This is a genomic window from Pseudoneobacillus rhizolycopersici (assembly GCF_054786815.1).
On record NZ_JBTOOE010000024.1, the window covers coordinates 1 to 56,229 of the forward strand.

The following is a 56,229-nucleotide window of genomic DNA, read 5'->3' on the forward strand; positions in this document are numbered from 1 at the left end:
TTAAACCCGTATAACTGAAATTAAACCCGTATAACCGAAATTAAACCCGTATAACAAAAAACGTATAACCAAATTTAAACCCATCACTCTACATTATTTTTTTCGACGTAATTTCCTCTATTTACAATTTCCACCATCGACGGTATGATGTTTAGGGGAACGAAATATTAGGGAGAGAACTTGGATGGCATTTTATCAGGAATGGGCCACACAAATCAAAAGCTATAACAGAAATATAAGACTTGCGTTATTAAGTAGTATCCTCATCCAAATTGGGATGGGCATTTTTATGGTTATTTATAATTTTTATGTCAGAGAGCTTGGATATTCTGAACAGGTAAACGGGCAAATCATTTCGATGAATTCCTTAGCAACCGCAATTATTCTAATCCCGGCTGGATTCTTGAGTGATAAGCTCGGTCGAAAAAAAGTCATGCTCTTTGGTGCCGGCTTGACAGCAATATGGTTAATTTGCCGGAGCATTACCGAAGCCCAGAGCCTTCTTGTGATATTTGCTTTTTTAACGGGCTTAACAATGGCATTTGTGATGGTTTCAGGTATTCCATGGCTTGCAGAAAATTCAAATGAAAATCAACGTGTACATCTTTTTAGTATTCAATTTGCTGTCAGTACAGCTGCAAACGTGATTGGAAATATTTTAGGCGGGACCTTAACCGACTTATTCTCATTTGGCTTTTCAGAGGTAGAAAGTATTCGCTATACCCTGCTTATCGGGGCTGTTTTTATGATTATTGGGATAATTCCAATGACAAAATTTAAAGAAAAACCTAGAACAAACCACTTAAAAGTTAATAAAACCAACCAGCTCCAAACAAAAAATAAATATACAATGATTATCCTCTTTGCCATTCCGGCTATGTTAATTGGATTTGGGGCAGGACTCGTTATCCCTTATTTAAATTTATATTTTGCTGATCGATTTTCAGCTTCTAATACGATGATTGGTTTTATCATTTCTTTAGGTCAAGCAGCCACCGCGATTGCCATTATCATCGGTCCGTGGATTGTAAAAAAAGTTGGACAGGTGCGAGCCGTTGTGTTATTACAACTATTATCACTACCATTTTTATTATTAACAGCTTACACAGACCATCTGTGGCTAGCAGCATTAGGATTCTTATTTCGGCAAGCATTAATGAATGCCGGTAACCCAATACAATCATCACTCATGATGTCGATGGTCGATGACTCCGTCAAGGGATTAGCGAATTCTGTTAATCAGATGGTATTCAACTTAGGTTGGGCGTTAATGGGTCCTGTTTCGACAGGAATTGTCATCAAATACGGTACCTACTGGGGCTATGCGACAGTTTTTACGATTACTGCCACTTTATATTTAATCGGTTCCGTGTATTACTATGTCGTTTTTCGTAAAATGGATGGCGAAAGAACACTAAAGACTGCCTCCTGATTTTGACATATTTCTCGGGAAATGTTTATTGATGACGAGATTTGCCACCTAAATATTACCACAAAAATAGTAACGAAAAAGATATTGACGCATTATTTTATCCGTGTTACGATATCAAACGTACTTACGAAATCACTTAAACGCTTTAACGTGTTAATTAAATATAGAATTTGGTTTGCTCTTATCAAGAGAGGTGGAGGGAAGTGCCCGATGAAGCCCGGCAACCGTCAATGACAATCATTGAAATGGTGCCAATTCACACAAAGCTAAGCTTTGGGAGATGAGAGAAAGGATCGTACTATTATGCCTTTCTGTCATTTTTTATGCAGAAAGGCTTTTTATTTGTCAAAAAAGAGGTGAAATCATGATTAGTATCAAAAATGTCCAAAAAATTTATTCATCGAAACACGGAAAAGTAAAGGCCGTGGATGATGTCAATCTTGAAATAAATCAAGGCGAAATATTTGGAGTCATCGGATATAGTGGTGCTGGAAAAAGTACGCTTATCAGAATGCTTAATGGCCTAGAGATCCCAACGAACGGTACAGTCACAGTCGCCAATCGTCTTGTTTCTAAAATTAAGGGTGCGGAGTTAAGAAAAGCGCGTCAAGAAATCAGTATGATTTTCCAACATTTTAACTTACTCTGGTCAAGAACAGTTCGTGAAAACATTGCTTTTCCGTTAGAAATTGCCGGGGTAAAAAAATCCGAGCGGATTAAACGAGTTGATCAACTAATAAAATTAGTTGGTCTTGAGGGCAGAGAAAATGCTTACCCTTCGGAATTAAGTGGTGGGCAAAAGCAGAGAGTTGGGATTGCCCGCGCATTGGCAAACAATCCGAAGGTCCTTCTATGTGATGAGGCGACATCAGCCTTGGACCCGCAAACAACTGATAGCATATTAGATTTACTTGTTGATATCAATAAGCGCTTAGGACTAACAATTGTTTTAATCACCCATGAAATGCATGTCATTCAGAAAATTTGCCATCGGGTTGCGGTTATGGAGGGCGGAAAAACTGTCGAAATCGGACCGGTTTTGGATGTATTTAAAAATCCGCAGCAGCCGATTACAAAACGATTTGTCCAACAAGTAACTGAACCAGAAGAAACGAAAGAAACAGCAGAGCATTTGCTCCAACGTTTCCCTGAAGGGAAAATTGTTCAATTGACTTTTGTTGGTGAATCGACCGAGCAGCCGCTCATAACTGAACTAATTAGACATCACAATGTGACGGTCAATATTTTACAAGGGAAAATTAATCAAACCCAAAATGGTTCATACGGGACATTGTTTATTCACATAGATGGTGAAGGGAACGAAATCACAAAGGCCATCGATTATATTCGCTCAAAATTGGTGGGCGTGGAGGTGGTTACCAATGATTGAGAATTTCTTTCCAAACGTAAACTGGGATAAAATGTGGCAGGCAACCAATGAAACCTTATATATGACAGGTATTTCGGTGTTGGCAACCTTTATCCTCGGAATAATACTCGGGCTACTGTTATTTTTAACGTCAAAGGGAAGTATTTGGGAAAATAAGCCGATCAATACACTGATTAGTGCCGTTGTAAATATATTCAGATCCATACCATTCATTATTCTAATCGTGTTATTAATTCCATTTACGAAGCTAATACTCGGGACGATGATTGGTGAAGATGCTGCTTTGCCTGCATTAATTATTGGTGCAGCTCCATTTTATGCAAGAATGGTTGAAATTGGATTAAGAGAGATAGATAAAGGTGTTATTGAAGCAGCGAAATCAATGGGGGCCAAAACGAGCACAATCATTTTTAAGGTACTACTTCCGGAATCGATGCCGGCGCTTGTATCAGGGATTACGGTAACAGCCATATCCCTAGTAGGATTCACGGCAATGGCTGGTGTAATTGGTGCAGGTGGCTTAGGGAATTTAGCCTACCTGGAAGGCTTTCAACGCAGTCGTTTTGATGTCACTTTAATGGCTACCATCATTATTTTAATCATAGTTTTTATTATTCAGTTCATCGGTGATTTTATCACTTCTAAATTAGATAAACGATAAAGGAGAGAAAGAAAAATGAAAAAATGGTTTAGCTTAGTATTAATGTTAGTATTGTCAGTTGCCCTGGCTGCCTGTGGAACTTCTGAAGAAAAATCAGAAGGCAAGAATGGGACTGCAGGAACAAAGAAACTAGTCGTAGGTGCTTCAAACGTACCACATGCGGAAATTTTAGAAGAAGCAAAGCCGCTGTTAGCTGAAAAAGGTATTGATTTAGAAATCGTCACTTTTCAAGATTATGTATTGCCAAACCAAGCTTTAGAATCTGGGGAATTAGATGCAAACTACTTCCAACACATTCCTTATTTAAATGCACAAATTGCTGAGAAGGGTTATGATTTCGTCAATGCCGGTGGAATTCACATTGAACCAATCGGAGTTTATTCACAAAAATATAAGAGTTTAGACGAACTTCCTGATGGCGCTCATATTATTGTTAGTAGCTCAGTTGCGGATCACGGCCGTATTTTAACCATGCTAGAAAAACAAGGTCTAATCACGTTAAAAGAAGGCGTTGAAAAAACGACTGCAACTGTAGAAGATATTGTTGATAATCCAAAAAATATTCAATTTGATGCGGAATATGAAGCAGCATTACTTCCACAAATTTATAACAATGGTGAAGGCGATGCAGTATTAATCAACTCAAACTATGCGATTGATGCTGGATTAAATCCACTTGAAGATTCAATTGCCATCGAGGAAAGCGACTCACCTTATGTGAACGTAATCGCGGTTCGTTCCGGTGATGAAACCAAAGAAGAAATCAAAACATTAATTGATGTGTTACGTTCTGAAGAAATTCAAAACTTCATTTTAGAAAAATACAAAGGTGCAGTTGTACCTGTTAAAGAGTAAACATATAATAAGGAAGAAACTTGGTAACGGACAGACTAATTTTAGTCTGTCCATTTTTTTATTACCATTATAAAAGTATTAGTATATTGGTCCATCTTCTGATACATTAAAGAATGGAGCAAGGAAGAAACTATCTTATGACTTTTTCCTAATAAACTTGATGTAAATCAATGAATTCAAATAAGATTTACATTAACATTATGACCGTAGTGTAAATAATCCCAAATGGTTGCAGTTAGATTCGATTTGTTATAAGATTGTAATGAGAATAAAATGAGAATGAAGAAATTTCGGAGGTATAGATAATGGCAGGGTCAACTTTAACAGTTAAAGATTTACATGTTGAAATCGATGGGAAAGAAATTTTAAAAGGAGTGAACCTTGAGGTTAAGGGTGGAGAAATCCATGCCATCATGGGTCCTAACGGAACTGGTAAATCAACTCTATCTTCAGCTATCATGGGACATCCAAAATATGAAGTCACAAGTGGAAGCGTTAGCTTAGATGATCAAGATGTATTAGAAATGGAAGTAGATGAGCGCGCTCGTGCAGGTCTTTTCTTAGCCATGCAATATCCAAGTGAAATTAATGGTGTTACAAATGCCGATTTCTTACGTTCAGCAATGAATGCCCGTTTAGGCGAAGGTAACGAAATTTCCTTAATGAAATTCATCCGCACAATGGATAAGCAAATGGATTTCTTAGAAATGGACCAAGATATGGCGCAACGCTACCTAAACGAAGGCTTCTCAGGTGGGGAAAAGAAGCGTAACGAAATCCTTCAATTAATGATGTTACAACCAAAAATTGCTATTTTAGACGAAATTGACTCAGGATTAGATATCGATGCTTTAAAAGTTGTTTCTAAAGGAATTAACGAAATGCGCGGCGAAGAGTTTGGTTGTTTAATTATCACTCACTACCAACGCTTACTTGACTATATTACTCCTGATTATGTTCATGTGATGATGCAAGGACGCATTGTGAAATCAGGTGGTCCTGAGCTTGCACAACGCCTAGAAGCAGAAGGTTATGACTGGATTAAGAAGGAACTTGGTATTGAAGACGAAACAGTTGGGCAAGAAGCATAAGCGTTAGGGGGAAATTTTCATGACTACGGAAACAAAATTACCATTTAACGGGGAGTATGTCGCTAATTTCTCTAAAGAAATTGGCGAGCCTGCTTGGTTGAATGAATTAAGAGTTCAGGCCTTAGCTCAAGCTGAACAGCTATCGTTACCAAAGCCTGATAAAACGAAAATTGACAAATGGAACTTCACACAATTTGAAAGCCATGTTGTTAAAAGTGAAGTATATCAATCTTTATCAGAGCTTCCAGAGCAAGTAAAAGTACTAGTTGGCGATAATGCTGCTAACAAGTCACTCTATATCCAACATAATACAACTCCAGCTTACCTGACTCTGTCTGATGAGTTAAAAGAAAATGGTGTTATTTTTACGGATATCTTTACTGCAGCTAAAGAGCACGGGGATTTATTGCAAAAATACTTCATGAAAAATGGAGTAAAAGTAGATGAGCATAAACTAACAGCTTTACACGCTGCTCTTATGAACGGCGGAGTTTTCGTATATGTTCCGAAGAATGTAGAGCTACAAGAACCGGTTCAAGCAATCTTTGTTCATGATGATGCTGCGTTAAATCTGTTTAATCATGTAATTGTCGTGACAGAAGATAATAGTAAAGTGACATATGTAGAAAACTATGTTTCAACTGTAGATTCTGCAAATAGCGTTTTTAATATTATTACAGAAGTAATGGCTGGACCAAACTCTAAAGTTCAATACGGCGCGGTTGATACGTTAGCAAAAGGAATCACCACTTATGTGAACCGTCGCGGTGTTGCAGCAAAAGATGCGCGCATTGAATGGTCTTTAGGTCTTATGAACGACGGTAATACCATTTCCGAAAACGTGACAAACTTAATCGGTGACGGATCGTTTGGTGATACAAAAACGGTTGTTGTGGGTCGAGGCGAGCAGACACAAAACTTTACGACAAGTGTTGTTCATTTTGGAAAACACACAGAAGGCTATATTTTAAAGCATGGCGTTATGAAGGATGCAGCTACTTCGATTTTTAACGGTATCGGTAAAATTGAACACGGTGCGTCAAAATCAAACGCTGAACAAGAATCACGCGTGTTAATGCTTAGTGAAAAAGCACGTGGCGATGCGAACCCAATTTTATTAATTGATGAAGATGATGTAACCGCTGGACATGCCGCCTCAGTCGGTCGTGTTGACCCTATTCAATTATACTATCTAATGAGTAGAGGGATTCCGAAAACAGAAGCAGAACGTCTTGTCATTCACGGATTCCTGGCTCCAGTTGTTAATGCTCTACCAATTGAAGGAGTTAAAGAGCAATTAACAGCTGTTATTGAAAGGAAAGTAAAGTAATGGATATCCTCGATATTCGAAAACAATTTCCGATTTTACATCAAGAAGTAAACGGCCATCCGCTTGTCTACTTGGATAGTGCCGCTACTTCCCAAAAGCCGATTCAAGTCATTGAAGCGTTAGAAAAATATTATCGTGAATATAATTCGAATGTTCATCGCGGCGTACACACTCTTGGCACAAGAGCAACTGATGGTTACGAAGGCGCTCGCGAAAAGGTTCGTAAATTTATTAATGCCAAGTCGACCGAGGAAATTATTTTTACTCGTGGTACGACAACAGCCATTAATACAGTGGCAGCAAGTTACGGTGCTGCGAATCTCCAGGAGGGAGATGAAATTGTCATCTCCCATATGGAGCACCATAGTAATATCATTCCTTGGCAACAAATTGCCAAAAAGACTGGCGCCCAGCTAAAGTATCTTCCACTGCAGGAAGATGGAACGATTTCTTTAGATGATTTTCAAGCAACTATTAATTCCAATACTAAAATTGTATCGATCATGCAGGTTTCCAATGTCCTTGGCGTGATTAATCCGATTAAGGATATTGCGAAAATGGCTCATGAACACGGTGCGATTATGGTTGTCGATGGGGCACAAAGCGCTCCACATATGAAAGTCGATGTCCAAGACTTGGATTGTGATTTCTTGGCTTTTTCTGGCCATAAAATGTGCGGTCCAACGGGAATCGGCGTTCTTTACGGGAAGAAAAGTCTGTTAGAAAAAATGGACCCAATCGAATTTGGCGGTGAAATGATTGACTTTGTTGAGTTATATGATTCAACATGGAAAGAGCTGCCTTGGAAGTTCGAAGGTGGTACTCCAATTATTGCCGGCGCCATTGGATTGGGAGCTGCTATTGATTTCCTTCAGGAGATTGGTTTAGAGCAGATTGCTGAGCATGAGCATAAACTAGCAGCATACGCATTAGAAAAAATGTCCACAATTGAAGGAATTAAGATATTTGGTCCAATGGATCCTTCCAAACGTGCAGGGGTTGTTACCTTCAACTTAAATGATGTCCACCCTCATGATGTGGCAACTGTATTAGATGCAGAAGGCATTGCTGTTCGGGCAGGTCATCACTGTGCACAACCACTTATGAGATGGCTAAAACAATCAGCAACGGCGAGAGCAAGTTTTTACCTGTATAACACGGAAGACGATATTGATAAGCTTGTCAGTGGGCTTGTCAAAACAAAGGAGTACTTCAGCGATGTCTTTTAACAATTTAGATGCCCTATATCGTCAAGTTATTATGGATCACTATAAAAATCCCCGAAACAAAGGTGTGCTCGAAGACGGGAATTTAACGATAAATATGAATAACCCAACTTGTGGAGATCGTATTCAATTAACCATGAATGTTGCTGATGGTATCGTAACGGATGCGAAGTTTGAAGGAGAAGGCTGTTCAATTTCGATGTCTTCCGCTTCGATGATGACCCAAGCCATTAAAGGGAAAAAAATCGAAGATGCTATCAAATTATCAACTATTTTCTCCAACATGATGCAAGGGAAAGAGTATGACGAGGACTTAGACCTTGGTGATATCGAAGCATTGCAGGGTGTTTCCAAGTTCCCGGCAAGAATCAAATGCGCAACCTTAGCCTGGAAAGCGATGGAAAAAGGGCTTAAGGAAGACGAACAATAACAAAACAGGGGTAAGCGGGGTAAGCTGTCCAGCTCCAGCGTCTAGACCCTCGAGGTCATAAGCCAATTCCTGAATGAAGGCAAAAAGCGCCTTCTTTCAGGGCTCGTCTTATGCTTGTCGGGGCTGAGCAAGGCGCTTCCGCTTTTCAAACGAAAGGGAGGACTCGATTATGGCAAAAAAAGCGCCTGAAATCGGTGATTATAAATATGGCTTCGCCGATAAAGATGTTTCGATTTTCCGTTCGAAGCGCGGATTAACGAAAGAAATCGTCGAAGAAATTTCAAAAATGAAGCAAGAGCCACAATGGATGTTAGATTTCCGTTTGAAGTCACTGGATCTATTCTATAGCATGCCAATGCCACAATGGGGCGGCGACCTAAATTCATTAAACTTCGAGGAAATTACTTATTATGTAAAACCATCTGAAAAAACTGAACGTTCTTGGGATGAGGTCCCTGAAGAAATCAAGGCTACCTTTGATAAATTAGGTATTCCTGAAGCAGAACAAAAATATTTAGCAGGGGTTTCTGCACAGTATGAATCTGAGGTTGTTTACCACAACATGCAGGAAGACCTTGAAAATCTTGGTATTGTCTTTAAGGATACGGACTCAGCACTTAAGGAAAACGAAGACATTTTCCGCGAGCACTGGGCAAAGGTAATTCCACCAACAGATAATAAATTTGCTGCATTAAACTCAGCAGTTTGGTCTGGTGGATCGTTTATCTACGTTCCAAAAGGGATCAAGGTTGAAACTCCTTTACAGGCTTACTTCCGTATCAACTCTGAAAACATGGGTCAGTTCGAGCGTACCTTGATTATTGTGGACGAAGGTGCTCATGTACACTATGTAGAAGGCTGTACTGCGCCTGTTTATACAACTAACTCTCTACACTCTGCTGTAGTTGAAATTATTATTAAAAAAGATGCCTATTGCCGTTACACAACGATTCAAAACTGGGCGAACAACGTTTACAACCTAGTTACGAAGCGTGCTGTTTGTGAAGAGAATGCGACAATGGAATGGATTGATGGTAACATCGGTTCCAAATTAACAATGAAGTATCCTGCTGTTATTTTAAAAGGTGAAGGCGCTCGTGGTATGACATTATCAATCGCAATCGCTGGTAAAGGTCAGCACCAGGATGCTGGAGCAAAAATGATACACTTAGCTCCAAACACTTCATCTACGATCGTATCGAAGTCAATTTCTAAGCATGGTGGTAAGGTAACGTACCGTGGTATCGTTCAATTCGGCCGCAAAGCAGACGGTGCTCGTTCTAATATCGAGTGCGATACACTAATTATGGATAACCAATCAACATCAGATACGATTCCGTATAATGAAATCTTAAACGATAACATTTCATTAGAACACGAAGCAAAAGTATCTAAGGTGTCTGAAGAACAATTATTCTACCTAATGAGCCGCGGTATTTCTGAACAAGAAGCAACCGAAATGATCGTTATGGGCTTCATCGAGCCATTTACAAAAGAACTTCCGATGGAATATGCTGTTGAAATGAACAGATTAATCAAGTTCGAGATGGAAGGATCTATTGGATAATAAAATATTTTGTAGAAGGCGAACTTTTAAAGTTCGCCTTCTTTTTTTATTGATTGTGTAAAGAGAAATACTGTTTTCTGCACCTGTTGATTGTAGCGGAAGGCACTCGACTCCTGCGGGATTAGCGGCAAGGGTGAGACCTAGGTAAAATGCTCCTCGAAGAGGGAGCATTTGTACCCCACAGGAGCAAAGCGACGAGGAGGCTCACCTGACGCCCCGCGGAAAGCGAGTGCCTGTAGCGAAAATCAACAAACTAATTTATCATAGCCTTTTGATTTTAGGAACTATACGGAAAACCAGTGACCTGACTAAATATTAGTCTAATATACCAACGATAATTAGAATAATTGAATTGCGGATAGGTCATAATGATACGGAATCAAATTATATGTAGCTTAAGCAGTGAAAGTAATTCTTGATAGGAGGTAGCCATGCAATACATTTGGGAAGCGTTAGCCATTTTATTTACAGGGTTTTGCTTATTAAGAATTGCTGGAAAAAAAACCATATCGCAAATGACAGGGTTAGAAACTATTACCATTTTAGCTATCGCATCAACCACAGGTCATGCCATTTCTGAGACGGGTTTATTAAAAACCATTTTAGCTTTATGTTCATTAGTAGCATTACTTATCTTTATTCAATTTATAGCGATTAAATTTAATATTGTTAAAAGGATTTTCGTTGGAGTACCAACACCAGTAATCAAGGATGGAAAAGTTATAACCCATAATCTAAAAAAACTACGTATAACGGGTGATCAATTAGAAGCGAGATTACGGGAAAAAGGAATATCATCTTTTTCAGATGTAAAAACTGCTTTCATTGAAATATCGGGAGAGATTGGATATGAGTTAATGGAACATGCAAAACCATTAACAATAGGGGAATTTGAAAAAATAATGCAACAATATCAAATTAGTTTTCCTAAAGAACAGCTAAGCGAAAATCAACTAGAAGAAAAGACAAAATAAAGGTTACATATTTATAAAGTGGTAGAACCGTCTAGTAAGTTAGGCGGATTTTTTATATTCTGACAATCAAATTTATGTTAATATAATTAGGATAACGAAATTTCTCATAAATGGAGATACATATCATGATCTACATTGGTACAACCGGTTGGGGTGACCAGGATTTACTTTATCCTGCTGGGACAGCCTTGCGCGATAAACTCCAAGTGTACGCCTCTCATTTTCCAACTGTTGAAGTCGATGCCAGCTTCTATGCGATTCAGCCGCTTCGAAATGCGGAAAAATGGATGAGGGACACTCCTGAGTCGTTTCGATTCGTTGTGAAGGCTTATCAAGGTATGACGGGTCATCTAAGAGGGGAAATCCCTTTTGAAACAAAACAAGTAATGTTTGACGCCTTCAAGGAATCGCTGGAGTCATATCTCAACACGTCCAAACTAGCCATGGTGTTATTTCAATTCCCACCTTGGTTTGATTGTAATAGAGAAAATGTAAACTATCTTAGATTTTGTAAAAATGAAATGGGTGACATCCCTTGCGCTTTAGAGTTTCGCCATCAATCTTGGTTCTTCCCTCAATACCGTGAAAAGACTTTACAATTTATGCGGGAAGAGGACTGGATTCATAGTATTTGTGACGAACCTCAGGTTGGGCTAGGGTCAATCCCGACTGTATTAGAGGCCATAAATCAGGAAAAACTCTTAATCCGGTTCCATGGACGAAATGTTCATGGCTGGCAGCAACAACAGGGGGTTAATTGGCGGGAAGTGCGTTATTTATATCAATACAACCAGCAAGAACTCCAAGAATGGGTTAACCACATTCATCAATTAAAAAGAAAATGTAAAAATATTTACATATTGTTTAATAATAATTCAGGAGGAGATGCGGCAGAAAACGCAAAAGACTTGATGCAACTTTTAAATATAGAATATTCAAATCTTGCTCCCCGGCAATTAGATTTATTTTAGAAAGAAACATTAGTCGGGTGGCAACTTGAAAAATGAGGGGTTAATTCAATATGGAATGGATTGTCTTAGTAATTATCGGTTTAGTGGCTAGCTCTATTGGTTCTTTAATTGGACTCGGTGGAGGGATTATCATTGTTCCTGCCCTGCTTTCAATTGGTACTTATACGAATCTTCTTGGAGATATTCCACCGCAGATTGCTGTTGGTACCACATCACTTATCTTAATTGTAACAGGACTTTCATCTACGCTAGCTTATATGAAGCATAAAACGGTTGATTATAAGAGTGGTTTTATTTTTTTTGCGGGTAGTGGACCAGGGGCAATTATCGGTGCGTGGGTTAATAAATTTTTAGACTTGCACTCATTTAATTTATATTTTGGGATTTTCATGATTTTTGTAGGCATTTTATTGATTGTGAAAAATAAACTGAAGCCAATGAAACTACGCACTGATAAAGGCGTCGTTCGGACTTTTACCGATCCAAGTGGGGTAACCCATCAATATGGTTTTCAACCTCTTTTAGGTTTTATTGTATCATTTGTCGTTGGCTTTAGTTCTGGATTATTTGGAATCGGCGGTGGCTCTTTAATGGTGCCGGCGATGATTTTGATTTTTATGTTTCCACCACATGTTGCTGTTGCTACATCGATGCTGTTAGTTTTTCTATCAGCTATAATCAGCTCGGCAACCCATATTACTTTAGGAAACGTCAACTGGTTGTATGCGTTGGCTTTAGTCCCGGGCGCATGGTTTGGAGCTAAATTTGGCTCATTTTTAAATACGAAAATAAAGAGTAATACGCTTGTGAATCTACTGCGCGCCTTCTTTATTATCATGGGATTGCGTTTAATTTATCAGGGAATATTTGGGTAAAATAGGACCGGTTATCACGCTTTTTTCACTCTCACATAAGCTATTAAGAGAGGAAAGGAGCGAATTTTAATGATTGAACTTTCACCAATAGTTATCGATGGTCATACCTTTTTAAGTGTTACCGTTCTCCTCCCTAAAACCACGCTTTTAGCTGTTTCAAACGATAAGGGGTACATTATGTGTGGGGCACTCGATGTTGGTTTATTAAACGAAAAATTAAAGGACCGTAAAATTATCGCTTGCCGTGCGGTGGGAGTAAGAACGATAGAGCAGCTATTAGAAGCCCCAATGGAATCAGTCACATACGAGGCGGAGAATTTAGGGATTCACAAGGGCATGATTGGAAAAGAAGCATTGTTAAAGATGGTCTAAACTTTTCATAAGGTATTCTACGATCAGATGAATAGTCAAATCTGAAAGTAGTTTTTTAAATAAAACTATCTCTATAATCCCCCCTGAACGCATACATATGCTTGTAAGGGGGGATTTGTCTTGGCGAAGTTTCGGGGACGTAGGTCCCGAAAAGGTCCGCTACCTTTTCGATATGTATTTTTAATAACGTTTGTCTTTTTTACTATTTCGACAATCATTGGTCTGTGGGTGATTAATAAGGGAATTGAGCCAGCCTTAATTGCTTATGCAGAAGCTCAAACCAAAAATATTGCAACATTGGTCATCAGTAAGGCCGAATATAAGGCTAGTGCCGGTGGGATGGATATAAAAGAAATTATTGAGTATGTACCAGATAAAGATGAAGGGGTTATTGTTAGGCTGAATACCGAAATCATTCGTAGTGTAATGAAGGAAACACAGCGATTAGTCCATTTAAATTTAAAAGAAGCTGAAAAAGGGAATCTTGAATATTTGGAAAGCACAACAGATATTTTCTTAAATGAAAATGAATCTAAAAAGGGAAAAGGAATTGTCTATGAAGTGCCGCTCGGTCAAGCTACAAATAATGCATTACTTGGTAACTTAGGACCCAAAATTCCAGTTCGTTTTTATTCAATAGGGGAAGTGGAGGTAGACGTTAAACCAGAATTAAAACCTTTTGGTATTAACAATGCATGGGTCGCCGTGTATATCGAGGTTAAAGTAGATGTCCAAATTATTGTCCCATTTGCCACGAAAGTAACAACAGTCATCCAAGACATTCCAGTCGCCATGGGAACCATCCCAGGCAGAGTTCCACAATACTACAACGGCGGCAACGGCGAAGGCACCTCCATTGAACTACCACTAAACTAACAAAACCACTCTAACCCTTTAAAGCATGTGTGATTTATTAAACACTAAAGTACTTTAGCGCTTTAGTGCTTTAATAAATATGGGGACAGTCCCCACATGCTTTAAAGGGTTAAAGTGTGTTTGCTTTGGGTTGTTTGGTAATTTGTTACTTTTACGAAATATGTTTTGACAGTTTTGTGAGAAATTATTATACTATCGTTATATCTTTTAAGTAGTCTGAAAATATTAAAACTTCCAATTTTTCTATTAATTTAGCTAATATTGGAAATTAGGGGGAATATAGTGATGGAAAATCGTCCACAGTGGGGAACGAGAGCCGGCTTTATTTTAGCCGCGATAGGATCAGCAGTTGGACTCGGTAATATTTGGAGATTCCCTGCGGTAGCTTATGAAAATGGGGGAGGGGCTTTCTTCTTACCATATTTATTCGCATTATTAACAGCAGGCATACCGCTATTAATACTTGAATTTACTTTAGGTCATAAGTATAGGGGGTCTGCACCATTAACCTTTGCCCGCTTAAATAAAAAATCTGAGGCACTTGGTTGGTGGCAATTAGCTATTTCATTTGTTATTTCTACTTATTATGCGGTTATCATTGCATGGGCAATGTCATACTCTAAATTCTCATTCTCCTTAGCGTGGGGGGACAAGCCTGATGAATTCCTTTTTAAAGAATTTTTACACTTGGCAGACAAACCCGGACAAATGGGCTCATTAGTTCCTGGTGTATTCATTCCATTAATCATCGTATGGGTTATTACATTAGGGATTCTTTTTAAAGGGGTAAAAAAAGGGATCGAGATTGCTAATAAAATAATGATTCCAACTCTAGTAGGGTTATTTTTAATTATCGTCATTCGCGCCATAACACTAGATGGAGCAGCCCAAGGATTGGAGGCATTCTTCAAACCTGATTGGAGCAAAATTGGCGATCCAAAGGTTTGGGTTGCCGCTTATAGCCAAATCTTCTTCAGTTTATCTATAGCTTTTGCTATCATGGTAACTTATTCAAGTTATCTACCAAAGAAAACAGAATTGACAAATAGTGCATTTATCACAGGATTTGCCAACTCAGGATTTGAGCTATTAGCTGGTATCGGGGTATTTTCTGCATTAGGATTTATGGCAACCCAACAAGGAGTGCCTGTAAGTGAAGTCGTATCAGCTGGTGTAGGTCTAGCGTTCGTCGTATTTCCGAAAATTATCAATGAGTTTCCTGCCTTTAACAGCTTTTTTGGCGCAGCGTTCTTCATTTGCCTAACATTAGCTGGTTTAACTTCCTTAATTTCTATAGTTGAAACGTATATTGCCGGGGTTCAAGATAAGTTTAAAGTTTCGAGAACGAAGGCAGTTGCCATCGGTGGAGGACTGTCAGCTCTTATTTCGATTTTGTTTGCCACGCAAGGTGGATTATATTTCTTAGACGTAGCCGACTATTTCATCAATAACTTTGGTGTAACAATCGCAGGACTTGTCGAGGTTGTTCTGATTGCATGGGTATTTAGAGAACTTAAAAACCTTCAAGCCCATGCAAATGGCATTTCGGATATCAAAATTGGAGCTTGGTGGAGGGTCTGCCTCGCAGTTGTAACTCCTTTAGTACTTGGATACATGTTGATCCAAAACATTATTACAAACATTAAAGACAACTATGAAGGGTATCCAACAGAATTCATCATTTATTCTGGTTGGTTAGTAGCAGCAGGGGCTATTATTATCGGATTACTATTTACCATCTTTAAATGGGATAAAAAGGTTGTATCTAATTACGAAAAGGAGGCTTCATAATATGTCAGTAAGTGCAATCACGATGATGTTCGTAGGTATTGTCATCATATGGGGTGGCCTCGTCGCAAGTGTGGTCAGTGCGGTTATGAAAGGAAAAAAGGCATAAAGAAAGGGAGATAGCTATTGGAGCTATCTCCTTTTCTTCTTACTTTGTCGCTCCTGCCGCTCCCATATACGCAAATGAGGATATGGGTCAAAAGACCATTCTGTACGGCCATTGTCTTTGTACATTCCATAATGTAAATGTGGAGGGAACTTTCCGGATGTCCCCGGGGGTCCATACCCGGAGCTACCCACCCCGCCGATTAACATGCCTGGTTCAACGATTTGCCCTACCTTTAAATCTTTGGCGAAACCACTTAAATGGGCAAAATAATGATAGGTGTTATTAATATCTCTTATACCAACCCGCCAGCCACCGAAACGATTCCATCCTTTCATTTCGATAATTCCATAGCTAGTTGCACGAACGGGTACACCATAGTCTGCAAAAATGTCAGTACCCTCATGAATACGTCGGCCACCCCACCCTCTTGCATCACCCCATGTATTTTTATAGCTATGATTACTCCTTATAGGGACTGGAAAAGCATACTTATCTAAATCTATTCGACCGAAATGTTTATAGATCTGTGCTTTACCTGTAATAATTCCAACAGTCTTATCTCGCTGATAATAATTCCATAGACCAATTTTGAGGTTATCATGGTCGATCCCAAAAGAAAGAAGATAATTAGCAAAGGAATGAAGAACATCTTCGTCGTCAGTCATGCTTGCTTTTCCATCTCCATTACCATCAATCCCAATCCCACCGAAAAACTGAATTGAAACAGGGTTTTCATCATCCAGCATCGGATTAAAGGGGCCGACCCATTTTTCTGGCGGAAAATAAATGCCGGTTAAGCCAGTTGCTTTAGGCAAATCTCTACGGACTTGGCGTATATGACGCTCATATTGGTCGATAGCGGCAAGATAGTACCATGGGATTTGAGTCACAGTCTCAACCTTCTTATATAATTGCATTCGTTCCTTATATAAATCTTCAGTCTGGGTATCCGCGTGAACGGGTGTGGCCAATAGAAATAGAAAAACGAAAATTACTACATGAATTATGCTTTTCACACGTATTCGCCCTCCAATAAATCATGTCTACTTATAGTGTGCAACTTATTCCAAATTACATGATTTTTAAATAATGGAAATGAGTAAATACACGTGCCTTGTCCTTAAATTTGTTGTATGTTAAAGTGTCTAGAGAGATAGAAGAAATATAAGGGGTGGACTCCATGAGTAAGGAAGAACATTTACGAAAACCCGAATGGTTAAAAATAAAGCTAAATACAAATGAAAATTATACTGGCCTAAAAAAAATGATGCGCGAAAAGAATCTACATACAGTTTGTGAAGAAGCCAGATGTCCGAATATCCATGAGTGTTGGGCAGTGAGACGGACAGCAACGTTTATGATTCTCGGCGACGTCTGTACAAGGGCATGTCGTTTTTGTGCAGTGAAAACAGGACTTCCTAACGAACTAGATTGGGCAGAGCCAGAACGTGTGGCTGATTCAGTTTCCCTAATGAATCTAAAACATGTTGTCATCACTGCTGTTGCCCGTGATGACCTAAAAGACGGAGGAGCGGCTGTATTTGCAGAGACGGTAAGAGCAGTTCGTCGTAAAAATCCATTCACTTCTATCGAAGTATTGCCATCGGACATGGGTGGAATCGAAGAAAATTTAAAAATCCTAATGGATGCAAAACCTGATATTTTAAATCATAATATTGAAACAGTTAGACGTTTAACACCAAGAATTAGGGCGCGAGCGCAATATGATCGCTCTTTGCAATTCTTACAAAGAGCTAAAATGATGCAGCCGACTACCCCGACCAAATCAAGCATCATGATTGGACTAGGTGAGACGAAAGAGGAAATTATTGAAGCTATGGATGATTTACGCGCCAATCAGGTCGATATTATTACGATTGGTCAATATCTCCAACCTTCAAAAAAACATTTAAAGGTGGAAAAATACTATACTCCTGCGGAATTTAATGAATTGAGAGACATAGCCATGACCAAAGGCTTTAGCCACTGTGAAGCGGGTCCACTTGTGCGCTCATCCTATCATGCTGATGAACAAGTCAACGCAGCTGCTCGTAAAAAACAAGAACTTGGTGAATTGGAAATTACAGAAGCAAAATAAGAACTAAACAAAGAGCCTGACTCAATCAGGCTCTTTTTATTACTGGGAATTGAGATTAAAACCTCTATCCATTTTTGGACGCATTTCTTCGTTCGAAACGCCATTTTCATTTTCGTTGTTACTAACTGTGTACCCTTGAGGAGAATTTAGCATCTTTAGGATAAGTCGATCAACTAGTTGATCAGCGTTGCGACTATTGGAACTCAGATTCGCATAACTTTCCACATTTTTGATTAAGTTTGGATTGTCGCTCACATAAACATGGTAATACCGTGGCACAAAAGATAATGCCGTACGTTTTACTTGATCAGCGGTCAAATTGCGATCCTTGCTATCAGTTGCGTAGGCGATTAAAACTTCTTCATCAGTAACTAGCGTGGCTACATCATGGACATTTGGCAAATCCGTACTTACCTTACTAATATGATCTGCCAATTTTTCACGATCTATCGCTACATGATGATCCGAATTTCGACCATTTACCATTGGATTCTTTTGATGACGGACATATCCGAAGTCTTTACTCATATTTTTGTTATTGGCATTGTAAAGGTCTGAACGTTTGGTGTTAACATTAATGGTATGTCCGCTTTCTTCATATATATCACGCTGAGCCATTTGATTTGCATTACAACCTGTCAGGGCAATAACCCCACAAAACCCTAAAGCGATGAACTTTTTGTTCATTTTAAACACCTCCTCTTTTATAGAATGACCATGTTTTTTCCTTTTTCACTTAGTAATTCATGGTGAATCAGTTATAATAGAGGAAGAAAGCAAAGTTTGCGAGGTGTCCGTTTTGATTGAAGTTAACAATGTAGCCTATGAGGTGGTAAAAGAGTATCGAAATGGTTTTAATGAGGAAACATTTCGTGCTAGATATAGCGATATATTAACACGCTACGACTTTATCGTTGGCGATTGGGGATATGGCCAATTACGACTAAAGGGTTTTTTTGAGGATCAAAATCCAAAAGCAGCCTTTGACACAAAAATTAGCACGTTAACGGAATATTTGTATGAATACTGTAACTTCGGTTGTGCTTATTTTGTCGTTAAAAAGGTCAATAAATAAGGATGGGCTTGGAATGCCCATCCTTTAAATTGTCTCATATAGAAAGTCTCTTAGTTCAGCCGCCTCTTCTTCTGAAAAATCAAAGGCATATTCTAAGTATCCCTCTTCCTTTAAATCATCTTCACCAATAATCGCAAATCGGTTACTTTGCATATTTAACACTAGTGATTTGCCGTAATGGCGACTCGATTGAACAATCGCCAGATCGTATCGCTGATGTTCCCCGACAAAACTAACAAACCGAGTTTTCGTATCCTCTAAATCATTATATAAAAAAAATCTTTCACTCATTAAATTTTCCTCCAATTTTCATTCCATTACTCTAATCATAACAAAAATGTTAAAATAATAAAGCGGATTATAATAATGAGGTGAAAATAAATGTATTTTGTTGATCGTGAAAAAATTGAACATACTTTAGTTTATTTTGAAAACCAACTGGCTTTATTTCAAAGCCACAAACAATGGAGTTCCCCAATTGAAATAGCAGCACTTGAACGAGTTACACATATGATGATCGAAGCAATCTTAGACGTTGGTAATTCGATGATTGACGGCTTTATTATGCGTGATCCAGGCAGCTATGAGGATATCGTAGACATTCTTATCGATGAAAAAGTTGTCACAAGCGAAATGGGGGTAAGCCTAAAAGAAGTGATCTCTCTTCGCAAAAATTTAATTCAACATTATCTGGAAGTCAATCACAAAACCATCGAGAAGACAGTAAACCAAAACATGGAAGCGTTAAAAAACTTTTCTGAAAAAGTAAGGGAGTATATCCAAAAGGAACTGGGACCGGTCTCTGCTTTTAAGAATTAGTGATCCTAAAATGTTAACAAGTTATCCATTGTTTTAAAATATTTATTTAGCTAAAATGAGTGGAGGAAGGTGATGCGGAATGTTACCAAACTCTACTTCAACAAAAGAAAAAATATTAACCTTGATAAAAGCCAATTCACAAATGACAGTCCTTGAATTGTCAGGTGAATTAAATATTACCGAAATGGCCGTTCGTCGTCACTTGCAAGTGCTCGAAACCGATGGTCTTTTACTTTGTATTATGAAAAAGAATACGACGGGTAGACCCTCAAAAGTATACCAATTAACCGAAAAAGGTGAAGAGTTTTTTCCACAAGCTTACAAACAAATCGGGATTGATTTATTACAAGAAATTAATCGTTTGGATGGAAAAATTGTCAATCAAGCCATTATGGCTAGACAAGAAAGACTTGTCAATCGTTACAAAAATCGATTATCAGGGAAAAATTTTAAAAACCAAGTTCAGGAAATGGCAAAAATTCAGTCCGAATTAGGGTTTATGGCAGAGGAATATGAAACTGGATCCGAGGTAGTCGGTGAAATTAAACAAGCGAATTGCCCCTATTTAGAGATAGCTCGAGATTTTCCGGAAATCTGCCGAAATGAACATAAATTTTTTGAAGAACTTCTAGGAACAAATAATATAATGAAATCCTCGTCGTTGTCTAAAGGGGATAGCTGTTGTCATTATATCATTCGAAAGGACTGAAGAAACCAGCTTGAAGACATACAAAGGATATTTGATTGATTTGGATGGAACCATGTATCGTGGCACCGAGGAAATTGCTGAGGCTGTCGACTTTGTAAATAAACTTTATGCCAAAGGAATTCCTTATCTGTTTGTAACCAATAATTCATCGAGGACTCCCGAACAAGTAGCGGATAAACTGCAGAGTTTTCGGATACCTGCAACAAAAGAACAGGTGTTTACAACGAGCCAAGCAACGGCTAACTATATATATGCCAAAAAACCAAATGCTAATGTTTATGTAATTGGCGAAGAGGGTATCCGGACATCTCTGAAGGATAAAGGATTTCAATTTGCCGATGAGAATGTCGACTATGTTGTCGTAGGAATCGATCGTGACATTAATTATGAAAAACTGGCTGTTGCCTGCTTAGCCGTCCGTAATGGCGCAACCTTTATTTCCACAAATGGCGATATTGCTATTCCAACTGAACGAGGTTTATTGCCTGGGAACGGCTCCTTAACTTCTGTGGTTTCCGTATCAACCCAAGTCAAGCCCATCTTTATCGGAAAACCCGAATCCATTATCATGGAGCAGGCTTTGAAGGTATTAGGAACAAACAAAGGGGAGACACTCATGGTTGGCGATTATTATGACACAGATATTCTCGCGGGAATCAATGCTGGCCTTGATACATTGCTTGTTCATACAGGTGTGACCACGAAAGAGCATTTAAAAAAGCATCAAGTTCAACCTACTTATACAGTCGATTCACTAAATGAATGGGAAATATAAAAAAGAGGCCAACCCAAGTGGTTGGCCTCTTTATCATTTTACATCTAGCTCCTGCGCCCAGCTCTTAGTGAACTTCACCCTAAACGGGCGGCTTTCGCTTTTGGTACTATTCTGCATTTGCGGCTCGGTGCGCGAGGCGACTAGATGCCGCAGCGGCGATGGCACCGACAATGTCATCTAAAAAGGTATGGCATTTCCCTGTTGATTTATCATTTAACAATTTTAAAATACCCGGTTTAAGTTTATCGATATATCCGTAATTAGTAAAACCGATTGATCCATAAACATTGACGATTGAAAAGGCTAAAATTTCATCAACCCCATAAAGTCCCTCATCAATCCCAATAATGGTTTGTAAAGGCTCTTCAAGCAATCCTTTTTCGGCAAGAATATCAAGTTGAATTCCCGTTAAGATGGCATTTTGCACCTCACGCTTCGTAAGGACACGTTCCACATTATGGATACAATCCTCCATCTTTAAATCCGGGTGATACTTTTCCTGGAGAAAAAAGACCAAATCAGCAATATCCTGAATCGTAACACCTCTATCTAAAATCCATTGCCTAGCGGTATTTTCTGTTGAATTGAATTTACTCTGTTCAGACATGGGCTTCACCTTTTTTCGTTAAATTTTCACTATTTATATACACTTTTTCTTAAAATATGCGTTGATGCCTAAAAAGGGACCATAGGTCATATTTCTTCTCTTTCATCATTTCCAAAGGGGCAATCACTATACCATACTTACCAAATTTACTGCATATATATGTTTTAAGAATAAGGAACGAGGTGTCAATATGCAAATAAAATGGCTTGAGGAATTCTATGGCATCCACTCACAGCAGCAAACTCGGGTTGGTCGTTATGAGGGTTTCATAAATAACGAGCAAATTTTTATAATGGCTCCCTTAAGGGAGAATAAAGAGCATATACCGGAATTACAGGGGATTGCTGAGCATTTGATTCATTCGGGCGATCGTCATGTGCTAACCATAACGAAAACAAAAACAGGTCAGCTTTGGGGAGAAAAGGAAGGGGAAAGCTTTTGCCTGCTATCTTGTCAGATTAGGAAACAAAATAAAATTCAACAACTTGGAAGAAAGTTAGCAAAATTCCATTATAGGGGATTAACTATTCCGTTTAAAGTGGAACGTACAAGTCGAATTGGCCAATGGAAACAGCTTTGGGAAAAAAGGTTGACGCAGATGGAAAATGTTTGGAAGGCAAAGCTGTATCATGCACCCGAAAATGAATTTGAACGGATGTTTCTTGAATCTTTTCCCTATTACTTAGGGTTGACCGAAAATGCAATTCAGTATCTAGTCGATTCAGAAATCGATGGAACTCCAGAACAATCCGACAATGGTACTGTTTGTCATGAGCGTTTTACCCATCAAACTTGGGGGAAAGATATTATTTTAAAAAATCCTTTAGATTGGGTTTTTGATCATCGCGGTAGAGATTTGGCTGAATGGTCACGAAGTGTATATTTTGAAAGTAAATACAATTATCATCAGCAAGTACGGAAATTTTTTCAAGACTATCAACAGCTAGCCCCTCTTTCAGCATTTGGATGGCGGTTGCTTTTTTCAAGACTCATTTTTCCTCTCCATTATTACGAGTGTATTGAGGATTACTATCTTTCATCATCAGAACAAAATAGAAATAGTAAGGAGGAAAATCTCTCGAAATTACTTAAAACAAGCTCCGAATACGAGCGTTTTTTAGGTGAATTTTTTCAATTAACCGAAGCTCCGATTCGAAAATGGGATATTCCACAATTAGATTGGATGATTCACTGATTTTTTTTTGATAAAATAGAGGTAGTAATCATAGAAGGAGATACTTATGAGACCTTATATTTTTATATCAAGAAAATTACCTGATGAAATCATTCAACCCCTAAGTGAGCAGTATAATGTTGGAATGTGGGAGGAGGAAGAGATTCCTGTTCCGAAAGAACGATTAATGGAAGAAGTAGGTCGTGCGGATGCTCTGTTAACAATGCTATCTGATACGATTGATCGGGATGTTTTAGAAGCAGGAAAGAAATTGAAGGTTGTTGCGAATTATGCCGTTGGTTTTAATAATATTGATGTTAAAGCGGCTAGCGAACTTGGGATAGCTGTTTGCAATACCCCAGATGTATTGACAGATTCGACAGCCGATTTAACATTTGCATTACTGCTTGCGACTGCGAGAAGGATCGTGGAAGCGGCTGAATATATAAAAAAAGACCTTTGGAATGGTTCAAGTCCATTATTTTTTGCCGGGCATGATATTCACCATAAAACACTTGGAATTGTTGGAATGGGTCGGATTGGGGAAGCGGTAGCAAAACGTGCCACCGGCTTTGAAATGGATATTAAATACTATAATCGCAATCGGAAGCTAGAAACCGAACGCGGTCTCGGTGTAACATATACTTCATTTGACGAATTAGTCGAAACATCAGACTTTATTGTTTGTTTAACACCGTTAACCGACCAAACTAGAAGTATGTTTACTCGTGAAGTTTTTCAAAAAATGAAAAAATCAGCTATCTTTATTAATGTTTCACGTGGCCCAGTTGTTGACGAGCAGGCGTTATATGAGGCTTTGGTGGTTGGTGAAATCGCTGGAGCCGGCTTAGACGTCTTTGAAAAAGAGCCTATTGATGCAAGCCATCCATTGTTACAGCTAGCTAATGTTGTTGCGATTCCGCATATCGGCAGTTCCACCATTGAAACACGGACAGCAATGATGCAGCTTTGCGTGGAAAATATTCAATTAGTATTATCAGGAAAACAACCGAAAACATTAGTCAATAACGATTGGCAAGTGACCGTATAAGAAAAAGGGGTTATCCGATTTTGGATAACCCCTTGCCAACTCATTGATTAAAATACTTGTTCTACTTCGACAACACCCGGAACTTCTTCAAGTAATGCTCTTTCAATTCCAGCTTTTAATGTGATGGTTGAGCTTGGGCAGCTTCCACAAGCTCCTAATAAACGAAGCTTTACTACTCCATCCTCAACATCAACTAGCTCACAATCTCCTCCATCACGAAGAAGAAATGGACGCAATTTATCTAATACTTCTTGAACTTCAGCCTTTATATTTTGCTCTGACATCATAATCGACTCCTTTCCTTAATCATATTATAATCATTCTCAATTGAAAAATCTATTCCGGAATTCTGGAAGTAGTGGAATCAAATAAGTATATTTTTCTTGTATAGTTGTTGTAAAATATAAGCAAAAGATGGGGGTGGGAAAAATGGAGAAAAAACCGGTAGAAATTATCGTTTACGGGGCTGAACAATTATGCCCAAGCTGTGTCAATCTACCATCTTCAAAGGAAACCTATGAATGGTTAGAGGCAGCAATCGCTAGAAAATTTGCTGCACAGCCCTTTACTATATCATATGTAGATATTTTTAATCCGCCAAGCGATGATACGAAAAAAGAATTTGCCGAACGGGTCATTGAAGAGGATATGTTCTATCCGGTAGTCTTACTAGAAGGAAAAATAGTTGGTGAAGGAAATCCAAAGCTAAAAACCATTTATGCTGAGATGGAGAAGTATGGTTATGTAAGCGTGGAATAAAAGATTTAGCGGAGCCTGACAAGTTCTAATTCGGTGGGCCAAAAAGCGGGGATTTCCATTGAAATTCTCGCTATTTTTGATTGTCGGAAAAGGCCGGAGTAATCGGACAGGTGAGTTGCTAAAAAGTGAAATCCTGTCTTGACGGGTCTTGTGTTCGGACAAGACAAAGGCGAAAAAGCGAAATTGAGTCCGATCAGGTCTTGTGTTCGGACAAGATTGGCCCCAAAAAGCGAATAGAGCTGCTATTCAGACAGGAAAGAGCCCAAAAAGCAAAACCGAGTCCGAATAGAGCAGCTAATCGGACAGGAAGAGTTATTAGGAGAAACAGTGCCTGACAATAGTTGATATATAAATTCCTTATTTTAGATACGATCACATGTCATATTAAATAGAAAAAAATAAAAAGCAGAGAATTTCACCTCAATTCTCTGCCTTAGTAGAAATTTTTCGTAGTATCATCCCTTATGATACTTATACATCCATAAAATCCCAGATTTGATTAAACGAGCAACGCGACCGGTAATCGGTCGGTCAGCGACTAACCCGAAGCCATGTTTTTTCCCTAATGAACCCAAAATACCTTTTAACTTAATTGCTGGGAAGTTTTGCGGTGGTTCCTCGCCATTCCAGCGTTTCATCAACACTTGAACAACTTGCTCTGCTTGACCCTCAGCAAGTTGAGCACTTGGGGCATGTGGTAAGCTTGCGCAATCACCAATGACAAACACAGTTTCGTCATTTGGAAGATGGTGTCGTGGTGTTAAAACCACTCGACCTTGGCTATCCTTTTCAACCTCTAAATCTTGAACAACCTTGTTTGGTTGAATTCCGGCTGTCCAAACAATTATATCGCAGGCAATTGGTTCGTCATGGTTAAATAAATGATCAGGTGCTACTCGGGTGATGTTTGCTCGATTAACAATTTGGACCCCATGTGAATCGAACCAATTTTGGACATATTGGCTTAATTTTTTCGGGAATGCTGATAAAATAAATTCGCCACGGTCAAATAATAAAATTTTTAAATCGGGACGACTTTCATATAACTCGCTCGCCAGCTCAACCCCGCTTAGTCCAGCTCCCACGATTCCAACAGTCGAACCCGGGGCTAAATTGTTTAATGCTTGATAGGTTTCTCGCGATTTTTCAATCGTTTGAATACTATAAGTAAATTCATCTGCACCAGGTACATTGTGATATTTATCCTCACAGCCTAGTCCTATTATTAGTTCGTCATATTCCTGTTGCTCGTCTTTCAAGATAACGCGCTTATTTTCTAAATCAATGGCGGAAATTTCTCCATATTTTACTTGTAATTGAGAATGTTCAGGGAATGCTACTCGAATATGCTGATCAGAAATGGTCCCAGCTGCTAAGGCATAATACTCTGTTTTAAGACAATGGTACGGGACACGGTCAATTAAAGTGATGGCAATATCTGTTGGCAGATTTGGTAAAAGTCTATCAAGAATTCTCATTCCACCATAGCCGCCGCCAAGAATAACAAGTTTTTTCATTGGTAAATCTCCTCTTTCTCCAGAAACCTTCGTTTCTGTACAAATTGTCGGATCACAATTTGAATTATCGTATTTTAATTATTTTAGCCATAAAAAGTATAACTAATATATGTCAAAATCACAACATTTTCGAAGAAAGTGTTGACAAATGTTTTCTTAGTTTTTATAATTGACGTTTTTTGGGAAACAGAGTAGGATTAATTTTGTAGCGAGAGGTGAAACGAAATGATCAAACCAGTTATTGAATTTTGTATAAGTAATCTGGCGAGTGGTGCCCAAAGGGCCTTAGAGATACTAGAAAAAGATCCAGACTTAGATGTTATTGAATACGGCTGCCTTGGTTATTGTGGGAAATGCGCATCGACACTATACGCTCTTGTAAACGGAGATGTGGTAACCGGTGACACGCCCGAAGAACTTGTTGAAAACATCTATCAATATATAGAAGATAATCCAATGTTTTAGGCTAGTTTTGCAGAACACAAATCTGTTTACCTAGCTTTTTTCTTTATTTTCCCTATCATAATGGCAAGGTTTGAATATGATAGGTATAAAGCAGAAAGTTTGAGGAAAAGAATTCGGATGTATATACTTAAGATAAACTCTCCAAGGAGGTCTTGAAAATGAGTGAATTAGTGATTATTACCGAAGCGGCGGCTTTACAAATAAAAGATATGATGAAACAAAACGAAGAGGAAGGTTCTTTCTTACGTGTTGGTGTTCAAGGTGGCGGCTGTAGTGGGCTATCTTACGGAATGGGCTTTGATCAAGAGAAAAAGGCAGATGATATCGAATTTGAATCCCATGGAATTACCGTTCTGGTAGATAAGGAAAGTGCACCTATTCTAAATGGAACGAAAATTGACTATAAACAATCGATGATGGGCGGAGGCTTCACCATCGACAATCCGAATGCGATTGCCTCTTGTGGGTGTGGGTCTTCGTTTAGAACAGCGACAGAAGTCGGTACGCCGGAAGAATGCTAATAATGATTTCTACCTTCTCTTCAATTAGAAAGAGAAGGTTTTTTTTGGTTACAGATAGGACAACCGTACATTTCTATCCAGCGCTAGGTTTTCGCCCCTTCAACTTGTACAAGTTCTACATAGGATAAATTGTAGTATAAAAATCCAAGTAAAGGTGGGGAAAACCTTGAACCGTAGATGTCGTGATCATCGTGACCACAATCGAGATAATGTTGGAGGAGTTTCTGACAGAAATCGTAATAGAAATCGTCATGACCAAATGCATGATGGTAATGTTGGTGGAGAACAGGATTTCTGTCAAAGAGTGCGCCGCTGCCATGAAGATGGCCAGGTAGGCGGAGTAGAAAACCGCCATCACAGAAGAAACAGATGCTGCTGGTGGTAACATCACTTTAGCACTTTAAAGCGGTGGGGGACAGTCCCCCACCGCTTTAAAGTGCTAAAGTGATTATGTTTTATTTTTGGGATTAAAACATGGATGAGCTGTGGAGAGGTTGGGTTTTGGCTTTTGGGTCGATGAAGGTTTTGGCATTGTTGACGGCGGTTGGAGCTTCACCGAATCCACAAGCGATAAGCTTTACTTTTCCTGGGTAGGTACAAATATCACCGGCGGCATAGATGCCCGGAATATTTGTCTCCATTTTTGAATTTACCCTGATGGAGTTCTTATCGATCTCCAGTCCCCAAGACTTAATCGGACCAAGTGATGAAACGAAGCCATAATTGACGATTACCGCATCAACATCAATAACCTCTTTAAGCTCACAATTGACTCCATTGATCACCACTTGTTTAATACCTAAATCACTACCGATAAAATCTGCTGGGACAAATGGAGTTTTCACTTTTACCTTTGAGTTAAACAGAATTTCAACACTATGCTCGTGGGCACGGAACTTATCTCGCCGGTGAATGATCGTGACTTCTTCAGCGATTGGCTCAAGCATTAATGCCCAGTCAACAGCTGAGTCACCACCACCAAATACAACGACCCTTTTGCCTGCAAACGCATTTAGGTCCTCAATGAAATAATGCAGGTTTTTTCTTTCATATTGAATCGAATCTTTAAGTTCAATTCTGCGAGGTTGGAAAGCACCATTCCCTGCAGTGATAATCACTGTTCTGGAATAATGAACTTCCTTATTTGTGGTAAGCTTAAAAATCCCCTTATCCTGTTTTTCAAGCCCATCTACAGATTGTTCAAGAACAATTTTGGGGTTGAACTTAGCCATTTGCTCTTTTAAATTATTCACAAGTTCTTGGGCACGTACTTTAGGAAAACCAGCTACATCATAGATAAATTTTTCTGGATATAGCGCGGATAATTGACCTCCTAACTGAGGTAAGCTCTCGATAATTTTAACGGACGCCTGTCTCATACCACCATAAAAAGCCGTAAATAATCCTGTTGGGCCACCACCAATTATCGTAATGTCATAGACTTTTTGGTCCTCGTTCATCTAAATCCCCCTCATCTCTAAGTTAAGCAAAAAATATTTTCCTCCATTAAGCGTTTTATTAAATTTTCCCATTGCTCACTTATTGTGGTAAAGTATATGATTTAAAACCCTTTTACAATCCTATGAATATGATGGAAATATAGAAGATACGAAGGTAAAAAGGTATATTGTTTGAAAATTCTTAGTTTTACAACACTAAGAAAGAGGCTTGAAAAAGCCAAACAAAACGAATAATATGGAAGTTGGGGTTAATTGTTAAGAATTTGTGACAATTTAGGTACTATTTTATGTCAAGCTAAGTGAAGGGTATCACAAACTTTATAACTGGCTTAAAAATAAAAAATGTTACCCATGCGGAAACTAAGGAAATAGTCCATAAAAAATATTGTTAAAGGTGGAAGTGATCACTTTGAGAAAGCCAAGAATTGTGATTTTAGGTGCTGGTTACGGTGGATTGATGACTACAACTCGTTTACAAAAAATGCTTGGTGTAAACGAAGCAGATATTGTTCTTGTTAATAAACATGACTATCACTATGAAACAACCTGGTTACACGAAGCTTCAGCAGGGACCTTACATCATGATCGAGTTCGATACGATATCCGCGATGTAATCGATAGCAGTAAAGTGAATTTTATTCATGATGCAGTTGTGGAAATTAAAACAGAAGAAAAAGTAGTTGTATTACAAAATGGTCAAGTAGAGTATGATTATTTAGTTATTGCTCTTGGTGGGGAGCCTGAGACATTTGGAATCAAAGGCTTAAAAGAATATGCATTTTCAATTGTTAACGTAAATGCTGCCCGTCAAATCCGTGAGCATATTGAATATCAATTTGCTAACTACAACAATGATATTGAGAAAAAAGATGATCGATTAACCATAGTAGTAGGCGGAGCAGGTTTCACCGGTATTGAATTCCTTGGTGAATTAACAAACCGTATCCCTGAGCTTTGTCATGAATATGATCTTGATTACCATAAAGTTCGATTAATTTGCGTGGAAGCAGCTCCAATGGCACTACCTGGATTTGACCCTGAATTAGTTAGCTATGCTGTATCACAGCTAGAAAGAAAAGGCGTTGAATTTAAGCTTGGAACCGCTATCAAGGAATGTACTCCTGAAGGAATTATAGTGGCAAAAGGCGATGAGGAAGTCCAAGAAATTAAAGCAGGTACAGTTGTCTGGGCAGCTGGTGTCCGTGGAAATTCCATTATTGAAAAATCAGGAATTGAAGCAATGCGTGGACGGGTCAAAGTTCAGCCGGATTTACGCGTTCCTGGTCATGACAATATTTTTATCATTGGTGATAGCTCATTAGTGATTAATGAAGAAATTAACCGCCCATACCCACCTACAGCGCAAATTGCCATGCAACAAGGCGAAACTTGTGCGAAAAACTTAGCTGCACTTGTTCGCGGTAAAGCGGAATTTGAAACGTTTAAACCAGATATTAAAGGAACGGTATGTTCTCTTGGAGAAGATGATGCTATCGGAGTTGTTTATGGTAAGAAACTCTTCGGTACTAAAGCTTCCTTTATGAAAAAGATGGTCGACAACCGCGCATTGTTGATGATTGGTGGCCCTTCATTAGTATTGAAAAAAGGTAAATTTAATATTCTATAATGGAAAGCTGGATCGCTAAGTCGATTCAGCTTTTTTTGAGGATAAAATCAATCCAGATATAGGAGAAAGTATCCTCAATAGGGTCGTTATCGGATAAAATGAAAATGAATATAAATAGGTTTGAAAATGAGGAGGAAACATGTCTAATAATAAACGCGGTAATGTCTGGCTAGGTGTTTCAGGGTTAGTGATTAATCAAAAAGGAGAATGGCTTGTAGTGAAAAAAAGGTATGGTGGTCTTAAAGGAATGTGGTCACTGCCTGCGGGATTTGTTGAGGGAAATGAAACCGCTGATCAAGCCGTTATTCGTGAAATAAAAGAGGAAACTGGTATTGATACCTTAAACAAGGGGCTAATTGGCCTAAGAACAGGGGTAATAAAAGAGGAAATTAGCGATAATATGTTAATGTTTTTACTGAATCCTATTGAACCAGCTATCGTATTGGCAGCAGAAGATGAACTTTATGAAGCAAAATTTATGATGCCGGAACTTCTATTGGAACAGGAAGAATGCTCCATTCTTCTCCAGTATCTCATACAATTAAAAATTTCAGATGTGAAGCCGGAAATTAATGGTATCAATCCTGGTGATCAATTTGGTTATACTGCTTATAAGTTATTTTTGTAATTTTCTGAAATTATGAGATAAAGCGAGATAAATAAAGAAAAATAGATTTGTATGCGGTTACAGTTCCCTTTTTTGAGCTAAAATGGACCTTTTCATTTAGTCATTTCCTTGATATATTATCAGAAAATTCAATTATATTTCTTCAGGAGGATGACAACGATGAAAGCACAAACAGTAGAAAAAAAGGAATGTACTTATTGTTCGGGTAAAGGATACTTCCAATTATTATTAGGAGGATCAGAAACTTGCATTTGTTGCGGAGGTTCAGGAACGAAAAAAGAATAACATTTTGAAAAGACTGCCAACTTAGTGAAATGGCAGTCTATTTTTTAAAATAGGCATAAATGATTGACTTCCTCATTCTACATTAAGTACACTTATTTTGTGTGTAAAAAGGGAGGACAAGACGATGCCTATTTGGGTTGTTATCATTTCAATGCTATTATTTTTTGTGTTATTTTTTGGAATTGGATTTTTGTTAAATATGCTTTTGAGAATGTCATGGATCATGGCGATTATCTACCCTTTAATTACGGTATTTATCGTAGATAAGGTTAGATTTATTGAATATTTCACCAATAGTGGTAAGGCATTTCGCGAACTTGGGGAAAGATTGGTTTCCTTACAAACAGCTGATCTTTTAATTTTAATTAGTGGTCTTGCTGGGGCTATTGTTGCAGGAATTGTTATCAAAATGCTTCGCAAAAACGGCTATCAAATGTTTTAGAGCTTTCACTTATATGGTGGAAGCTTTTTTATGTGGAGAGAAATCTATGTTTTCAATAAACTTATCTCCGTGTGTATAATTCCAAATCGTTTAGGAAATGAATACACATGGGAGGAATGAAAAAATAGATGAAAACTTTTACAAAACGAGTAAGTATGAGTGTCTTATTTGTCTTTGCCATTTTGACCACCTTTCAGGTGATTTCAGGTGTAGAAGCAACTACGCTTATCGCGCAGGCTTATCATTCCCTTATAACGTCAAAGGAGGCCGTATCCGTTTCAGCCGTTCCACCGAAGCTTGAGGACCTCGATTGGTCAAAGTACCCAACCAAAACGGTAGTGGCGACTGGATATACAGCCGGCTATGAATCTACAGGAAAAAATCCCGATCATCCAAGCTATGGGATTACTTATTCAGGTGTAAAAGTCAAACGTGACCTTTATTCAACGATTGCTGCCGATTTAACTGTATTTCCCATTGGGACAATATTGTTTATTCCCGGATACGGATATGGTGTAGTTGCCGATAAGGGTGGCGCGATCAAAGGAAATAGGCTAGATTTATTTTACGAAACAGTTCAAGACGTTTATGAAAAATGGGGCAAAAAGTCAGTTGATGTCTATGTCATTGAATATGGTGACGGTCGCCTTACAGAGGATAAATTGAACAGTTTAAACGAGAATGAATCGATGCAGGTATTTCGACAACAATATATTATAACAGAAAAAAAATAATAAAAAGCTGACATCCCCGCTAAAGATGTCAGCTTTTTTAATGAACTATGCCATGGATGATTAAGGTTAAAATGATACCCGTCAATCCACCAAAAAACACTTCAATTGGTTTATGTCCGAGCAATTCCTTTAGTTCTTTGCGTTTTACTTGTTCGGGTTTATTTTGCCAACCCTTAGCCTCATCCACAAATTTTTGAAAATCTGCGACCAATTGGTTCAATACGATTGCTTGCTCACCGGCTTGCCGTCTTACTCCAGTAGCATCAAACATAGTAATAATGGCAAATACGGCCGATATAGCGAATATGGTAGAATTTAAACCGGCTTCAAGGGCCACGCCGGTAGATAGAGCAGTAACAGCCGCAGAATGCGAACTTGGCATTCCGCCTGTACTCGTTAACAAAGACCAATCAAATTTTCGTGTTGCAATATATTGTATTGGAACTTTAATAAATTGGGCAAAAAAGATCGCTGCAATCGAAGACCATAATGAAAAGTTTAAAAACAAATCCATTCTTTCACCGCCTTAAAGCGTAAAATGACTTATTCTAATAATAAAGGTAATATAATAGGAGTGCAAATAAAACTCGACAAAGGTGATTAGATGGCAGACTATCCATTAGAATATTACCAATTCTTCATCCACTTTAATGAGGGAGACTATTATACTTGCCACGATCTACTAGAGGAAATGTGGTTAACCGACAAAGGGAATTTGTTTTTAAAAGGGCTCCTGCAAATGAGTGTTGCCATCTATCATTATGAGTACGGCAATGTGAAAGGCGCAAGGCTGATGATGAAAGCAGCGCATGACTATCTGCAGGATTACCGTCCAAAATACTGGAGTCTAGATTTAGAGCCAGTCTATCTCTTTATCGAAACATGCCTAAAAAAATTACCACAAGACATCGACCGTGTTCCCTATGAAGGGGTCCCACTTTTACCGAAACTCCCCCAGTTATTTATTAACCTAGAGGATGATTAGAAACTCGAAATAATCGCAAGATTCCGATATAATAAGGTGTACACAAAAAATATAAGGGGTGTGAATAAATGTTTAAAGTACAAGCAGATTGGAATTACTCTTCAGAACAAGAAAGTCTTATTATCGGCCTATTCGACAAGCCCACAAAGTTCGAAGGCCAGTTAGCAGAGCTTGACCAATTATTAGATGGACATTTAACTGAACTAGTCAAAAGTGGTGACATTTCAGCCAAGAAGAAAGGTGTTTCAAAAGTACATACCTTTGGTAAAATTGGCGCCAAGAGATTATATTTTGTTGGTTTAGGAAAAGAATCGGAGCTCCAATTCGAAACCTTAAAAGAAGCGTTCGGAAAAATATTCAAGACGCTACACACGAACAAGCAACAAGAAGCCACTGTGCTCTTACATTCATTCCAAACCGAGTCGATTGATGAAAATGACGTAGCCCACGCTTTAGCGGAAGGGTTCGCATTAGCAACCTATAAGTTCGAAGGGTATAAGCAAAAATCAAATGAGCCTGAAAAGAAATTAGAATACATCAAGGTTCTTGGTGGTATTGAAACAGAAGCCATCGAAGCAGCCTTAGAGGTTGGTTATACATACGGAAGAGCAACAAATTCAGCTCGTGAACTTGTGAATATGCCTGGAAATATGCTAACGGCAACTGAAATGGCCAACTATGCACGCCGCCTGGGTGAAAAGTATGACTTCGAAGTGGAAATTTTAGATAAGGTCGATATGGAGAAACTAGGTATGGGTGCCTTGCTTGCCGTAAACCAAGGGTCATCAGAGCCTCCGAAAATGATTGTCTTAAAGTACCAAGGAAAAGAAACATGGGAAGACGTAATTGCTCTAGTCGGTAAAGGAATTACCTTCGATACAGGTGGATACTCGTTGAAACCAAAAGAAGGCATCGTTGGCATGAAATCCGACATGGCAGGTGCAGCTGCTGTTTTAGGTGCAATGGAAATTATTGGTGAATTGAAACCAGAACAAAACGTTGTGGCTGTTATTCCTTCTACAGACAATATGGTTAGTGGAAATGCCTTTAAAGTAGATGATGTAATCACTTCAATGAGCGGAAAAACAATTGAGGTATTAAATACCGATGCTGAGGGACGTTTAGTATTAGCAGACGCGGTTACGTATGCTAAACATCACGGAGCGAATTATATTGTTGATGTTGCTACGTTGACAGGTGGGGTTATCGTCGCCTTAGGAATGAATACAACAGGTGCATTTACGAATAACGAGGTATTTTTTGAGCAAGTTTTAGAGGCTGCTTATGAAGCGGGAGAGCCGATGTGGCGTTTGCCGATTTTTGACAGAGACAAAGAGCGCGTTCGTGGCAGCAAAATTGCTGACTTGAACAACTCACCAGGCCGTGATGGGCATGCGATAATGGGGGCAGCCTTTATCGGTGAATTCGCTGAAGATACTCCATGGGTACACTTAGATATTGCAGGAACGTCAGGAAGTAAGCAAGATTCTGATCTTGGGCCAGCAGGAGCAACCGGTGTAATGACAAGAACATTGGCTTTATTAGTTGAAAGATTCGAACCAGTAAAATAATAATTATCAATAAATATCAATGCAAGTGGGCTGACTTCATACAAGAGTCAGCCTTTTATTTCGATATTAACCCCACCTTATGTGTAAGGCCAGGTGACAAACATTTACTTTATTTTCATTGGTATCAAAGACGATGGTCATTCCATCTGGAGTATAAGAGATTTTTGGCTCATCTCTTAAGCCTAGTGAATGAATTAATCTTTCTACCTCCTTCATATTGGAATACTGTGCTGCTGTCATGATATCCAAAGAAAATTTAGGGGAGGTAGCAAATTTATTAACAATAGTATTAGCAGAAATCATTAGATTTTGAATACATTTTGCGGATTTAATAAACAGCTTTGTATCCACAGGTGGTAGGGGGCGACATTGTACATAATAGGGATAGGTGGTGGGTGGATAATTTGGATAAAAATACGGATAATTATTTGGATATGGGGATTCTTTTACAAAATAATTAGAATTTGTTGGAATGTTTCTAGTAACATTCCGATAAGCATAATAGGGATACATATTTTTTCTCCTTTCTTTCCTTCATTCCCACCAACATAACCATATATATGTAATAAGAATAAAAACTATGAGTCTCTACTGATTGTAAAATTAAGGTAAAACATATATATTATTAGAATAAGATTGTTTTCAGATTTTTTTCCCCGATACCTAGTTTGTAAATAAGAATCTTGCTTTCTTATAGGAGGTCCGTTTAGATGGATCTGGATCAGTTACTGCAGTTTATAGAATCTTACGGATATTTGGGCTTGTTTTTCTGGGTATGGTTGGGGATATTTGGTTTACCAATTCCCAATGAGGTATTAAGCATGTCGGTTGCACTAACTTCCTCACAAAAAATTCTAAACCCATTTATCGCTTTTATTGTTTTTTATGGAGGAATTGTTGCGGCGCTAACTACCTGTTACTTTTTGGGTAAGTATGTGGGGCGACCACTAATTGGTTTTTTTGAGAAACGAAAAAGATACGCAAACTTAATTGAACGCTCGTTTCACTTGATTGAAAAACATCATGAAATTTCACTTTCGTTAAGTTATTTTATCCCTGGTGTCCGCAACTTTGTTCCTTTTTTATATGGCTTTAGCCGACTTTCCTTTGGCACTTTTGCCATCTATTCTTATTCAGGAGCATTTATTTGGCTTTGTATTACTTTTTCTTTAGGGTACCTTTTTGGTGATCACATAGAAGTCATTATTCACTATGGCAAAGAGGTATTACTTCTTTTAGGTGTTGCCGCTATTTTGGGTATCACCATTCATTTTTTATTACGAAGAAGACGGAAAAAACTAAACATGATGAAGGATTCTAGTTTCTAATTTGAAAGGTGATAATAATATGGACATAAAAAACACATTATTAAACTCATTAGGTATAGAAATCATTTCCTTGGAAAAAGGGAAAGTTGTCGCTACGATGCCGGTCGATGAGCGCACAAGACAACCGTTTGGACTATTGCACGGTGGGGCATCAGTTGCCTTAGCAGAAACAGTGGCGAGCATAGGTGCATATGAGTTAGTCGATAAGGAGACAGAAGCCGTTGTTGGGCTTGAAATCAATGCAAACCATGTGAAAGGCAAAAGAGATGGGATGGTTACAGCTACTGCAACAACGCTTCATCAAGGAAAAACGACCATGATTTGGGAGATTAGGATTGTTGATGAAGAAAACCAATTGATTTGCATTTCAAGATGCACAATGGCGGTACTAAAATTAAATAAAAAGGGAGCAATGTGACCGATTGCTCCCTTTTTATATCTCTTTATTATTTTGTAATACGTCAAACCTACTTTGATGGAATGAAGCGGGTGTCCATTTCATCATTTGATTGCGAATCGAACAAACGAAAGGGACCTCAATCTGTGCAATTTTTCCAAACATCCATGATTCCTGTATCACCCGTTTTGCTCGAGATATTCTTTCTAACTCAAAGGATTGCATCGCTTTTTCAAAATTCTTTTCTCGCTGCTGGCATTTTGCAAGAAAAACGGCATCTTCAATCGCCATGCTATCACCCTGACCTAGATTTGGTGTTTCGGCATGTGCAGCATCACCCAAAAGGAGAATTCGGTCATAGACATACTGATATAGGGATTCTAAATCATAAATGTAGCGGTGTGTCACTTGTTCATCGGGCGTATGTTCAAGGATTTTGCGAATCGGATGGTGATAATCTACAAAGTTCCATAAAATATCTTTTGTTTTCCAGGATTGATGGAGTGAATCATTGAGATCTCCATTTTTTAAGGCATACCAATAGAGCCGATTTTTTGAAAGAGGTATCATTCCAAAACGCCCCTTAGGCCCCCATGTTTCTGAAGGAACAGTGGTAAAGAACTCTGATGATAGTTCTACGATACCCTTCCAACAACTATAACCGGCATATCGCAGCTGTCTATTAGGAAAAAGCTGTGCCCTAATCGCTGAGTGAATTCCGTCACAACCAAGTAAATAATCTGTTTTAACGATGGTGCCATCTTCAAAATAGAGCTGAGTTTTTTTATGGTTTGTGGTAAAAAAGGCTAGTTTTTTATTATAAAATATATGTTTATCCGTTAAAGCCTCTAATAGAATTTCAATGAATTCATTTCGGTGGATAAAAACAAAAAGAGGATATTTTTTGGGTTTTGCTTGAATCGTTGTAATAGGTTTACCATGATGGTCGAGGATAATAAATTGATTACTCGAAACTCCTTGTAGTAATACTGGTGCTAATACACCTAAATCATCTAAGGTAGCGACCGCCTTTCCACTTAACAAAATTCCCGAACCTGCACGATTTTCTTGCATTTTTTTTTCGTAAATAGACACAGCTAAGCCGACTTTTTTTAATGCCAAGGCTGTGGCAAGTCCACTAATTCCTCCCCCAACAATCACTAATTTCTCTCTCATCTTCTTTGGACAACATTCTCTATTCTTTGAGAATTTGTCCTTCACTCCTTTTTAGCCAAATTATTCTTCTTCCTTCACTATACTAAAATAAATTACGATTAGTTGTGTATGATTTTTGACAATTCCAACAATTATGTGAAAACGAAGGAGTCCGATAGTTCACCGGACTCCTACTTCATCATTTTGTTGTTTTTATGTGCTTGCTTTAAATCATCTTGGACACTTCTATTCCATAAAGAAACTCCACTATTATAAGCAGCCCGACTTATCAGATGGCCTGATACGGGAGAGGTCATGAAGATAAAAGCAATTCCAAGTAATAGTCGCGAATTAAAATGTCCCTCTAGCAAATAGAAATATAAAAAGGTCCCTAACAAAATAAACATTACACCAAGTGTGGCACTTTTAGATGCTGCGTGGTTTCGTGTATAAACATCTGGCAAGCGTATTAGTCCAAAGGCCGTCACGAGACTTAAAAACGCACCTAGTCCAATGAAAAGAGTAATCACTATTTTAATGGCTGTCTCGATCATTTTCGATAATGACCCCCTTTTCAAGATATTTTGAAAAGGCTACCGTTCCAATAAACGCTAATATTCCAATTAATAAAATGATTTCCAAAAAGGCATTCGTTTTTAAGACAATCGAGATGAGCGCAATAATTCCGATTAAATTAATCCCAATGGCATCGAGAGCAACAACCCGATCAGGGGTTGTCGGTCCTTTGATGACTCGATAAATCAGGCCAAGCATGGATAGGGAAATAAGGAACAGGGATAAATGGGCGATAGTTTGAATCACTAACGGCTCACCTCCATAATCGCTTTTTCAAACGTATTTTTGATAGAATGAATCGCTTCTTCTGCGTTTGGAATATCCATCGCATGAATATATAACACCTTGTTATCGGGGGAAACATCAATGACCAATGTTCCCGGTGTTAAGGTAATTAAATTGGCGAGGACGGTAATTTCCCAGTCCTTTTTTAGCTCGGTCTCGAGGGCGAAAATTCCTGGGCGAATATCTAATTTAGGTTTAAGGATTACTTTTAAAACGGCGATATTTGATAGAATCAGTTCTCTAATAAAAATGAAAAGCAATCGGACAACAGCTAAAGCTCGATAAAGATAAAATCTTGACCTGAAAAATCGTCGAAACGAATAGATAATTATGAATCCAAAGAAATAGCCAATAAAGAAATCAACCGTTTCATAGGATACCTTTAAAAACATCCATATCCAAGCTAGGAACACATTTAATAGTATTTGAAAGGCCATCTACTTTCCCCCCTTTAAAACCGCATCGATATAGAGCGATGGGTTGGCAAGGACTTCTGAAGCTGCATGGATATAGGAATAGATGAATTCTGAAAAGATTCCGTACAGAATCGAAACAACCACTAACATAACAGGGCTAATTAGCAAATACCGTACAGGGGCCTGTTTATGATAGCTGTTAAGCTGCTCGCCCCAAAATCCGTTAATAAAAATTCTCATGACCGAAAACAAAACGACTAAACTAGAAAATAGGACAATTCCTGTAGCAAGGTAGTTTCCTTCTGAAAATCCACCTTGTATGATTAAAAGTTTCCCAACAAAACCACTTAAAGGTGGAATTCCAGCCAAAGCTAGACAAGCGATAAAATAAGTCCAAGCTAATCCAGGATAATCCTTTATAAGCCCCTGGAATTTCCGTAAATCACTTGTCCCGGTAATAGCAATAATAATCCCTACCAAAAGAAATAGTGCCGCTTTAATCATCATGTCATGAAGTAAATAAAAAATAGAACCGGTTAAGCCTTGCTCATTCATCGTCGAAACACCGAACAGAATCACCCCTACCGCCACGATAATATTATAGATAATGATTTTCTTAATATCCCAATAGGCAATCGCACCAATTAGGCCAATCACAATCGTAATAATAGCAAGAATCGCCAATAATTGATGGGTAAATCCTTGGTCATGATAGAAAAATAGGGTGTAAGTTCTCATAATGGAATAAACGCCGACCTTCGTAAGTAAGGCGCCAAATAAAGCCATTACCGGGACGGGGGGGACATAATAAGACCCCGGCAACCAAAAGAATAACGGAAAAATAGCCCCTTTTAATCCGAATACAATTAAAAATAGGACTGCAATGACTGTTAAAATTCCCGGTTGACCTATCTCAGCAATACGTACGGAAATATGAGCCATATTTAACGAACCAACGACCGAATATAAATAAGCAACCGTAATCACGAATAATGCCGATGAAATGACATTTACTAATATGTATTTTATCGATTCACGAAGTTGGGCCTTTGTCCCACCTAGCACGAGTAATACATAAGAAGACATTAGCATAACCTCAAAAAAGACGAAAAGGTTAAAAATATCCCCAGTTGTAAATGCACCAATGACACCAACCATCAGAAAATGGATAACACTGTAGTAATAAAAGTGTTCACGCTCCTCACCAATCGAACGAAAGGAGTAGAGAATACAAACAAATGAAATCATACTGGTTGTTAATACAAGTAACGCAGAGAGCATGTCCGACACAAGGGTAATCCCAAAAGGTGCCTGCCAATTGCTGACATCGAGAGTTTGAATGCCATTTTCCTTAACAGTATGAACAAGTAATAAGCTTATCGCTACAGTAATGATTGATGAAATGAGTGATAAAGTCCGTTGCAGCTTTATTTTTTTAATAAATATTAATAAAATAGCTGTCAGCAAAGGTATTAGGATGGGTAAAATCATCAAATTATTCATTTCCTTCATTTCCTCTCAAACGATTCATATCATCCGTACCTAGCTCTTGATAGGCACGATAGGCCAATACGAGGAAAAAGGAAGTAACCCCAAAACTGATGACAATGGCCGTTAAAATTAATGCCTGTGGTAACGGGTCAACAAAAGATGAGGCATGTTCCCCGAGTAAAGGAGCTGCTCCTCTCTTTAAACCACCCATTGTTAAAATTAATAGATGGGCACCATGGCTTAAAAGGCCAGTTCCAATAATGATCCGCAGTAAGCTTTTGGAAAGCATTAAATAGGTTGCTGTCATAAACAAAATCCCAACAACAATAGCCATTAAAATTTCCATTATTCGTCCTCTCCTATCGTTTGAATAATGGTCATCGTAACACCGACAACAACAAGGAAAACCCCTGTATCAAAAAGAACAGCTGTATGGAGGGAGGTCTTCCCTAAAAACGGTAATTGGAAATAGTCGAAGGCATGAGTGAGAAAAGGTTTACCAGAAAGTAAACCAATTACCCCCGTTCCTACCGCAAATAACAGGCCAGTTCCAATTAAATATTTATAATCGATTGGTAATATATTTTGTACGGTCTTTAAATCAAAGGCTAACAGTAATAAAACAATCGCTCCAGATGTCATTAAACCACCGATAAAGCCGCCACCAGGATAGTAGTGTCCTGCGAAAAAGATATGGATGGAAAAAAGAATGATGACAAACAGAACAATCTTCGTAACCGTCTGTAGAATTAAATCATTGGTTCTCATCCTTCCTTCCTCCTTGTTAACCTTAGTTTAATCATTGCAAAAATCCCGAGCGCTGCAATTGCTAACACACATATTTCAAACATCGTATCGAATCCACGGAAGTCAACGAGAATGACATTTACCATATTTTCGCCGCCGGCCTTTTTATATGTATTTTCAATATAATATTCGGCAATGGAAGGAAACAGTTTGTTGCTATGGGCCGATATGGCAATTAAGGTGACGATAGCCCCAACGCCAACCGAAATTAACATGTTTACCGCTTTAAAGCCAACTGGTCTCTCGTACCGTTTTAATTCTGGCAAATGGTAAAAACAAAGCAAAAACAATGAGACAGAGACAGTTTCAATAACCAATTGTGTCAATGCTAAATCTGGAGCCCTAAATACAACGAATAAAAGAGAAACTGTATAGCCAACAGCTCCTAATAAAATAATCGAGGTTAATCGTGATTTGGCAAATAAAATCGAAATGGAGCCGATAACAATAATAAGTGCCAAAATCAATTCATAAACACCTACTGGAGCCGTATTGGTGGTTTCAAGTTTAAAGGCGGATTTCCAATAAAGGGAAAAACCTAAAATAATAATAAAGAAAAAGAAAATATAGACGAGATAAGTTCTAATGAACCCATTCATATAGCCCTTCGTTAGCCTCATGGCACCAAATTGTGAACGATCTAACAGTGCTTCATACAGCTTATTGAAGGTTAGTTTTTCTGGCAATAGCAAATAGATATTTTGCCATTTTGCCAATGTTTTAAATAGAATCAACCCTAGAATCACTACACCAATTGTCATCCAAAGTTCGGTGTTAACGCCATGCCAATGGGCAATTTCGACATCAAATACTTCATTCGGTCCTAGTAGCGATGGGAGAATAGAGGCCATTGTTGGTTCAATCAGGCTATAAGACAATATATTAGGGAATATCCCAAAAATAATGACAAGCGACGCTAAAATGATAGGAGGAACTAACATCCCGAATGGTGCTTCATGTGGCTTCTTTACTAGTTTCTCCGGTTGGAACTTACCTGTGAATGTCTTAAAAACAATAACCATGCTGTAAATAAAAGTAAATACACTAGCAATCCAAGCTAATAAGGGGAACAGAATTCCCCAAGTGTCTAAATTAAATAAATCGAATTGGGCAATCTTCAGCATTCCACTAAAAAACATTTCTTTACTTAAAAACCCGTTAAACGGTGGTAATCCCGCCATTGAAAAGGCACCGATAATCGCCAACGTAAAAGTGATCGGCATAAAATTCATTAACCCACCTAAACGGCGAATATCTCTTGTTCCCGTTTCATGGTCAATGATTCCCACGACCATAAAGAGGCTTCCTTTAAAGGTGGCATGATTAATTAAATGAAAAATGGCAGCAGCGGTTGCTACGGTAAAATTTTGATCATCAATGGAATCAAAATGAAGGGCTGCTGCACCAATCCCCAATAGGGACATAATTAGTCCTAACTGGCTGACTGTGGAATAAGCTAAAATGGCCTTCAAATCCGTTTGTCTAACAGCTGTAAATGAACCCCAGCATAATGTAACAATTCCAACTCCGGCGACAAGCCAAAGCCAAACTAGTGATTCGGCAAAAATAGGGCTCATTCTTGCAACCAGATAAATTCCCGCTTTTACCATTGTAGCGGAGTGAAGATAAGCACTAACCGGTGTTGGTGCCTCCATGGCATCCGGTAGCCAAATGTGAAACGGAAATTGTGCTGATTTGGTGAAGGCGCCTAACAAAATAAGTAGCATGGCAGGAATAAATAATGAATGATTAAATAGTTGGTCTGCTTTAGTGACCATTTCCGAAATCATAAAGGTACCTGTCATTAAGTAGAGCAGGATGATTCCTCCAAGCATTGATAAGCCGCCGAACACGGTAATAAGCATCGATTTTTGGGCACCGTATCGAGACTTTTCCCTTGTAAACCAATAACCAATTAACAGAAAGGAAGAAAAGCTGGTAAATTCCCAGAACAGATAGAGGACAATTAAATTATCGTTTAACACAACACCAAGCATGGCCCCCATAAATAACAATAAATAAACGTAAAACGTATTTAACTTCTCCTGGTCCTTCGCTAAGTAAAAGATGGAATACAACACAACCAATGAGCCAATCCCAGTAATTAATAGAGCAAATAAAAGGCCAAGGCTATCCAGTTGTACCTGAAAGTTAATATGTAAGGATGGTATCCATTCAAATGATTCCACTAAACTTTTATGGTGTTTGGTTTTTCCAAGAAAGGTCAAAAGGTAGCTGAATAGAAGAATCGGTAATGGAAGGACAAACCACCCCGTATGTATTCGCTGGAGAAATTTATATAAAATTGGAATGAATATTGCTAATATAAACGGTGAAAAAATGGCGAGATGTAGTAAGGACAAATCAATACCCCCTTTTTTATAAATTTTTGGTTTTTGACCTATCTATGATTCCCTTATTTAACTAATAATACAGATTATACCGTAATTTTTGGGGGAATGCATTTAAAGGTACCTGCTTCGAGAGCAAAGTGCTTGTGTATATTAAATAAGATAAAATGCATAAAAAACGCTAAAAAAAATTTTTTTATACATAAAAAAAATTTGATTTTCCATCCTACTTAATAGAGGGTGGTGTTAAGTATGTTTGGAAAAATAATCGGGGCTTGTTTCATCTTTCTTTTATTGTTTATTAGTGCCTGGTTAGTTGATCATACCCATCGGGGGAATAACGTGATTCAGCCTCCAGTCACTGCTGATGTCATTCCAATCAACGCCATTACAACGCCTTTGCAACACCAACCCATCGAGGTTTTTATGCCGAGGGAATATGTCAAAATCAAAAACATTCTCCAATAGAAAAACTCTGTCCATTGGCAGAGTTTTTTTCCATTTTATTTGAAAAAAATTTTTAGGAAAATCCAGAAAAGTTAAAAAATTTAGCCTTCATTCATGCTATAATAAATTTATAAATTCTATTTTGAGGGTGGTGAATGAATGGAAGGTCAGCAACAGCATTTGTTTATTGATTTCGAGTTTACAATGCCTGAAAAGAATAAAAAGAACCCCGAATTTTATCCGGAAATTATTGAGGCAGGCATCGTCGTTGTTCAAGAGGGAAAAATTGTTGAGCAATATTCTACCTTTGTTACTCCAATTAAATTTTCCAAACTGACTGATCGCTGTAAATCATTTCTGAATATTAGCCAAAAACAAGTGGACCAAGGGGTACCATTTTCCCATCTAGTTGAAAAGCTAAAAGGTTACCAAGCAAATGGGTCAACTGTTGTCGTGACATGGGGAAATATGGATATGCGCGTACTTCGGTCAAATTGTGAGAAGGCCAATTTAAAGTTTCCTTTCTTAACAAAAGAAATCGACCTTTCCATGGAGTATAAGCGATTTTTTGGTGACCAAAATCAAACAGGCCTATGGAAGGCTGTTCAAGAGTATGGAAAAGAGGGGACAGGCAAGCATCATCGTGCACTAGATGATGCATTAACAACCTATAATATTTTTAAATTAGTCGAAAAGGATAAGCGCTACCTTCAAAAACCTGAACCAACAACCATTGGCGACCGGATTGATTTTTCTAAAGTGTTCAATAAGTTCGCTTAAAAGCCAAATCACATCAAAGTGATTTGGCTTATATTATGTTTATTTAGGACTTAAAATATTCATTTTCCAGGCTAACGATATTTTTTAAGCTTAGCTCTGCCCATTGAGATTGATCATTTTTCAAGTCGGATTTTAACTTTTCAATAGCGACCTTTAAAGATTCCTGATAATCAGGAACTTCCTCAATAAATGGCTTCACCATCTGCTTCGGCACATTCGCTTGTTCGCGAAACGCTAAAGCTTTCCGTTCATGGAAAAATCCAAGGCCCACCTCTTTTGGATTATGTAAATCCCCTTGCATCGGATGTTTTAAAACGGCTAACGTTTTTACTAAATAGTGCTGCGGACGAATATCCGTAACCTCGCCAATGTATTTACCAGTTTTATAGATGGATGTTACAATATCCCCAATTGAAAGTTCAGACATTCTTTTAACCTCCTGTTTTGTCATTATTTTCATTATGTACAAATCTATGTTAAAAACCAAGTGCAAAAATAACAGAAATCGGGTAAAGTAAAAAAGTGGAGGTTGATAGATCAATGAAATTAAAATTAATGTCTTTACTAGTAATCATGTTATTAATTTTGGCAGCATGTGGAACATCAAAAGATAAGGAAAATGCTGACAAAACAAATGGTAGTGAAACAAACACTGAGCAGGGCAATAACGATGAAAAGACCGCACCAAGTACCGATGGTTATCCTCAACTCACAGCTGAGGTCCAGGGGAATGAACGTCTAGTGGCGATGAATACATCCATGGGTACAATTAAAATCAAACTGTTCCCGGATTATGCCCCAAAGACAGTTGAAAACTTTATTAAACATAGTGAAGAGGGGTATTACAACGGAGTCATTTTCCATCGTGTTATAAAAGATTTTATGATTCAAGGTGGCGACCCGGATGGAACAGGTATGGGTGGCGAAAGTATTTGGGGAGGGCCGTTTGAAGATGAATTTTCAGACAAGCTATTTAACATCCGCGGCGCCTTATCGATGGCTAACGCTGGACCAAATACAAATGGCAGCCAATTTTTCATTGTTCAAAATCAAACAGTTGATCCAGGCATGATTGACCAAATGAGACAAGCTGGCTACCCTGAAGAGGTTTTAAAAGCGTATGAAAATGGTGGGACTCCTTGGTTAGATCATGCACATACTGTATTTGGACAAGTTGTTGAAGGAATGGATGTTGTTGATAGCATTGCTAATGTCAAAACAGAAAGTGGCGACAGACCAGCTGAAGAAGTCGTCATCAAATCAATCGAAGTGCTTAAATAAGAATGGGCTTAAAAGTCATCCAGTATGCGCTGGTTGGCTTTTTTTTGTTATAATGATGATAAATAAGTTCGAAAAGGAGCTTTTGAATGTTAACGAGCTATATCTTATCCCTATTTTTATATTTTCCAGAAGATAAATCTGAATATTTTCCCGCTGTTCTCACCATGATTGTTTTTTTGATTTTAGCTGTTTTCACTATGCTATGGATTATTAAATACTCCAAAAAAGAAGCAGAGAAAACCAGGGCTTTGGAAGAAAGTCTATTGAAACAGATTGATGAAAAAAATCATGCGCAAAAAAATGAGGGAAAAGTTTAATTAAAAAGACAGTTGAGGACAAAATGACCGTCTAAACCGATCAAATTGTCCTCAATCGGGCTACCATAGTACAAAAATGCTAGAATTTGTTCATAAAACTTTTATAATTAAACATTTCCATTTTCGCAGGCGTTTCATTATAATATATATGCACAAGTTTATTTTTTTTTGTTGAATTGCGAAAACGTTTGCACAGCAAAAATAAAACAAAAAAGGATGTCATTAAAAATGAAAAGATTATTTGAAATCGATCGATGGAAAATTATTGAAAAAGACCTACATAAAGAAGATTTCCGCCTCGCCGAGAGTATTATGAGTCTTGGTAATGGGCACATGGGGATGCGCGGAAATTTTGAAGAGAACTACTCTGGGGATTTCCACCGTGGGTCTTATATAGCAGGTGTTTGGTTTCCAGATAAAACTCGTGTTGGATGGTGGAAAAATGGCTACCCGGAATACTTCGGAAAAGTCATTAACTCAACTAATTATATTGGCATCAGAGTTTTTATTGATAGTGATGAAATTGACCTTTACAAAAATAAGGTGACTGAATTTTACCGTGAGCTTGATATGCAGCATGGCGTCCTAACACGTAAGTTCACGATTCAGCAGGACGATAAAGAAACTAGGGTAGAGGTTGTTCGTTTCTTGTCAACTACCGAAAAGGAACTTGCGGTTATTCAATATAAGGTTACACCAATCAACCATAATGCTGAGATTACCTTTATTCCGTATCTTGACGGTGATATTCGTAACGAAGATTCCAATTACGATGAGGATTTTTGGTTGGAAGTTAGTCGTGAAGTAGGGGAATACAAGGGTAGCTTAGTGATGAAAACGAAAGATAATCCATTTGGTAGCCCAACCTTCCAAACAGCCTTACAAATGGAAGTGAAAGTAACAGGGCAAGTGTTGGACATTTCTACAAGCGAAAGAGCGGAGTACATTGAAAATAAAATTACCGTCAAAGGCGAAGCCGTTTTAGAAAAATACGTTGCGGTTACAACCGACCGTGATTACCCTACTAATCAATTGATACCAAAAGGGAAAGAAGTTTTAGCAAAATCTATAACAAAAGACTTTAATACCCTTTTAACTGAACATCAGCAAGGCTGGATAAAACGTTGGGAAAAAGCAGATGTTGAAATTAGCGGTGATGATGAAGCCCAACAAGGAATCCGTTTTAACCTATTTCAATTATTCAGCACCTATTATGGAGAGGATGCCCGACTTAATATCGGTCCAAAAGGTTTTACCGGTGAAAAGTACGGTGGGGCTACCTATTGGGATACTGAAGCATATGCGATTCCTCTTTACCTTTCAACAGCAAACCCAGAGGTCGCTAGAAATTTATTAATTTACCGACACCATCAATTGGATGGTGCTTACCATAATGCTAGACAGCAAGGATTAAAGGGTGCACTATACCCGATGGTAACCTTCACCGGTATCGAATGCCATAACGAATGGGAAATTACCTTTGAGGAAATCCACCGTAATGGCGCGATTGCCTACGCTATTTACAACTATGTCAATTATACGGGTGACCGCGACTACCTAAATGAATATGGGATTGACGTATTAACTGGCATCTCACGTTTTTGGGCGGACCGAGTTCACTATAATAAGAAAAAAGATCTCTATATGATGCATGGTGTCACTGGTCCAAATGAATATGAAAACAACGTTAACAACAACTGGTACACAAACCGAATCGCCGCTTGGACCTTAACCTATACATTAGATGTCATTGATTATTTAATTAAAAATGGTCACGCCGACCGGGTTACTGGACTAGATATAACAGATGCCGAGTTGGCAAAGTGGAATGAAATCATCGAAAAAATGTATCTCCCATACGATGAAGAACTTGGTGTATTTGTTCAACATGATACGTTCTTAGACAAGGATTTAATGCCGGCCAATCAGTTAAGTCCAGAGGACCGACCGTTAAATCAAAAATGGTCATGGGACAAAATTTTACGCAGCTGTTTTATTAAACAAGCCGATGTCCTTCAAGGCATATATTTCTTAAATCATGAATATTCCATTGAAGAGAAACGCCGTAACTTTGAATTCTACGAGCCAATGACCGTTCATGAATCGTCACTTTCCCCAAGCATCCACGCTGTTCTCGCGGCTGAGCTTGGAATGGAAGAGAAAGCTTACGAAATGTACCACCGGACCGCTCGCCTAGACCTTGATAATTACAACAATGATACTGAGGATGGTTTGCATATTACGAGTATGACTGGCGCTTGGCTTGCAATTGTTCAAGGATTCGCAGGCATGAGAACAGCCGATGAAACATTGGCGTTTGCACCGTTTATTCCTAGCACTTGGAACGGCTATTCCTTCAAAATCGTTTATCGTAATCATTATGTTAAAATTGAAGTCGATAAAGAGCAGATTCTCATCACTCAAGAAGGACCAGAGCTATCCATTAAGGTTTACGGGGATACGTATCAGCTCGGGGAAAATGGCCAGTTAGCCATTGCTATCAAACAGTAGGAGGGGTTCATATGGTTAGAACGTTACAGGCGTTTATTTTTGACCTAGACGGGGTTATCACCGATACGGCTGAATATCATTATTTAGCTTGGAAGGCCCTAGGTGAGGAACTGGGAATTCCTTTTACACGCGAATTTAACGAGGAATTAAAAGGGGTATCGCGGATGGATTCACTAGAAAAAATTCTTGCCCTTGGTGATCGGCAAGGCGATTTTACCTCCGAAGAGAAAGAAGCACTAGCGACGAAGAAAAATGAGCACTATGTTCGACTGATTGCAGGCATTAGCCCTGAAGATATTTTACCTAGTATTAGAGGATTAATTTCAGAAATTAAGGAGGGGGGCTATCGGCTCGGCCTAGCCTCCGTTAGCAAAAATGCTTTTACCGTCATGGATTCTTTAGACTTAACAAAAGAATTCGATGTCATCGTTGATGCCGCCACGATAAAAAAAGGCAAGCCAGACCCAGAAATTTTCTTAACAGCGGCGAAACTTTTAGAAGTGGACCCATCCGCATGCATCGGAATTGAAGATGCGGCAGCGGGGGTTGATTCAATCAAAGGAGCAGGCATGTTTGCAGTCGGAGTTGGAAGTGCAGAGTCACTTGCGAAAGCTGATTTAATCTACTCCACAACCGAGGCTCTGTCTCTATCGGAAATTATTAGTACTTTCCAATCAAGATAGCAAAAAAAGTGTCCCAACATGAAACTTTGGGACACTTTTTTTCGTAAATTTGTTGATTTTTAATGATACTTTTTATTGAAGGGCTCCTCAGCTCATATACCCAACTTCCGGGAATAACAAAATGTTTACTTCACCACTGCCAACACATCATTATTACTCAACACATAATTTCGTCCAAATACAGTGATTTCCAGTTCATCCCCACTTAATAACTCAATTCTAGTTTCTTCCCGATTCACCACTACACGTAAAGACCTACCGCAATATCGCAACGGAAACGAATAACCCTCCCACTCCCTTGGTAAAATTGGATGCAGGCTTAATCCGGTTTCCTTAATCCGTAATCCGCCAAAACCAAAGATGATGGCCATCCAGGTTCCGCCCATATTGGCCATATGCAGGCCGTCTTTCGTATTTCCATGAGTATTATCCAAATCCATTCGTGCTGTTTCAATAAAATATCGATAGGCTTTTTCATCATAACCCAATTTGGCAGCCATAATGCTAAATACACACGAAGACAAGGAAGAATCATGGGTTGTAACCTTTTCATAGTAGTTATAGGAATTACGCATGACTTCAAGACTTTGCTCATCCTCTAATAGAAAATGGGCCAAAATCGTGTCTGCCTGTTTGCAAACCTGATAACGGTAAAGGGTTAATGGATGATAGTGTAGTAATAACGGGAATTTTTCCTTCGGTGTTTGTTCCAAGTTCCAAACTTTCTTATTCAAAAACGTATCATCCTGAGGATTCATACCCAAACCCTCATCAAATGGCAAGTACATTTTATCGGCGGCTTCTAGCCATGAAACCACCTCAGCTTCAGCAAGACCAATTTTATCAACAACAACCTGTAAAGCCGATAAATCTCCATTTTGCAATAAGTGATAGACCTTTGCTGCCCAATGCAAATTATACTTGGCCATCACATTCGTATAGTAATTATTATTGACAATGCAGGTGTACTCGTCAGGACCTGTGATAGCATCAATTCGAAATTCGTCTCCTTTGAAGTGACCAACCTCCAGCCAAAGTCGGGCTGTCTCAAACAATAGTTCTGCCCCAAATTCTGCTAAAAACGCCACATCTTCAGTAGCTAGATAATATTGGATAAAGCTGTACGCAATGTCGGCGCTAATATGATATTGAGCCGAACCAGCAGGAAAATAGGATGAACACTCAGATCCGGATATTGTCCGCCATGGGAACAATGCCCCTTTTTGGTGTCCCATCTCCATTGCTCGCTGTCTTGCCCCATCTAATATCGAATAGCGATAAATCAATAATTTCTTAGCCATTTCCGGATTCGTCATGAGAAAGACGGGGAGCATATAAATTTCCGTATCCCAAAAATAATGCCCTTCATAACCCTCGCCGGATAGTCCCTTCGCCGCAATATTAGAAAACTTATCTTGACCAGCTGACTGAAGTAGGTGGTAAAGGTTAAAGCGAAGTCCTTCTTGCAGCTTGTCGTCTCCTATTATTTTAACATCGGCATTTTTCCAAAAGCGGGCGAGGAAATCGGTCTGCTTGTCTAAAAATGAATCAAAGGTGTCTGACTTGAAGCGAAGTGCCAGAGCTTCCTTGGTCGCAAACAAATCCTCACCATGGCGTAATGAATCAACAAAAATGTTTAATTTTTCAAAAACAATGGACCCTGATAGAACTCCAGTAAATTGGCTCTCAATTTCTCCTTTTCCGAAAAAATGGGCAATTGACCAGTTAGCTGGAACTCGATGAATAACGCCACAGCCAGCCCGAAGCTCCGAGCGCAGCGTCCGAACCTCGATATAGGAATCAGTTTGCCGGGTCACCTCTAGGCATTTGGCATGACCGGAGGAAACACGTGGGTCATTCGGATCTACGAAATTAGTGACATTCCCACTCACGGAGGAAACAATTCGAATCTCGCCAAAATAATTAACCGGCTCTATCACAAGTTTCTGGATAAACACTTCCTTCTCCAAAAAGGAAACAAGCCGTAAAAATCGTAGCTTTACTTCCTTTCCACCTGGTGAGCACCAATGAATAACTCTTTCGCTATACCCTTTATCTAAATGGAGGACGCGTTGATAGGACAAAACCTTTCCTGAAAAAAGCGAAAACTTCTCCTCACCTAAATAAATATTGATCGTTTGCGAATCAATCAAATTAACAAGCTTTTGCTGGGTTTCCGGAAAGGCGAATAGTTTTTCGCCGTAATCGATGGAAACAACATCATGAAAGGCATTGAGGTATGTTCCGCGAATGGAAGGACTTTCAGCGGAAAGGCCTTCCTCAAAATTACCGCGAACACCAAGATAACCATTTCCTGTAAAAAAGAGACTTTCTTCCGTTAAAATCTGTATTTCCTCTAAGGTATCTGAGCTGATTTTCCATGTCATTTTTGAACACCTCATCTTATTCCTTTACTCCACCAGACGTTAGTCCTGAGACAATTTGTTTTTGGAAAAATAACACCATTATTAATGTTGGTATGGTTACAATCGCTGTTGCTGCTGCAACTTCACCCCATAATATTTCAAACTGGGTTCGTAAAAACGAGATGGCTACTGGAACAGTATGATAAACTTGTTCAGAGTTTAACGTAACAGTTAACAGAAATTCATTCCAAGCTGAAATAAAGGTAATAATCGCCACTGTAAAAACACCAGGCGCCGCTAATGGGAACATAATTTTATATAGCGTTTGAAAAGGAGTAGCCCCATCGATTTTCGCCGATTCTTCAAGAGCCACCGGTATTTGATTAAAATGAGTCACTAAAATCCATACAGCCATAGGTAAGGTAATCGTTGAATAGGGTAGGACGATCATGTAACTGTTTAACCAGTCCAATTTTAAAAATAAATGATAAACTGGTCCAGTAATAATCATTTGCGGAAACATCGAAACGGCTAAGATTAGTCCTAATAAGATATTCTTCCCCTTAAAGTGAAACCGAGATATCGCATAAGACGAAAAAGTTGCAACGATTACCACATAAATGGTTGTCACGGAGGCTACGATAAAGCTGTTTATTATCGCTCGTAATATGTTTTTTTCAAACAAAACTTTTACATAGTTTACTAAAGTAGGGTCCTTCGGAATTACCCGAAAAGCCCCTTCACCAAAAATCTCCCCGGACGTTTTAAAGGAGGTGATGAATACCCAGAAAAACGGGAAAACCATGGCGAACAAGTAAAACACAAGAAACAGGCCAAAAAAGAACCATAATTTTCGTTTTGAAGCCACTATCATTCAACCTCCTTTAATTTTTATCCATCAAATTTGCGCCAAGAAATTTCACAAATAATGTCGCGATAAAGGCGACACATACAAACATTAGCATGACAATAATCGAACCGTAGCCGAAATTTGTTTGAGCGAACATGACCTTATAAGAGTAGATGGACAAGGTTTCAGTTTTACCACCTGGTCCGCCACCAGTAAGAACATAGATTAGATCGAAGACACGGAAGGCATCTAGCGTACGGAACAATAGAGCAACCAAGATGGAAGGTTTTAATAAAGGCAATGTTACTTTAAAAAAGGATTGAATCTTATTAGCGCCATCAATACTAGCAGCTTCGTACAAGGAATGAGGAATGTTCTGTAATCCGGCAAGCAGTAACAATGCCATATACGGAGTGGTTTTCCATACATCCGCCAAAATGGATGAAACCATTGCGCCACCACCGCTTAGTAGCAAGTCTTGCGATTGTTCGATTAAGCCAATCTGTTCAAAAAAATGAGCGACAATCCCGCTTGAGCCGTTGTATAAATAACTCCACATCAATGCAGCGACGGCGGTTGGAATTGCCCACGGGATTAATGAGGTTGTCCGAATTAACCCTTGGCCGGTCATTGCTTTGTTCAAAATAAGGGCCAGTCCGATTCCTAGGACAAGTTCAATGAACACCGAAACGATTGTAAAAAGGGTCGTATTCCATAAGGCAATGCCGACTCGCTCGTCCTTGAAAACTTTGCTATAGCCTTTTAGACCAATAAAGTTCGAGGGAATAATGCTGTTCTGAAAATCATCAACAAGAGCGGGTAAATCCTCTTTATGGTTCAATGTGTATTGGGTATTTAAATGTTCAACTAGCCCAGAAGCCTCTTTATGAAGGTTCTCGATTTCCGCACGTTGGTCATCGCTGATTTTGATAACCTTTTTTTGATTTTTGTATTGTTCCCCAATCGAATCTATACTCTTAGTAATCTCTCTTATCTTTTCTTGATCGTTGGTATCAGATACATTTGCCAAATCTTCTTCTAAAAACATTTTCACATAAAGTTGCGTTTCTTTAAAAAGGTCAACATTAAATCGTTCACTTAAATAAAGGCCGGCTTTTTGCTGGTCATTTAGTCGGAAATCAAAAAAGGTATAGGTAAATGACTGAATGACGGGCCATAGTGAAAAGACACCGATTAACAGAAGGGTCGGTAGAATATAAAGCCAGCCTTTTATGCCCAATTTTCGTTTCAACATGATTCACCCTTTCTTACAAAAGGTAGTTTACTAATTTTAAAAGGCTCTAATAAACTATTAGAGCCTATGGTCTAATAATTATTAAAGCCCTTGGCAATTCAAAATTACTGATTTAACGCTTCTTCAATTGCTCTGGCCGCTTCTTCAAGTCCTGTGCCGGAGCTTAAGTATTTATGGGCTTGAACTTGAATCGTGTCTGATACCTTTGAGTACTCAGGTGAAACAGGACGGGCAATCGTCGTTGTTAGAGCCTTTTGGAATCCTGGGAACGATAGCAGGGCATTAGAACCTTTTACTTCTTCATCATCCAATAATGCATTGTAACCAGGTAAGTATCCGCCTTCAGTAGACATGATTTTTTGACCTTCAGGTCCAGCAGCGAATTTTATAAACTCCCAAGCGCCATCTAAATGCTCGGAATTTTTATTAAGACCTAATAACCATCCACCAACAGAGCCGCCATTTGGCAGTGGTGCTATTCCTACTTGATCTTCCTTAACGGTTACGCCTTCTTCTTGTCCCTTAATCCGTCCAAATTGATATGGCCAGTTACGAGCGAATACGGCATTACCTTGCTCGAAGTTTGTGTGGGTTTCACCCTCCATAAAGTTTAAGATATCTTTAGGTGAAAATGGTGCCTTCGTGAACTTGTACATCGTTTCCAATCCGCCAGCAACATCACTGTAGGATTTTGTGTATTCGGTAACGTTAACGGTTAATCCTTCATATTGCTTTGACTGATAGGCGAATCCGAATTTTGTGCCAGCTTGACCGGTATAATTTTCAGCCATTGAATATAAATCATCGTAGCTATAGTCCCCGTTATTTAATTTAACTTTATCTTCATCACTGACAATATCAGAGCGATAGTACAGCAATCCTAAGTCAGGGAAGAAAGGAAGTGTATATTGTTTTCCTTTATAATTACCTGATGCCATTGAACCAGCGTTAAAATCGGCTTTGTTGTAGCTTGCCTCATTCATGCGAACATCGATTGGCTCAAGGTAGCCAGCTCCGGCAAATTCACCGGCCCAAACGACGTCAAGTGATAAAACATCGTATTCCGAAGAACCACTAGACAAAGAGTTTAATAGTTGGTCATGCATTTGGGCAGAGTCGTTAGTCATTTCAACCCATTCGATGTCATAATCTGGATTTTGCTCGTTAAAAGCAGCAATCAGCTTTTCAGTTGCCGGAGTATTGTCGTTTTGCGCTGCAAATTTTAAAACGATTTCTTTCTTTGGTTCGTCAACCTTTTCAGCGTCCTTTTCAGGATCCGCTTCGTTATTTGCTTTGTTACATCCAGCCAAAGCGATGCTGGCAGCGAATGAAACCGCTAACATTTTTGTCATCCATTTTTTCTCTTTCATGTAATAAGAACCCCCTTAGGCTTTTATAATTGAATTGTATTAATTTAGCAATTACAATGATATTAAAAATATAGTCTTTTTATTAAAATTTTGATTACAAAATGAGTGAGTGCGAATGAATTATCCTACAATTAAATCATCGATTATTAAAAAGTTTTACGAAACTCGAATGGAAAATAAACAAAATCTTTTTTACCATCCCTCCTACAATTTAGAGCAGCAATTAATGCATTCCATTATGAAGTGTGACGAAGACGGAGCAATTGCAGTACTAAATAAAATCAATCAACTCGACCGTGCCAAATTGGCTGAGG

General features: G+C 38.6%; 65 protein-coding genes and 1 riboswitch (1 of these 66 only partly in view). Of the genes, 43 read left to right on the top strand and 22 right to left on the bottom strand.

Annotated elements, in window-relative coordinates; all coding sequences use genetic code 11:
* The first annotated feature begins 184 nt into the window (after positions 1-184).
* The 16 genes from ACX9YW_RS18805 (at position 185) to ACX9YW_RS18880 (ending at position 15,947) form a co-directional block, all read left to right on the top strand.
* Entirely contained in the window at positions 185-1,432 is a 1,248-nt protein-coding gene (locus ACX9YW_RS18805; RefSeq protein WP_460349357.1) for an MFS transporter, read from the top strand.
* A 178-nt stretch (positions 1,433-1,610) separates the two neighbouring features.
* Positions 1,611-1,719, top strand: a riboswitch (SAM riboswitch).
* A gap of 77 nt (positions 1,720-1,796) precedes the next feature.
* Positions 1,797-2,822 carry a methionine ABC transporter ATP-binding protein gene (locus ACX9YW_RS18810; RefSeq protein WP_460349359.1) on the top strand — a complete coding sequence of 342 codons (1,026 nt, stop codon included), beginning with the start codon at positions 1,797-1,799 and terminating at the stop codon, positions 2,820-2,822.
* Positions 2,815-3,483 (top strand): methionine ABC transporter permease, encoded by a 669-nt coding sequence (locus ACX9YW_RS18815; RefSeq protein WP_460349360.1) that lies wholly within the window; start codon positions 2,815-2,817, stop codon positions 3,481-3,483. Before ACX9YW_RS18810 ends, ACX9YW_RS18815 begins: the two co-directional genes overlap by 8 nt.
* 15 nt (positions 3,484-3,498) lie before the next feature.
* The gene (locus tag ACX9YW_RS18820) at positions 3,499-4,338 is read left to right on the top strand and encodes a MetQ/NlpA family ABC transporter substrate-binding protein (protein WP_460349362.1); all 840 of its coding nucleotides are present in this window, start codon (positions 3,499-3,501) and stop codon (positions 4,336-4,338) included.
* A gap of 305 nt (positions 4,339-4,643) precedes the next feature.
* Positions 4,644-5,429, top strand: coding sequence for a Fe-S cluster assembly ATPase SufC (sufC, locus tag ACX9YW_RS18825; RefSeq protein WP_460349364.1), 786 nt, complete (start codon positions 4,644-4,646; stop codon positions 5,427-5,429).
* Between the two features lie 19 nt (positions 5,430-5,448).
* A complete protein-coding gene (gene sufD / locus ACX9YW_RS18830) occupies positions 5,449-6,759 on the top strand; it encodes a Fe-S cluster assembly protein SufD (RefSeq protein ID WP_460349366.1) in 1,311 nt (436 codons plus the stop codon).
* Positions 6,759-7,988, top strand: coding sequence for a cysteine desulfurase (locus ACX9YW_RS18835; RefSeq protein ID WP_460349368.1), 1,230 nt, complete (start codon positions 6,759-6,761; stop codon positions 7,986-7,988). Before sufD ends, ACX9YW_RS18835 begins: the two co-directional genes overlap by 1 nt.
* Positions 7,978-8,415 (top strand): Fe-S cluster assembly sulfur transfer protein SufU, encoded by a 438-nt coding sequence (gene sufU / locus ACX9YW_RS18840; protein WP_460349370.1) that lies wholly within the window; start codon positions 7,978-7,980, stop codon positions 8,413-8,415. Before ACX9YW_RS18835 ends, sufU begins: the two co-directional genes overlap by 11 nt.
* Positions 8,416-8,584: 169 nt before the next feature.
* Entirely contained in the window at positions 8,585-9,982 is a 1,398-nt protein-coding gene (gene sufB, locus ACX9YW_RS18845) for a Fe-S cluster assembly protein SufB (protein WP_460349372.1), read from the top strand.
* A 431-nt stretch (positions 9,983-10,413) separates the two neighbouring features.
* Positions 10,414-10,956 (top strand): DUF421 domain-containing protein, encoded by a 543-nt coding sequence (locus tag ACX9YW_RS18850; RefSeq protein ID WP_460349374.1) that lies wholly within the window; start codon positions 10,414-10,416, stop codon positions 10,954-10,956.
* Between the two features lie 125 nt (positions 10,957-11,081).
* Positions 11,082-11,927, top strand: a complete 846-nt coding sequence (locus tag ACX9YW_RS18855) for a DUF72 domain-containing protein (RefSeq protein WP_460349376.1) — start codon at positions 11,082-11,084, stop codon at positions 11,925-11,927.
* 50 nt (positions 11,928-11,977) lie between these two features.
* Positions 11,978-12,802 carry a sulfite exporter TauE/SafE family protein gene (locus tag ACX9YW_RS18860; protein ID WP_460349378.1) on the top strand — a complete coding sequence of 275 codons (825 nt, stop codon included), beginning with the start codon at positions 11,978-11,980 and terminating at the stop codon, positions 12,800-12,802.
* Between the two features lie 69 nt (positions 12,803-12,871).
* Positions 12,872-13,174 (top strand): YunC family protein, encoded by a 303-nt coding sequence (locus ACX9YW_RS18865; RefSeq protein ID WP_460349380.1) that lies wholly within the window; start codon positions 12,872-12,874, stop codon positions 13,172-13,174.
* Between the two features lie 120 nt (positions 13,175-13,294).
* Complete coding sequence (yunB, locus tag ACX9YW_RS18870; RefSeq protein WP_460349381.1) at positions 13,295-14,050, top strand: sporulation protein YunB; 756 nt, start codon at positions 13,295-13,297, stop codon at positions 14,048-14,050.
* A gap of 285 nt (positions 14,051-14,335) precedes the next feature.
* Positions 14,336-15,841 (top strand): sodium-dependent transporter, encoded by a 1,506-nt coding sequence (locus ACX9YW_RS18875; protein ID WP_460349383.1) that lies wholly within the window; start codon positions 14,336-14,338, stop codon positions 15,839-15,841.
* A gap of 1 nt (position 15,842) precedes the next feature.
* Positions 15,843-15,947, top strand: a complete 105-nt coding sequence (locus tag ACX9YW_RS18880; protein ID WP_460349385.1) for a methionine/alanine import family NSS transporter small subunit — start codon at positions 15,843-15,845, stop codon at positions 15,945-15,947.
* A 23-nt stretch (positions 15,948-15,970) separates the two neighbouring features.
* Here the strand turns inward: ACX9YW_RS18880 and ACX9YW_RS18885 are convergent, their stop codons facing one another.
* Positions 15,971-16,963 (bottom strand): M23 family metallopeptidase, encoded by a 993-nt coding sequence (locus tag ACX9YW_RS18885; RefSeq protein WP_460349387.1) that lies wholly within the window; start codon positions 16,961-16,963, stop codon positions 15,971-15,973.
* Between the two features lie 164 nt (positions 16,964-17,127).
* Here ACX9YW_RS18885 and lipA point away from each other — a divergent pair, with 164 nt between their 5' ends.
* A complete protein-coding gene (lipA, locus tag ACX9YW_RS18890) occupies positions 17,128-18,045 on the top strand; it encodes a lipoyl synthase (protein ID WP_460349389.1) in 918 nt (305 codons plus the stop codon).
* Positions 18,046-18,084: 39 nt separating this feature from the next.
* On the opposite strand, the gene ACX9YW_RS18895 is transcribed toward lipA, so the two are convergent.
* The gene (locus ACX9YW_RS18895) at positions 18,085-18,732 is read right to left on the bottom strand and encodes a YhcN/YlaJ family sporulation lipoprotein (protein WP_460349391.1); all 648 of its coding nucleotides are present in this window, start codon (positions 18,730-18,732) and stop codon (positions 18,085-18,087) included.
* A 112-nt stretch (positions 18,733-18,844) separates the two neighbouring features.
* Here ACX9YW_RS18895 and ACX9YW_RS18900 point away from each other — a divergent pair, with 112 nt between their 5' ends.
* Positions 18,845-19,120, top strand: coding sequence for a YutD family protein (locus tag ACX9YW_RS18900; protein ID WP_460349393.1), 276 nt, complete (start codon positions 18,845-18,847; stop codon positions 19,118-19,120).
* 24 nt (positions 19,121-19,144) lie between these two features.
* On the opposite strand, the gene ACX9YW_RS18905 is transcribed toward ACX9YW_RS18900, so the two are convergent.
* A complete protein-coding gene (locus ACX9YW_RS18905; RefSeq protein WP_460349395.1) occupies positions 19,145-19,411 on the bottom strand; it encodes a DUF3055 domain-containing protein in 267 nt (88 codons plus the stop codon).
* Positions 19,412-19,501: 90 nt separating this feature from the next.
* On the opposite strand from ACX9YW_RS18905, the gene ACX9YW_RS18910 reads away from it, so the two are divergent.
* The 3 genes from ACX9YW_RS18910 (at position 19,502) to ACX9YW_RS18920 (ending at position 21,423) form a co-directional block, all read left to right on the top strand.
* On the top strand, positions 19,502-19,939 hold the full coding sequence (locus ACX9YW_RS18910; protein WP_460349397.1) for a DUF86 domain-containing protein: 438 nt from the start codon (positions 19,502-19,504) through the stop codon (positions 19,937-19,939).
* Positions 19,940-20,018: 79 nt separating this feature from the next.
* Positions 20,019-20,648, top strand: a complete 630-nt coding sequence (locus tag ACX9YW_RS18915) for a helix-turn-helix transcriptional regulator (protein WP_460349399.1) — start codon at positions 20,019-20,021, stop codon at positions 20,646-20,648.
* Positions 20,649-20,658: 10 nt separating this feature from the next.
* The gene (locus tag ACX9YW_RS18920) at positions 20,659-21,423 is read left to right on the top strand and encodes a TIGR01457 family HAD-type hydrolase (RefSeq protein WP_460349401.1); all 765 of its coding nucleotides are present in this window, start codon (positions 20,659-20,661) and stop codon (positions 21,421-21,423) included.
* A 106-nt stretch (positions 21,424-21,529) separates the two neighbouring features.
* On the opposite strand, the gene ACX9YW_RS18925 is transcribed toward ACX9YW_RS18920, so the two are convergent.
* Positions 21,530-22,030: a phosphatidylglycerophosphatase A family protein gene (locus tag ACX9YW_RS18925; protein ID WP_460349403.1), complete on the bottom strand. Its 501-nt coding sequence runs from the start codon at positions 22,028-22,030 to the stop codon at positions 21,530-21,532.
* 190 nt (positions 22,031-22,220) lie between these two features.
* On the opposite strand from ACX9YW_RS18925, the gene yutH reads away from it, so the two are divergent.
* Together yutH and ACX9YW_RS18935 are read left to right on the top strand one after the other, a co-directional pair.
* Positions 22,221-23,225, top strand: coding sequence for a spore coat putative kinase YutH (gene yutH / locus ACX9YW_RS18930; protein ID WP_460349405.1), 1,005 nt, complete (start codon positions 22,221-22,223; stop codon positions 23,223-23,225).
* A gap of 46 nt (positions 23,226-23,271) precedes the next feature.
* Positions 23,272-24,255 (top strand): 2-hydroxyacid dehydrogenase, encoded by a 984-nt coding sequence (locus ACX9YW_RS18935; RefSeq protein WP_460349407.1) that lies wholly within the window; start codon positions 23,272-23,274, stop codon positions 24,253-24,255.
* A gap of 47 nt (positions 24,256-24,302) precedes the next feature.
* On the opposite strand, the gene ACX9YW_RS18940 is transcribed toward ACX9YW_RS18935, so the two are convergent.
* The gene (locus ACX9YW_RS18940; RefSeq protein ID WP_460349493.1) at positions 24,303-24,539 is read right to left on the bottom strand and encodes a NifU family protein; all 237 of its coding nucleotides are present in this window, start codon (positions 24,537-24,539) and stop codon (positions 24,303-24,305) included.
* A 145-nt stretch (positions 24,540-24,684) separates the two neighbouring features.
* Between ACX9YW_RS18940 and ACX9YW_RS18945 the strand changes: the two genes are divergently transcribed.
* Entirely contained in the window at positions 24,685-25,014 is a 330-nt protein-coding gene (locus ACX9YW_RS18945) for a YuzD family protein (RefSeq protein ID WP_460349409.1), read from the top strand.
* 455 nt (positions 25,015-25,469) lie between these two features.
* Here the strand turns inward: ACX9YW_RS18945 and ACX9YW_RS18950 are convergent, their stop codons facing one another.
* Complete coding sequence (locus ACX9YW_RS18950) at positions 25,470-26,531, bottom strand: NAD(P)/FAD-dependent oxidoreductase (RefSeq protein WP_460349411.1); 1,062 nt, start codon at positions 26,529-26,531, stop codon at positions 25,470-25,472.
* 225 nt (positions 26,532-26,756) lie between these two features.
* Here ACX9YW_RS18950 and ACX9YW_RS18955 point away from each other — a divergent pair, with 225 nt between their 5' ends.
* The 3 genes from ACX9YW_RS18955 (at position 26,757) to ACX9YW_RS18965 (ending at position 27,902) form a co-directional block, all read left to right on the top strand.
* Positions 26,757-26,996 (top strand): YuzB family protein, encoded by a 240-nt coding sequence (locus ACX9YW_RS18955; RefSeq protein WP_460349413.1) that lies wholly within the window; start codon positions 26,757-26,759, stop codon positions 26,994-26,996.
* Between the two features lie 158 nt (positions 26,997-27,154).
* On the top strand, positions 27,155-27,517 hold the full coding sequence (locus ACX9YW_RS18960) for a HesB/IscA family protein (protein ID WP_460349415.1): 363 nt from the start codon (positions 27,155-27,157) through the stop codon (positions 27,515-27,517).
* A 166-nt stretch (positions 27,518-27,683) separates the two neighbouring features.
* On the top strand, positions 27,684-27,902 hold the full coding sequence (locus ACX9YW_RS18965; protein ID WP_460349417.1) for a hypothetical protein: 219 nt from the start codon (positions 27,684-27,686) through the stop codon (positions 27,900-27,902).
* 82 nt (positions 27,903-27,984) lie between these two features.
* Here ACX9YW_RS18965 and ACX9YW_RS18970 read toward each other — a convergent pair whose 3' ends face one another.
* Positions 27,985-28,977 (bottom strand): NAD(P)/FAD-dependent oxidoreductase, encoded by a 993-nt coding sequence (locus ACX9YW_RS18970; RefSeq protein WP_460349419.1) that lies wholly within the window; start codon positions 28,975-28,977, stop codon positions 27,985-27,987.
* A gap of 409 nt (positions 28,978-29,386) precedes the next feature.
* Between ACX9YW_RS18970 and ACX9YW_RS18975 the strand changes: the two genes are divergently transcribed.
* The 5 genes from ACX9YW_RS18975 (at position 29,387) to spsC (ending at position 32,693) form a co-directional block, all read left to right on the top strand.
* Positions 29,387-30,604: an NAD(P)/FAD-dependent oxidoreductase gene (locus ACX9YW_RS18975; RefSeq protein ID WP_460349422.1), complete on the top strand. Its 1,218-nt coding sequence runs from the start codon at positions 29,387-29,389 to the stop codon at positions 30,602-30,604.
* A gap of 139 nt (positions 30,605-30,743) precedes the next feature.
* Complete coding sequence (locus ACX9YW_RS18980) at positions 30,744-31,232, top strand: NUDIX domain-containing protein (protein WP_460349424.1); 489 nt, start codon at positions 30,744-30,746, stop codon at positions 31,230-31,232.
* Positions 31,233-31,391: 159 nt separating this feature from the next.
* Entirely contained in the window at positions 31,392-31,517 is a 126-nt protein-coding gene (locus ACX9YW_RS18985; RefSeq protein ID WP_460349426.1) for a YuiA family protein, read from the top strand.
* 124 nt (positions 31,518-31,641) lie between these two features.
* Positions 31,642-31,959, top strand: a complete 318-nt coding sequence (locus ACX9YW_RS18990) for a YuiB family protein (RefSeq protein WP_460349428.1) — start codon at positions 31,642-31,644, stop codon at positions 31,957-31,959.
* Positions 31,960-32,087: 128 nt separating this feature from the next.
* Positions 32,088-32,693 carry a stationary phase survival protein SpsC gene (gene spsC / locus ACX9YW_RS18995; RefSeq protein ID WP_460349431.1) on the top strand — a complete coding sequence of 202 codons (606 nt, stop codon included), beginning with the start codon at positions 32,088-32,090 and terminating at the stop codon, positions 32,691-32,693.
* 37 nt (positions 32,694-32,730) lie between these two features.
* On the opposite strand, the gene ACX9YW_RS19000 is transcribed toward spsC, so the two are convergent.
* The gene (locus tag ACX9YW_RS19000) at positions 32,731-33,207 is read right to left on the bottom strand and encodes a divergent PAP2 family protein (RefSeq protein ID WP_460349433.1); all 477 of its coding nucleotides are present in this window, start codon (positions 33,205-33,207) and stop codon (positions 32,731-32,733) included.
* A 90-nt stretch (positions 33,208-33,297) separates the two neighbouring features.
* Between ACX9YW_RS19000 and ACX9YW_RS19005 the strand changes: the two genes are divergently transcribed.
* Together ACX9YW_RS19005 and ACX9YW_RS19010 are read left to right on the top strand one after the other, a co-directional pair.
* Entirely contained in the window at positions 33,298-33,678 is a 381-nt protein-coding gene (locus tag ACX9YW_RS19005) for a DUF309 domain-containing protein (RefSeq protein WP_460349435.1), read from the top strand.
* Between the two features lie 68 nt (positions 33,679-33,746).
* Positions 33,747-35,249, top strand: a complete 1,503-nt coding sequence (locus tag ACX9YW_RS19010; RefSeq protein ID WP_460349436.1) for a leucyl aminopeptidase — start codon at positions 33,747-33,749, stop codon at positions 35,247-35,249.
* A 66-nt stretch (positions 35,250-35,315) separates the two neighbouring features.
* Here the strand turns inward: ACX9YW_RS19010 and ACX9YW_RS19015 are convergent, their stop codons facing one another.
* Entirely contained in the window at positions 35,316-35,762 is a 447-nt protein-coding gene (locus ACX9YW_RS19015) for a YuzC family spore coat inner layer protein (protein ID WP_460349438.1), read from the bottom strand.
* A 197-nt stretch (positions 35,763-35,959) separates the two neighbouring features.
* Here ACX9YW_RS19015 and ACX9YW_RS19020 point away from each other — a divergent pair, with 197 nt between their 5' ends.
* Together ACX9YW_RS19020 and ACX9YW_RS19025 are read left to right on the top strand one after the other, a co-directional pair.
* Positions 35,960-36,577 carry a DedA family protein gene (locus ACX9YW_RS19020; RefSeq protein WP_460349440.1) on the top strand — a complete coding sequence of 206 codons (618 nt, stop codon included), beginning with the start codon at positions 35,960-35,962 and terminating at the stop codon, positions 36,575-36,577.
* 19 nt (positions 36,578-36,596) lie between these two features.
* Positions 36,597-36,995 (top strand): hotdog fold thioesterase, encoded by a 399-nt coding sequence (locus tag ACX9YW_RS19025; RefSeq protein WP_460349442.1) that lies wholly within the window; start codon positions 36,597-36,599, stop codon positions 36,993-36,995.
* A gap of 15 nt (positions 36,996-37,010) precedes the next feature.
* On the opposite strand, the gene ACX9YW_RS19030 is transcribed toward ACX9YW_RS19025, so the two are convergent.
* The 8 genes from ACX9YW_RS19030 to ACX9YW_RS19065 all read right to left on the bottom strand — a co-directional run bounded on the left by ACX9YW_RS19030 (position 37,011) and on the right by ACX9YW_RS19065 (position 44,067).
* Positions 37,011-38,150 carry an FAD-dependent monooxygenase gene (locus ACX9YW_RS19030; RefSeq protein WP_460349444.1) on the bottom strand — a complete coding sequence of 380 codons (1,140 nt, stop codon included), beginning with the start codon at positions 38,148-38,150 and terminating at the stop codon, positions 37,011-37,013.
* Positions 38,151-38,320: 170 nt separating this feature from the next.
* Positions 38,321-38,683 carry a monovalent cation/H(+) antiporter subunit G gene (gene mnhG, locus ACX9YW_RS19035; RefSeq protein WP_460349446.1) on the bottom strand — a complete coding sequence of 121 codons (363 nt, stop codon included), beginning with the start codon at positions 38,681-38,683 and terminating at the stop codon, positions 38,321-38,323.
* On the bottom strand, positions 38,664-38,903 hold the full coding sequence (locus ACX9YW_RS19040) for a Na(+)/H(+) antiporter subunit F1 (RefSeq protein WP_460349495.1): 240 nt from the start codon (positions 38,901-38,903) through the stop codon (positions 38,664-38,666). Before ACX9YW_RS19040 ends, mnhG begins: the two co-directional genes overlap by 20 nt.
* Positions 38,904-38,950: 47 nt before the next feature.
* Positions 38,951-39,427, bottom strand: coding sequence for a Na+/H+ antiporter subunit E (locus ACX9YW_RS19045; RefSeq protein WP_460349448.1), 477 nt, complete (start codon positions 39,425-39,427; stop codon positions 38,951-38,953).
* The gene (locus ACX9YW_RS19050; protein ID WP_460349450.1) at positions 39,428-40,909 is read right to left on the bottom strand and encodes a Na+/H+ antiporter subunit D; all 1,482 of its coding nucleotides are present in this window, start codon (positions 40,907-40,909) and stop codon (positions 39,428-39,430) included.
* Positions 40,902-41,243: a Na(+)/H(+) antiporter subunit C gene (locus ACX9YW_RS19055; RefSeq protein WP_460349452.1), complete on the bottom strand. Its 342-nt coding sequence runs from the start codon at positions 41,241-41,243 to the stop codon at positions 40,902-40,904. The genes ACX9YW_RS19050 and ACX9YW_RS19055 overlap by 8 nt, the downstream gene beginning before the upstream one ends.
* Positions 41,243-41,665: a Na(+)/H(+) antiporter subunit B gene (locus tag ACX9YW_RS19060; RefSeq protein ID WP_460349454.1), complete on the bottom strand. Its 423-nt coding sequence runs from the start codon at positions 41,663-41,665 to the stop codon at positions 41,243-41,245. Before ACX9YW_RS19060 ends, ACX9YW_RS19055 begins: the two co-directional genes overlap by 1 nt.
* The gene (locus ACX9YW_RS19065; protein WP_460349456.1) at positions 41,662-44,067 is read right to left on the bottom strand and encodes a Na+/H+ antiporter subunit A; all 2,406 of its coding nucleotides are present in this window, start codon (positions 44,065-44,067) and stop codon (positions 41,662-41,664) included. Before ACX9YW_RS19065 ends, ACX9YW_RS19060 begins: the two co-directional genes overlap by 4 nt.
* 240 nt (positions 44,068-44,307) lie before the next feature.
* On the opposite strand from ACX9YW_RS19065, the gene ACX9YW_RS19070 reads away from it, so the two are divergent.
* On the top strand, positions 44,308-44,523 hold the full coding sequence (locus ACX9YW_RS19070; protein ID WP_460349457.1) for a hypothetical protein: 216 nt from the start codon (positions 44,308-44,310) through the stop codon (positions 44,521-44,523).
* 138 nt (positions 44,524-44,661) lie between these two features.
* Positions 44,662-45,282 (top strand): 3'-5' exonuclease KapD, encoded by a 621-nt coding sequence (kapD, locus tag ACX9YW_RS19075; protein WP_460349459.1) that lies wholly within the window; start codon positions 44,662-44,664, stop codon positions 45,280-45,282.
* 43 nt (positions 45,283-45,325) lie between these two features.
* Here the strand turns inward: kapD and kapB are convergent, their stop codons facing one another.
* Positions 45,326-45,709 carry a kinase-associated lipoprotein KapB gene (kapB, locus tag ACX9YW_RS19080; RefSeq protein ID WP_460349462.1) on the bottom strand — a complete coding sequence of 128 codons (384 nt, stop codon included), beginning with the start codon at positions 45,707-45,709 and terminating at the stop codon, positions 45,326-45,328.
* Positions 45,710-45,822: 113 nt separating this feature from the next.
* Between kapB and ACX9YW_RS19085 the strand changes: the two genes are divergently transcribed.
* From ACX9YW_RS19085 to pgmB, 4 genes are all read left to right on the top strand, one after another.
* Positions 45,823-46,563: a peptidylprolyl isomerase gene (locus tag ACX9YW_RS19085; protein ID WP_460349464.1), complete on the top strand. Its 741-nt coding sequence runs from the start codon at positions 45,823-45,825 to the stop codon at positions 46,561-46,563.
* Positions 46,564-46,649: 86 nt separating this feature from the next.
* Positions 46,650-46,880: a hypothetical protein gene (locus tag ACX9YW_RS19090; RefSeq protein ID WP_460349466.1), complete on the top strand. Its 231-nt coding sequence runs from the start codon at positions 46,650-46,652 to the stop codon at positions 46,878-46,880.
* Positions 46,881-47,108: 228 nt separating this feature from the next.
* Positions 47,109-49,391: a glycoside hydrolase family 65 protein gene (locus ACX9YW_RS19095; RefSeq protein WP_460349468.1), complete on the top strand. Its 2,283-nt coding sequence runs from the start codon at positions 47,109-47,111 to the stop codon at positions 49,389-49,391.
* Between the two features lie 11 nt (positions 49,392-49,402).
* Positions 49,403-50,074, top strand: a complete 672-nt coding sequence (pgmB, locus tag ACX9YW_RS19100; RefSeq protein WP_460349470.1) for a beta-phosphoglucomutase — start codon at positions 49,403-49,405, stop codon at positions 50,072-50,074.
* A 125-nt stretch (positions 50,075-50,199) separates the two neighbouring features.
* On the opposite strand, the gene ACX9YW_RS19105 is transcribed toward pgmB, so the two are convergent.
* The 4 genes from ACX9YW_RS19105 to ACX9YW_RS19120 form a co-directional block, all read right to left on the bottom strand.
* Complete coding sequence (locus ACX9YW_RS19105) at positions 50,200-52,461, bottom strand: glycoside hydrolase family 65 protein (protein ID WP_460349472.1); 2,262 nt, start codon at positions 52,459-52,461, stop codon at positions 50,200-50,202.
* A gap of 16 nt (positions 52,462-52,477) precedes the next feature.
* Positions 52,478-53,314 carry a carbohydrate ABC transporter permease gene (locus ACX9YW_RS19110; protein WP_460349474.1) on the bottom strand — a complete coding sequence of 279 codons (837 nt, stop codon included), beginning with the start codon at positions 53,312-53,314 and terminating at the stop codon, positions 52,478-52,480.
* Positions 53,315-53,324: 10 nt separating this feature from the next.
* Positions 53,325-54,545, bottom strand: coding sequence for a carbohydrate ABC transporter permease (locus ACX9YW_RS19115; protein ID WP_460349476.1), 1,221 nt, complete (start codon positions 54,543-54,545; stop codon positions 53,325-53,327).
* A gap of 104 nt (positions 54,546-54,649) precedes the next feature.
* Positions 54,650-55,915: an extracellular solute-binding protein gene (locus tag ACX9YW_RS19120; RefSeq protein ID WP_460349478.1), complete on the bottom strand. Its 1,266-nt coding sequence runs from the start codon at positions 55,913-55,915 to the stop codon at positions 54,650-54,652.
* A gap of 115 nt (positions 55,916-56,030) precedes the next feature.
* Here ACX9YW_RS19120 and ACX9YW_RS19125 point away from each other — a divergent pair, with 115 nt between their 5' ends.
* A protein-coding gene (locus ACX9YW_RS19125) for an AraC family transcriptional regulator (protein ID WP_460349480.1) crosses the window boundary here: on the top strand, positions 56,031-56,229 show its start. It continues 557 nt past the right edge of the window; only the first 199 of its 756 coding nucleotides appear in the window; its start codon is at positions 56,031-56,033; its stop codon lies off the right edge, out of view.

Coding starts and splice junctions, on each gene's coding strand:
- ACX9YW_RS18805 (WP_460349357.1), top strand. CDS start 185: ATGGCATTTTATCAGGAATGGGCCACACAAATCAAAAGCTATAACAGA.
- ACX9YW_RS18810 (WP_460349359.1), top strand. CDS start 1,797: ATGATTAGTATCAAAAATGTCCAAAAAATTTATTCATCGAAACACGGA.
- ACX9YW_RS18815 (WP_460349360.1), top strand. CDS start 2,815: ATGATTGAGAATTTCTTTCCAAACGTAAACTGGGATAAAATGTGGCAG.
- ACX9YW_RS18820 (WP_460349362.1), top strand. CDS start 3,499: ATGAAAAAATGGTTTAGCTTAGTATTAATGTTAGTATTGTCAGTTGCC.
- sufC (WP_460349364.1), top strand. CDS start 4,644: ATGGCAGGGTCAACTTTAACAGTTAAAGATTTACATGTTGAAATCGAT.
- sufD (WP_460349366.1), top strand. CDS start 5,449: ATGACTACGGAAACAAAATTACCATTTAACGGGGAGTATGTCGCTAAT.
- ACX9YW_RS18835 (WP_460349368.1), top strand. CDS start 6,759: ATGGATATCCTCGATATTCGAAAACAATTTCCGATTTTACATCAAGAA.
- sufU (WP_460349370.1), top strand. CDS start 7,978: ATGTCTTTTAACAATTTAGATGCCCTATATCGTCAAGTTATTATGGAT.
- sufB (WP_460349372.1), top strand. CDS start 8,585: ATGGCAAAAAAAGCGCCTGAAATCGGTGATTATAAATATGGCTTCGCC.
- ACX9YW_RS18850 (WP_460349374.1), top strand. CDS start 10,414: ATGCAATACATTTGGGAAGCGTTAGCCATTTTATTTACAGGGTTTTGC.
- ACX9YW_RS18855 (WP_460349376.1), top strand. CDS start 11,082: ATGATCTACATTGGTACAACCGGTTGGGGTGACCAGGATTTACTTTAT.
- ACX9YW_RS18860 (WP_460349378.1), top strand. CDS start 11,978: ATGGAATGGATTGTCTTAGTAATTATCGGTTTAGTGGCTAGCTCTATT.
- ACX9YW_RS18865 (WP_460349380.1), top strand. CDS start 12,872: ATGATTGAACTTTCACCAATAGTTATCGATGGTCATACCTTTTTAAGT.
- ACX9YW_RS18875 (WP_460349383.1), top strand. CDS start 14,336: ATGGAAAATCGTCCACAGTGGGGAACGAGAGCCGGCTTTATTTTAGCC.
- ACX9YW_RS18880 (WP_460349385.1), top strand. CDS start 15,843: ATGTCAGTAAGTGCAATCACGATGATGTTCGTAGGTATTGTCATCATA.
- lipA (WP_460349389.1), top strand. CDS start 17,128: ATGAGTAAGGAAGAACATTTACGAAAACCCGAATGGTTAAAAATAAAG.
- ACX9YW_RS18895 (WP_460349391.1), bottom strand. CDS start 18,732: ATGAACAAAAAGTTCATCGCTTTAGGGTTTTGTGGGGTTATTGCCCTG.
- ACX9YW_RS18905 (WP_460349395.1), bottom strand. CDS start 19,411: ATGAGTGAAAGATTTTTTTTATATAATGATTTAGAGGATACGAAAACT.
- ACX9YW_RS18910 (WP_460349397.1), top strand. CDS start 19,502: ATGTATTTTGTTGATCGTGAAAAAATTGAACATACTTTAGTTTATTTT.
- ACX9YW_RS18915 (WP_460349399.1), top strand. CDS start 20,019: ATGTTACCAAACTCTACTTCAACAAAAGAAAAAATATTAACCTTGATA.
- ACX9YW_RS18925 (WP_460349403.1), bottom strand. CDS start 22,030: ATGTCTGAACAGAGTAAATTCAATTCAACAGAAAATACCGCTAGGCAA.
- yutH (WP_460349405.1), top strand. CDS start 22,221: ATGCAAATAAAATGGCTTGAGGAATTCTATGGCATCCACTCACAGCAG.
- ACX9YW_RS18935 (WP_460349407.1), top strand. CDS start 23,272: ATGAGACCTTATATTTTTATATCAAGAAAATTACCTGATGAAATCATT.
- ACX9YW_RS18940 (WP_460349493.1), bottom strand. CDS start 24,539: ATGTCAGAGCAAAATATAAAGGCTGAAGTTCAAGAAGTATTAGATAAA.
- ACX9YW_RS18945 (WP_460349409.1), top strand. CDS start 24,685: ATGGAGAAAAAACCGGTAGAAATTATCGTTTACGGGGCTGAACAATTA.
- ACX9YW_RS18950 (WP_460349411.1), bottom strand. CDS start 26,531: ATGAAAAAACTTGTTATTCTTGGCGGCGGCTATGGTGGAATGAGAATT.
- ACX9YW_RS18955 (WP_460349413.1), top strand. CDS start 26,757: ATGATCAAACCAGTTATTGAATTTTGTATAAGTAATCTGGCGAGTGGT.
- ACX9YW_RS18960 (WP_460349415.1), top strand. CDS start 27,155: ATGAGTGAATTAGTGATTATTACCGAAGCGGCGGCTTTACAAATAAAA.
- ACX9YW_RS18970 (WP_460349419.1), bottom strand. CDS start 28,977: ATGAACGAGGACCAAAAAGTCTATGACATTACGATAATTGGTGGTGGC.
- ACX9YW_RS18980 (WP_460349424.1), top strand. CDS start 30,744: ATGTCTAATAATAAACGCGGTAATGTCTGGCTAGGTGTTTCAGGGTTA.
- ACX9YW_RS18985 (WP_460349426.1), top strand. CDS start 31,392: ATGAAAGCACAAACAGTAGAAAAAAAGGAATGTACTTATTGTTCGGGT.
- ACX9YW_RS18990 (WP_460349428.1), top strand. CDS start 31,642: ATGCCTATTTGGGTTGTTATCATTTCAATGCTATTATTTTTTGTGTTA.
- spsC (WP_460349431.1), top strand. CDS start 32,088: ATGAAAACTTTTACAAAACGAGTAAGTATGAGTGTCTTATTTGTCTTT.
- ACX9YW_RS19000 (WP_460349433.1), bottom strand. CDS start 33,207: ATGGATTTGTTTTTAAACTTTTCATTATGGTCTTCGATTGCAGCGATC.
- ACX9YW_RS19005 (WP_460349435.1), top strand. CDS start 33,298: ATGGCAGACTATCCATTAGAATATTACCAATTCTTCATCCACTTTAAT.
- ACX9YW_RS19010 (WP_460349436.1), top strand. CDS start 33,747: ATGTTTAAAGTACAAGCAGATTGGAATTACTCTTCAGAACAAGAAAGT.
- ACX9YW_RS19015 (WP_460349438.1), bottom strand. CDS start 35,762: ATGTATCCCTATTATGCTTATCGGAATGTTACTAGAAACATTCCAACA.
- ACX9YW_RS19020 (WP_460349440.1), top strand. CDS start 35,960: ATGGATCTGGATCAGTTACTGCAGTTTATAGAATCTTACGGATATTTG.
- ACX9YW_RS19025 (WP_460349442.1), top strand. CDS start 36,597: ATGGACATAAAAAACACATTATTAAACTCATTAGGTATAGAAATCATT.
- ACX9YW_RS19030 (WP_460349444.1), bottom strand. CDS start 38,150: ATGAGAGAGAAATTAGTGATTGTTGGGGGAGGAATTAGTGGACTTGCC.
- mnhG (WP_460349446.1), bottom strand. CDS start 38,683: ATGATCGAGACAGCCATTAAAATAGTGATTACTCTTTTCATTGGACTA.
- ACX9YW_RS19040 (WP_460349495.1), bottom strand. CDS start 38,903: ATGCTTGGCCTGATTTATCGAGTCATCAAAGGACCGACAACCCCTGAT.
- ACX9YW_RS19045 (WP_460349448.1), bottom strand. CDS start 39,427: ATGGCCTTTCAAATACTATTAAATGTGTTCCTAGCTTGGATATGGATG.
- ACX9YW_RS19050 (WP_460349450.1), bottom strand. CDS start 40,909: ATGAATAATTTGATGATTTTACCCATCCTAATACCTTTGCTGACAGCT.
- ACX9YW_RS19055 (WP_460349452.1), bottom strand. CDS start 41,243: ATGGAAATTTTAATGGCTATTGTTGTTGGGATTTTGTTTATGACAGCA.
- ACX9YW_RS19060 (WP_460349454.1), bottom strand. CDS start 41,665: ATGAGAACCAATGATTTAATTCTACAGACGGTTACGAAGATTGTTCTG.
- ACX9YW_RS19070 (WP_460349457.1), top strand. CDS start 44,308: ATGTTTGGAAAAATAATCGGGGCTTGTTTCATCTTTCTTTTATTGTTT.
- kapD (WP_460349459.1), top strand. CDS start 44,662: ATGGAAGGTCAGCAACAGCATTTGTTTATTGATTTCGAGTTTACAATG.
- kapB (WP_460349462.1), bottom strand. CDS start 45,709: ATGTCTGAACTTTCAATTGGGGATATTGTAACATCCATCTATAAAACT.
- ACX9YW_RS19085 (WP_460349464.1), top strand. CDS start 45,823: ATGAAATTAAAATTAATGTCTTTACTAGTAATCATGTTATTAATTTTG.
- ACX9YW_RS19090 (WP_460349466.1), top strand. CDS start 46,650: ATGTTAACGAGCTATATCTTATCCCTATTTTTATATTTTCCAGAAGAT.
- ACX9YW_RS19095 (WP_460349468.1), top strand. CDS start 47,109: ATGAAAAGATTATTTGAAATCGATCGATGGAAAATTATTGAAAAAGAC.
- pgmB (WP_460349470.1), top strand. CDS start 49,403: ATGGTTAGAACGTTACAGGCGTTTATTTTTGACCTAGACGGGGTTATC.
- ACX9YW_RS19105 (WP_460349472.1), bottom strand. CDS start 52,461: ATGACATGGAAAATCAGCTCAGATACCTTAGAGGAAATACAGATTTTA.
- ACX9YW_RS19110 (WP_460349474.1), bottom strand. CDS start 53,314: ATGATAGTGGCTTCAAAACGAAAATTATGGTTCTTTTTTGGCCTGTTT.
- ACX9YW_RS19115 (WP_460349476.1), bottom strand. CDS start 54,545: ATGTTGAAACGAAAATTGGGCATAAAAGGCTGGCTTTATATTCTACCG.
- ACX9YW_RS19120 (WP_460349478.1), bottom strand. CDS start 55,915: ATGAAAGAGAAAAAATGGATGACAAAAATGTTAGCGGTTTCATTCGCT.